Annotated in this window: 46 protein-coding genes, 2 tRNA genes and 1 pseudogene (2 of these 49 running past the window's edge); 36 read left to right on the top strand and 13 right to left on the bottom strand. The window is 44.8% G+C overall.

Annotation, left to right across the window (positions count from 1 at the left end; translation table 11 throughout):
• Nucleotides 1-339 carry the 5' portion of a gamma carbonic anhydrase family protein gene (locus ACRZ9O_RS08965; RefSeq protein WP_459458388.1) on the bottom strand. It extends 183 nt beyond the left edge of the window, so the window shows 339 of its 522 coding nt (coding positions 1-339); the start codon lies at nucleotides 337-339; the stop codon falls past the left edge of the window.
• Nucleotides 330-839, bottom strand: a complete 510-nt coding sequence (locus ACRZ9O_RS08960) for a KdsC family phosphatase (RefSeq protein WP_459458386.1) — start codon at nucleotides 837-839, stop codon at nucleotides 330-332. Before ACRZ9O_RS08960 ends, ACRZ9O_RS08965 begins: the two co-directional genes overlap by 10 nt.
• A 136-nt stretch (nucleotides 840-975) precedes the next feature.
• Between ACRZ9O_RS08960 and ACRZ9O_RS08955 the strand changes: the two genes are divergently transcribed.
• The 10 genes and pseudogenes from ACRZ9O_RS08955 (at nucleotide 976) to ACRZ9O_RS08910 (ending at nucleotide 12,035) form a co-directional block, all read left to right on the top strand.
• Nucleotides 976-4,953, top strand: coding sequence for a hypothetical protein (locus ACRZ9O_RS08955; protein ID WP_459458384.1), 3,978 nt, complete (start codon nucleotides 976-978; stop codon nucleotides 4,951-4,953).
• A gap of 85 nt (nucleotides 4,954-5,038) precedes the next feature.
• Nucleotides 5,039-5,743 carry a lysophospholipid acyltransferase family protein gene (locus ACRZ9O_RS08950; protein ID WP_459458382.1) on the top strand — a complete coding sequence of 235 codons (705 nt, stop codon included), beginning with the start codon at nucleotides 5,039-5,041 and terminating at the stop codon, nucleotides 5,741-5,743.
• Nucleotides 5,733-6,410, top strand: coding sequence for a DNA repair protein RecO (recO, locus tag ACRZ9O_RS08945; RefSeq protein WP_459458380.1), 678 nt, complete (start codon nucleotides 5,733-5,735; stop codon nucleotides 6,408-6,410). Before ACRZ9O_RS08950 ends, recO begins: the two co-directional genes overlap by 11 nt.
• Nucleotides 6,410-7,762, top strand: a complete 1,353-nt coding sequence (locus tag ACRZ9O_RS08940; protein WP_459458378.1) for a M61 family metallopeptidase — start codon at nucleotides 6,410-6,412, stop codon at nucleotides 7,760-7,762. Before recO ends, ACRZ9O_RS08940 begins: the two co-directional genes overlap by 1 nt.
• Nucleotides 7,763-7,857: 95 nt before the next feature.
• On the top strand, nucleotides 7,858-8,193 hold the full coding sequence (locus ACRZ9O_RS08935; RefSeq protein ID WP_459458376.1) for a helix-turn-helix domain-containing protein: 336 nt from the start codon (nucleotides 7,858-7,860) through the stop codon (nucleotides 8,191-8,193).
• Between the two features lie 62 nt (nucleotides 8,194-8,255).
• Complete coding sequence (gene hemB / locus ACRZ9O_RS08930; RefSeq protein WP_459458374.1) at nucleotides 8,256-9,227, top strand: porphobilinogen synthase; 972 nt, start codon at nucleotides 8,256-8,258, stop codon at nucleotides 9,225-9,227.
• Between the two features lies 1 nt (nucleotide 9,228).
• Entirely contained in the window at nucleotides 9,229-10,398 is a 1,170-nt protein-coding gene (locus ACRZ9O_RS08925) for an AIR synthase related protein (RefSeq protein WP_459458372.1), read from the top strand.
• A 120-nt stretch (nucleotides 10,399-10,518) separates the two neighbouring features.
• Nucleotides 10,519-10,833, top strand: a complete 315-nt coding sequence (gene rplU, locus ACRZ9O_RS08920; RefSeq protein ID WP_130895529.1) for a 50S ribosomal protein L21 — start codon at nucleotides 10,519-10,521, stop codon at nucleotides 10,831-10,833.
• 56 nt (nucleotides 10,834-10,889) lie between these two features.
• Nucleotides 10,890-11,147 (top strand): annotated as a pseudogene (gene rpmA, locus ACRZ9O_RS08915) (50S ribosomal protein L27); the annotation flags it as partial.
• 294 nt (nucleotides 11,148-11,441) lie between these two features.
• A complete protein-coding gene (locus ACRZ9O_RS08910; protein ID WP_459458369.1) occupies nucleotides 11,442-12,035 on the top strand; it encodes a NifU family protein in 594 nt (197 codons plus the stop codon).
• A gap of 199 nt (nucleotides 12,036-12,234) precedes the next feature.
• On the opposite strand, the gene ACRZ9O_RS08905 is transcribed toward ACRZ9O_RS08910, so the two are convergent.
• Together ACRZ9O_RS08905 and tpiA are read right to left on the bottom strand one after the other, a co-directional pair.
• The gene (locus ACRZ9O_RS08905; protein WP_459458367.1) at nucleotides 12,235-12,915 is read right to left on the bottom strand and encodes an HAD family hydrolase; all 681 of its coding nucleotides are present in this window, start codon (nucleotides 12,913-12,915) and stop codon (nucleotides 12,235-12,237) included.
• A 214-nt stretch (nucleotides 12,916-13,129) separates the two neighbouring features.
• Complete coding sequence (gene tpiA / locus ACRZ9O_RS08900) at nucleotides 13,130-13,891, bottom strand: triose-phosphate isomerase (RefSeq protein WP_130895523.1); 762 nt, start codon at nucleotides 13,889-13,891, stop codon at nucleotides 13,130-13,132.
• A gap of 135 nt (nucleotides 13,892-14,026) precedes the next feature.
• Here tpiA and ACRZ9O_RS08895 point away from each other — a divergent pair, with 135 nt between their 5' ends.
• Genes ACRZ9O_RS08895 through ACRZ9O_RS08870 form a run of 6 tightly spaced genes read left to right on the top strand, consistent with a single transcriptional unit; the run spans nucleotide 14,027 to nucleotide 22,422 of the window.
• On the top strand, nucleotides 14,027-17,140 hold the full coding sequence (locus tag ACRZ9O_RS08895; protein WP_459458365.1) for a glycoside hydrolase family 3 N-terminal domain-containing protein: 3,114 nt from the start codon (nucleotides 14,027-14,029) through the stop codon (nucleotides 17,138-17,140).
• 1 nt (nucleotide 17,141) lies between these two features.
• Nucleotides 17,142-18,032 carry a TIGR01777 family oxidoreductase gene (locus ACRZ9O_RS08890; protein WP_459458363.1) on the top strand — a complete coding sequence of 297 codons (891 nt, stop codon included), beginning with the start codon at nucleotides 17,142-17,144 and terminating at the stop codon, nucleotides 18,030-18,032.
• The gene (locus ACRZ9O_RS08885; protein ID WP_130895520.1) at nucleotides 18,025-18,606 is read left to right on the top strand and encodes an LOG family protein; all 582 of its coding nucleotides are present in this window, start codon (nucleotides 18,025-18,027) and stop codon (nucleotides 18,604-18,606) included. Before ACRZ9O_RS08890 ends, ACRZ9O_RS08885 begins: the two co-directional genes overlap by 8 nt.
• Complete coding sequence (locus tag ACRZ9O_RS08880; RefSeq protein ID WP_459458361.1) at nucleotides 18,603-20,282, top strand: OmpA family protein; 1,680 nt, start codon at nucleotides 18,603-18,605, stop codon at nucleotides 20,280-20,282. The genes ACRZ9O_RS08885 and ACRZ9O_RS08880 overlap by 4 nt, the downstream gene beginning before the upstream one ends.
• Nucleotide 20,283: 1 nt before the next feature.
• Nucleotides 20,284-22,020 carry a single-stranded-DNA-specific exonuclease RecJ gene (gene recJ / locus ACRZ9O_RS08875; RefSeq protein ID WP_459458359.1) on the top strand — a complete coding sequence of 579 codons (1,737 nt, stop codon included), beginning with the start codon at nucleotides 20,284-20,286 and terminating at the stop codon, nucleotides 22,018-22,020.
• A gap of 36 nt (nucleotides 22,021-22,056) precedes the next feature.
• Complete coding sequence (locus ACRZ9O_RS08870; protein ID WP_459458357.1) at nucleotides 22,057-22,422, top strand: hypothetical protein; 366 nt, start codon at nucleotides 22,057-22,059, stop codon at nucleotides 22,420-22,422.
• On the opposite strand, the gene thrC is transcribed toward ACRZ9O_RS08870, so the two are convergent.
• From thrC to ACRZ9O_RS08850, 4 genes are read right to left on the bottom strand one after another with little or no spacing between them, the layout of a single operon-like run.
• Nucleotides 22,414-23,718, bottom strand: a complete 1,305-nt coding sequence (gene thrC / locus ACRZ9O_RS08865) for a threonine synthase (RefSeq protein ID WP_459458355.1) — start codon at nucleotides 23,716-23,718, stop codon at nucleotides 22,414-22,416. The genes ACRZ9O_RS08870 and thrC overlap by 9 nt on opposite strands.
• Nucleotides 23,715-24,419, bottom strand: a complete 705-nt coding sequence (locus tag ACRZ9O_RS08860; RefSeq protein ID WP_459458353.1) for a 2-phosphosulfolactate phosphatase — start codon at nucleotides 24,417-24,419, stop codon at nucleotides 23,715-23,717. The genes thrC and ACRZ9O_RS08860 overlap by 4 nt, the downstream gene beginning before the upstream one ends.
• A gap of 1 nt (nucleotide 24,420) precedes the next feature.
• Entirely contained in the window at nucleotides 24,421-25,506 is a 1,086-nt protein-coding gene (gene gcvT, locus ACRZ9O_RS08855) for a glycine cleavage system aminomethyltransferase GcvT (protein ID WP_459458351.1), read from the bottom strand.
• Nucleotides 25,507-25,509: 3 nt separating this feature from the next.
• Complete coding sequence (locus tag ACRZ9O_RS08850; RefSeq protein WP_459458349.1) at nucleotides 25,510-26,505, bottom strand: M28 family peptidase; 996 nt, start codon at nucleotides 26,503-26,505, stop codon at nucleotides 25,510-25,512.
• A gap of 104 nt (nucleotides 26,506-26,609) precedes the next feature.
• Between ACRZ9O_RS08850 and rnr the strand changes: the two genes are divergently transcribed.
• The 4 genes from rnr (at nucleotide 26,610) to ACRZ9O_RS08830 (ending at nucleotide 34,004) form a co-directional block, all read left to right on the top strand.
• The gene (gene rnr / locus ACRZ9O_RS08845) at nucleotides 26,610-28,862 is read left to right on the top strand and encodes a ribonuclease R (RefSeq protein ID WP_459458347.1); all 2,253 of its coding nucleotides are present in this window, start codon (nucleotides 26,610-26,612) and stop codon (nucleotides 28,860-28,862) included.
• Between the two features lie 255 nt (nucleotides 28,863-29,117).
• Complete coding sequence (locus tag ACRZ9O_RS08840; RefSeq protein WP_459458345.1) at nucleotides 29,118-32,273, top strand: PVC-type heme-binding CxxCH protein; 3,156 nt, start codon at nucleotides 29,118-29,120, stop codon at nucleotides 32,271-32,273.
• Nucleotides 32,274-32,275: 2 nt separating this feature from the next.
• Nucleotides 32,276-33,160 (top strand): ThuA domain-containing protein, encoded by an 885-nt coding sequence (locus ACRZ9O_RS08835; protein ID WP_459458343.1) that lies wholly within the window; start codon nucleotides 32,276-32,278, stop codon nucleotides 33,158-33,160.
• A gap of 7 nt (nucleotides 33,161-33,167) precedes the next feature.
• A complete protein-coding gene (locus ACRZ9O_RS08830) occupies nucleotides 33,168-34,004 on the top strand; it encodes a sugar phosphate isomerase/epimerase family protein (protein ID WP_459458342.1) in 837 nt (278 codons plus the stop codon).
• A gap of 111 nt (nucleotides 34,005-34,115) precedes the next feature.
• On the opposite strand, the gene ACRZ9O_RS08825 is transcribed toward ACRZ9O_RS08830, so the two are convergent.
• Genes ACRZ9O_RS08825 through ACRZ9O_RS08815 form a run of 3 tightly spaced genes read right to left on the bottom strand, consistent with a single transcriptional unit; the run spans nucleotide 34,116 to nucleotide 35,963 of the window.
• Nucleotides 34,116-35,009, bottom strand: coding sequence for an aldo/keto reductase (locus ACRZ9O_RS08825; RefSeq protein WP_459458339.1), 894 nt, complete (start codon nucleotides 35,007-35,009; stop codon nucleotides 34,116-34,118).
• Nucleotides 35,006-35,515: a D-glycero-alpha-D-manno-heptose-1,7-bisphosphate 7-phosphatase gene (locus ACRZ9O_RS08820; protein WP_459458337.1), complete on the bottom strand. Its 510-nt coding sequence runs from the start codon at nucleotides 35,513-35,515 to the stop codon at nucleotides 35,006-35,008. Before ACRZ9O_RS08820 ends, ACRZ9O_RS08825 begins: the two co-directional genes overlap by 4 nt.
• 10 nt (nucleotides 35,516-35,525) lie before the next feature.
• Nucleotides 35,526-35,963: a hypothetical protein gene (locus ACRZ9O_RS08815; protein WP_459458335.1), complete on the bottom strand. Its 438-nt coding sequence runs from the start codon at nucleotides 35,961-35,963 to the stop codon at nucleotides 35,526-35,528.
• Between the two features lie 108 nt (nucleotides 35,964-36,071).
• Here ACRZ9O_RS08815 and ACRZ9O_RS08810 point away from each other — a divergent pair, with 108 nt between their 5' ends.
• The 6 genes from ACRZ9O_RS08810 to tgt all read left to right on the top strand — a co-directional run bounded on the left by ACRZ9O_RS08810 (nucleotide 36,072) and on the right by tgt (nucleotide 44,656).
• Nucleotides 36,072-36,470 (top strand): DUF983 domain-containing protein, encoded by a 399-nt coding sequence (locus ACRZ9O_RS08810; RefSeq protein WP_459458333.1) that lies wholly within the window; start codon nucleotides 36,072-36,074, stop codon nucleotides 36,468-36,470.
• Complete coding sequence (locus tag ACRZ9O_RS08805) at nucleotides 36,457-37,527, top strand: LptF/LptG family permease (protein WP_459458331.1); 1,071 nt, start codon at nucleotides 36,457-36,459, stop codon at nucleotides 37,525-37,527. The genes ACRZ9O_RS08810 and ACRZ9O_RS08805 overlap by 14 nt, the downstream gene beginning before the upstream one ends.
• A gap of 2 nt (nucleotides 37,528-37,529) precedes the next feature.
• Complete coding sequence (locus tag ACRZ9O_RS08800; RefSeq protein ID WP_459458329.1) at nucleotides 37,530-38,417, top strand: DMT family transporter; 888 nt, start codon at nucleotides 37,530-37,532, stop codon at nucleotides 38,415-38,417.
• Nucleotides 38,418-38,616: 199 nt separating this feature from the next.
• The gene (locus ACRZ9O_RS08795) at nucleotides 38,617-39,729 is read left to right on the top strand and encodes a Gfo/Idh/MocA family protein (RefSeq protein ID WP_459458327.1); all 1,113 of its coding nucleotides are present in this window, start codon (nucleotides 38,617-38,619) and stop codon (nucleotides 39,727-39,729) included.
• A gap of 3 nt (nucleotides 39,730-39,732) precedes the next feature.
• A complete protein-coding gene (locus tag ACRZ9O_RS08790) occupies nucleotides 39,733-43,338 on the top strand; it encodes a PVC-type heme-binding CxxCH protein (protein ID WP_459458325.1) in 3,606 nt (1,201 codons plus the stop codon).
• A gap of 184 nt (nucleotides 43,339-43,522) precedes the next feature.
• Nucleotides 43,523-44,656 carry a tRNA guanosine(34) transglycosylase Tgt gene (gene tgt, locus ACRZ9O_RS08785; RefSeq protein ID WP_459458323.1) on the top strand — a complete coding sequence of 378 codons (1,134 nt, stop codon included), beginning with the start codon at nucleotides 43,523-43,525 and terminating at the stop codon, nucleotides 44,654-44,656.
• A 4-nt stretch (nucleotides 44,657-44,660) separates the two neighbouring features.
• On the opposite strand, the gene ACRZ9O_RS08780 is transcribed toward tgt, so the two are convergent.
• Nucleotides 44,661-45,131, bottom strand: a complete 471-nt coding sequence (locus ACRZ9O_RS08780; RefSeq protein ID WP_459458321.1) for an Lrp/AsnC family transcriptional regulator — start codon at nucleotides 45,129-45,131, stop codon at nucleotides 44,661-44,663.
• Between the two features lie 98 nt (nucleotides 45,132-45,229).
• Here ACRZ9O_RS08780 and ACRZ9O_RS08775 point away from each other — a divergent pair.
• The 5 genes from ACRZ9O_RS08775 to ACRZ9O_RS08755 all read left to right on the top strand — a co-directional run bounded on the left by ACRZ9O_RS08775 (nucleotide 45,230) and on the right by ACRZ9O_RS08755 (nucleotide 51,480).
• Nucleotides 45,230-45,302 (top strand) — tRNA-Gly (locus ACRZ9O_RS08775).
• A 43-nt stretch (nucleotides 45,303-45,345) separates the two neighbouring features.
• A tRNA-Leu gene (locus ACRZ9O_RS08770) sits at nucleotides 45,346-45,431 on the top strand.
• 185 nt (nucleotides 45,432-45,616) lie between these two features.
• Nucleotides 45,617-47,734: a hypothetical protein gene (locus tag ACRZ9O_RS08765; protein ID WP_459458319.1), complete on the top strand. Its 2,118-nt coding sequence runs from the start codon at nucleotides 45,617-45,619 to the stop codon at nucleotides 47,732-47,734.
• Between the two features lies 1 nt (nucleotide 47,735).
• Nucleotides 47,736-48,569, top strand: coding sequence for a hypothetical protein (locus ACRZ9O_RS08760; RefSeq protein WP_459458317.1), 834 nt, complete (start codon nucleotides 47,736-47,738; stop codon nucleotides 48,567-48,569).
• A complete protein-coding gene (locus ACRZ9O_RS08755; protein ID WP_459458315.1) occupies nucleotides 48,487-51,480 on the top strand; it encodes a beta strand repeat-containing protein in 2,994 nt (997 codons plus the stop codon). Before ACRZ9O_RS08760 ends, ACRZ9O_RS08755 begins: the two co-directional genes overlap by 83 nt.
• 2 nt (nucleotides 51,481-51,482) lie before the next feature.
• Here the strand turns inward: ACRZ9O_RS08755 and ACRZ9O_RS08750 are convergent, their stop codons facing one another.
• Nucleotides 51,483-53,012 carry an ADP-ribosylglycohydrolase family protein gene (locus tag ACRZ9O_RS08750; protein WP_459458313.1) on the bottom strand — a complete coding sequence of 510 codons (1,530 nt, stop codon included), beginning with the start codon at nucleotides 53,010-53,012 and terminating at the stop codon, nucleotides 51,483-51,485.
• Nucleotides 53,013-53,078: 66 nt separating this feature from the next.
• Here ACRZ9O_RS08750 and ACRZ9O_RS08745 point away from each other — a divergent pair, with 66 nt between their 5' ends.
• The 5 genes from ACRZ9O_RS08745 to ACRZ9O_RS08725 form a co-directional block, all read left to right on the top strand.
• On the top strand, nucleotides 53,079-53,456 hold the full coding sequence (locus tag ACRZ9O_RS08745) for a hypothetical protein (RefSeq protein WP_459458311.1): 378 nt from the start codon (nucleotides 53,079-53,081) through the stop codon (nucleotides 53,454-53,456).
• Between the two features lie 66 nt (nucleotides 53,457-53,522).
• Nucleotides 53,523-54,308: an MbnP family protein gene (locus tag ACRZ9O_RS08740; protein WP_459458309.1), complete on the top strand. Its 786-nt coding sequence runs from the start codon at nucleotides 53,523-53,525 to the stop codon at nucleotides 54,306-54,308.
• Between the two features lies 1 nt (nucleotide 54,309).
• Nucleotides 54,310-55,326: a cytochrome-c peroxidase gene (locus tag ACRZ9O_RS08735; protein WP_459458307.1), complete on the top strand. Its 1,017-nt coding sequence runs from the start codon at nucleotides 54,310-54,312 to the stop codon at nucleotides 55,324-55,326.
• 1 nt (nucleotide 55,327) lies between these two features.
• Nucleotides 55,328-56,230 (top strand): hypothetical protein, encoded by a 903-nt coding sequence (locus tag ACRZ9O_RS08730; protein ID WP_459458305.1) that lies wholly within the window; start codon nucleotides 55,328-55,330, stop codon nucleotides 56,228-56,230.
• Nucleotides 56,231-56,252: 22 nt separating this feature from the next.
• Nucleotides 56,253-57,671, top strand: partial view of an FG-GAP-like repeat-containing protein gene (locus ACRZ9O_RS08725; protein ID WP_459458303.1) — the 5' portion only. It continues 507 nt past the right edge of the window; only the first 1,419 of its 1,926 coding nucleotides appear in the window; it begins with the start codon at nucleotides 56,253-56,255; the stop codon falls past the right edge of the window.

The raw sequence follows: 57,671 nt of genomic DNA, 5'->3' as shown, positions 1-57,671 counted from the left end.
TTCTTCGATGTAAGCATTGTCCATGATAATTGCGCCCATCCCGATCAGCACATTGTCCTCGATGGTGCAACCATGAACGATCGCATTGTGGGCAATAGAAACGTAATCGCCTATGGTGGTGACGGTTTTTTGGTAAGTACAATGGACCACTGCACCGTCTTGTATATTAGAATAATTTCCGATTCGAATCGAATTCACATCCCCGCGAACGACTGCATTAAACCAGATCGTACAGTGTTTCCCCGTCTGTACATCGCCCACAATGGTGGCATTAGGTGCGACCCAATTGTCTTCTCCTAAAATGGGGGATACCCCTTTTACTGGTAAGATTAAGCCCATTTTCCTTGTAGTTTGAGTACTTTTTCGATCACATCTCTCACCGCACCACGACCCCCATTGAAAGGAGAAACGTATTTGACGACTTGGTGCAATTCAGGGATAGCATCTGCTGGGCAAGTGCTCAGAATGTCTGGACGAGACAGGACTTTTAAGTCAGCCATGTCGTCTCCCATGTAGAGGATTTCATTTTCCTGAAGCCCTAATTTTGCCATTAATTCCAAATAGGTTTCTAGCTTGTCCTTACCGCCTAAACCGAAATAGATATGCTGAAATTTCAGGTTCTCTAAACGTTTTTTCACCCCAGGATGACTTCCCCCTGTAATGACGCACATTTGAAAATTTGCCTCGCGCGCTTTTTCAAGCGCATAGCCATCGCGGATGTAGAAAGTGCGGAAATGTTCACCCGTTTCGAGCACGTGTACATTGCCATCTGTCATCACCCCATCGATGTCAAAAATGAAGGCTTTTATATCCTTGAATAGGGAAAGTACGTTAGACATAGGGATTATTTTGACCCAAATATCTGAATATTTTATGTATTTTTATCCGTTTATATTTCCATTTCATCTTCGAATGAATTTTACCCGCCTCTATTGTCTGCTCCTGTTAGTGCTCCCCTTTCTTAGTAGGGCACAAATGGAAACGACTGTTCTGGCAGCGGGGCCTTATCAAATAAAGGTCACAGGAGAAAAAAAAGGTACCGACACTTGGCAAAATCCTTCTGTGTTGTATAAATCTGGAGCGGACAGTTTACTTTTTCAGCCTACTGAGTTTAGTTGGAATGCGAAAAAGCGAGTAGCAACGGGGAAGAACATTCGGTTAGAAACAGGCCTTCAGTCCTCTTATTGGGAAATTAAATCATTTGAAATAAATCTTTACAAGGGCTTATTCTCTGTCTTGGAGTCTAATTGGGTGGACAAAGGCACCCAGTCGATTGCAGGGAAAGGGGCCATTTATTTAAAAAAGAAAAATCCTAGCTATGAATTTATTTCAGCGCAGGAGGAGATACTAGAGGAGGAATCGTGGAAAGCGACGGGCATTTTTACCATCAAGGATCAGAAAAGGGGGCTAATGGCTAAAGATGATGGGTCTACAGCCCGCCTGAAGTTCAGTAAGGATAGTAATGAGGTGGCTAATTTTAGTGGAAAGCAGATCTGGATTACGGGGGATAGTTTAGTGGAGCTTCCGGAGGCAAAATGGAAAAGTAAATGGAATGAGGTAGACTCCTTAACTCATCAACATGTGCGGGTCCAATGGTTTAAACAGGACCAGTCGATTCACCTAAAAAATCTGGAAGGCAATGTATCCCAAATACGGTTTGATGACGCTGCTCACAAGCTAAGTATCGCGGCTGACTTAGCCATCATTCGGTTAGCTGAAAATAAGATAGACTTCTATCGACTTTCGGCAAAAAACATTGTGCCGGTGTGGGTCGAATCCTTTGGCTATTATGATCCTGAAAGGGTACGTCGGATTCAACGGATGCTGCCCTACAATCCACTCCGCATTATATACTCGCATTTTGTGGAGAAAAAAAAGATGGCGGCGACGTTGAGTGAAATCGCATTTTATGCGAATCGTTCTCAGGAGAGCATTAAAGAAGGCTTTATGGAGTTTATCCAAAATGGATTTTTGGACTACGACCCACAAACAGAATTGATTTCCTTTAGCCGCCTAGGCAAGCACTATGCGAAAGTGCAATATGAGGACAAGGACTTTGATAAATTCTATGTGGAGTCCATCGCTAATTACATCATTGGAGATTCGGCTTCTGTGACTTTTGATCTAGAACCTAAGTACTTAAAGGTGCGAGGAATTAACGAAATCATGGTTTCGGATTCACTGAGAGCCAGGCTCTTTCCGAGTGACAATCAAGTACTATTTAAACAGGGGCGCGACTTTCAATTTAAAGGATTGATTGAAATAGGAAATTATCGCTTCCGTGCTCAGCGCTATGATTTTACGTTCGACAAATACGTGATTGAATTTCCTAAATTAGATTCCATGACTTTTTTGCCCAAATTCAAAGACGGCAAAATTGCAGCAAAGGAAGCCGGTGGACGTTTCAAATACCAAGATGGTTCTATCATTCTGAGTCCGGAAAATGACAAAGTAGGTAGATTAGGGGTGGCCGCCTATCCTAAATTTATAGCACCTAAAGGCGTTACCGTATTCTTTGATGAAAAGTGGAGGTTAAACGGTGCTTACGACACTAATTTCTATTTCAAATCAGGCAGACTTGAACTAGATAGTTTAACCTTGAAGCAGCCTATTTTCCCCGGAGATTTTTATTCTAAAAACAGCGTTTTCCCACCGCTGAAAGTGACTTTGAAATTACGAGAAGATTATACTTTTGGCTTTAATTACAAAAAAGAAGCTCCCCTACCTATTTACCAAAATAGAGCCAAATTTCTAACCAAGGAAGATCTTATTTTAGACAAGCAAGGCCTTCATTCCGTGGGGGAATTTCTAAAAGGAGACCTAAAATCCATCACGGAAAAGGCAGTTTTCTATCCTGATTCGCTGAAAGCCTTCAGCTCCTCCACGCTTTTAGCCCCTACAAAAAATTCGAATTTCCCCGCCTTTACAGTGGGCGAAAATTACCTAACCTGGGCGCCTGATTCAGATAGCCTCTCTATTAAACCCTCTAAAAATCGATTCAAACTTTTTGCAAATGCGGAAGGCGAATTAGAAGGGAAAATGGTCATACAAGGCAAAAAATTAAGCGGCGACGGTTTATTAACCCAAGGGGAATCCAATACGAAAAGTGATCAGTTTGATTTCACAAAAGAGGGCTGGATAGCTAATCCGGGCACTTTTAGACTAGGCAAGTTGCAAGGAATTTACAAGCCAGATGTGGAAGCAAGCGAGGTAAAGGTTACCTCCATCATCGCAAAAAATTTGATCAAGTTAAATCCGCTTAACGAGCATCAATGGGTGCATTTCCCTAATTTATATGTTCGTAGCATCCTACCTAAAGAGACTCAAATTGATCTAAAAACCCAAACCGTTAAATTAGTAGGAAACCGTTTTCAGATCATCCAAATGAACACGGATTCGTCTCAGAAATTCGAAATCCCCATTGAATCCACCTCAGCCATCTATTCGATCAAGGACTATTCTTTAGAGCTGGAGGGAGTAGAAAAATTTAAAATTGGCCCTGCTTTAGTAAGTCCGGCTAAAGGGAAACTGGTTTTTCTGAGAGGCGGAAATTACAAACCTTTTTCGAAGGCTCGAGCCGTGTTAGACACCGTAAATAAGCGTCATCTGATTAAAAATTTAGACGTTAAATCGGCTAACGTCCATGAATGGAAAGGCGGTACGGCGGATTATTTATTAAGTCGCTCACCCGGCGATACCTTAGCTATCCCACTGAAAAATTTCGCCTTTGAATCCAATGTAATCACAGCTCAGGCCTACTTCAGCGAAAAAGTCCCTTTGAAAATAGGGGAATTTCAAGAATTTAAAGGGGACATTTCCTTAAAGTCCACTACGCCTAACTTAGAATTCCAAGGGTCTATCCGACCTTTATTAGGCACACTTAAGTTCAATACGGCCTGGATTCCTTTGAATAACAAAGGAGATATTCCTCGCTTAAAAATTAATAAAGAGTTAAAGGATGAGCTAAATCGACCCGTTACCGCAGGTATTTATGTGAATGCGAGCAATAAATTATACCCCACCTTTTTAGGTCCGATGTCTGATGAGGATGATCCCGTACTGTTTAATGCCGAGGGGGAGGTGACGGAGTCCAAGACTAAATTCGAGGTGAAGGGAGTGGAAACGAACATGGTGCTTGATTTAGTAAAACGTAGAGTAGAGGCGAAAGGTCCCGTGAGGTTCTTTTCGGATAATAAATTTGTCAAATCTCAAGGGGCTATCTCTATGTCCGTAGACTCCCTTCGGCCTCGCATCAATTCCTGGTTAAGTTTACAATTTCCCATTGCACAAACCGTGCTGAAAAAAATGGGCGATCGCATCTTGAAGTATAATCTAGAAGAAGGTTTGCAGACGGCTGCAGCGGATGAACCAGACGAACGCGAAGAATACATCAAACGAGCAGAGGCTGTTTTAGGTAAAAAAATTCCTGAGCCAATGAAATATAGCATGGATATTGCCCATGTGGCATTGGATAAAGTAGCTCCTGAATTCGCCACGATGATTAATTTCTCCACGGTTAAATGGGAATGGTCGCCTAATTTAAGTGCCTTTTATTCGATAGGAGATTTGCCTTTAGTGAATGTGGGACCCGTGGATATTAATTCGACGGTCAAAGGATTTATGGAGGTCATTAAGAAGCCAAGCAAAGAGGAGTTTTATGGCTATTGGGAATTATCTGACGATCTTTGGTATTATTTTGCTTATTTTGACGGAGAGTTAGGCGTCTATTCTTCCGATCAATCTTTCTTAGCTTCTGTCAGAGAAGCGATGAAAACGCAGAAAAAGGGAGATATGAAGGTAGTGGAGGCCGCTCCTGAGGAGAAAGCAGCTTTCATTAAACGATTTACTTCGTATTATAAGCCCCTAATACCTGCGAAGAAAGCGCCAGTGAAAAAAGAACCAGTAAAAACAAAACCAGCCACGAAAGGCAAAGAAAAGAGCGGTGGATTTTAAGAGTATAACCTTTTTAAAGAACTTTTTTGATTGCTTAGACCGCTGGGGTTTGGTGCGTCGCGATCCCTTTGGGAATCCGATCGGGATGAAACGAATCATCGTATTTGTTTTAGGCTGGTTAACCTACGCGCGATTAAGTATCTACAATCGAACAGAGATCAAGGGAACAGAAAAGATTCAGGATTTACCTCGCGAAGGCGTCCTATTCCTATCGAATCACCAAACCTATTTCATGGATGTGATCTGTTTTTACCACATCTTCTTCTCCGTTAAATGGCGGATGAAAAACAGTATTCGATTCCCATTTTATCTTTTGGCACCGCGTTCTCGCCTGTTTTATGTGGCGGCTTCTGAAACAATGAAGGAAGATGGATTTCTACCGCGCGTGTTTTCTTTAGCCGGAGCCATTTTAGTGAATCGCTCTTGGCGAGCACACGGCCAAGACGTGAAAAGAGAAGTAGATTTAGAAGCGCAAGAAAAAGTAATTAAAGGCCTTGGATTCGGATGGGTAGTTAGTTTTCCGCAAGGGACCACGCGTCCATTTGCACCTATCAGAAAGGGAACCGCGCACTTGATTAAGGCGGCAAAACCCATCGTCGTTCCCGTCCAAATCAACGGTTTCCGCCGCGCCTTCGATAAGAAGGGCTTCTTTCTGAAGAAACGCAACACGACGCTGAGCGTGGAATTCAAAGACCCGATTCGCTTCAAAGAATCGGATACGATCGAAGAAATTTTACAGCGAATTTCGGACGAAACCGGTATACCTATGGTCGATACAAATGCTAAGTAAAACCCAAGGCATTGTCATTTCCTACCTGCGTTATCGAGAAACCTCGATAGTAGTCAACGTCTATACGGCGGAAATGGGAATCTGTTCCTATATCGAAAATGGGGTTCGTTCTGCCAAAGCCAAACATAAAATGGCCCTCTTCCAACCGCTCACCTTGCTAGATTTAGAGGTATACCACAAGCCAGGGAAGGGTTTGCACCGGATTTCAGAAGCAAAATGTTTCTTCCCCTACCAGGCTATCCCTTTCGATATTGCGAAGTCCTCACTCGCCCTTTTTTTATCGGAAGTATTGAGTAAAGTGTTGAAGGAAGAGGAGGCAAATCCCGTCTTGTTTGATTTTTTGAGCCAATCTCTTCAGTATTTGGACCGGGCCACGGATCATTTTGAGAATTTCCATCTGCAGTTTTTGTGGCAATTAGCGGCCTTCTTGGGCTTCGGGGCAGGAAATGCCGCTGAATTCTACCAGCAACTGAAAGCAGCGGGTTGCATCGTGCCTAGTTTTACCGAATTGGATGCTTTAATACACGCGGATTATGGTCATCCTATGGTGCTGCACCGGGCAGAACGCAAAGAATTATTGGCCGGTATGCTCAATTATTATCAATTGCACATGGAAAATTTCGGAGAGATTCGTTCCTTGCAAATCTTACAAGAAGTATTAGCCTAATGCGTAATCTGTATTTTCTTAAATCCTCTTCGGACCCGAATTACCTGGAAATCACTTTTCAGTTCACCCCTCGTAAACCGGGTAAACAGGTGATTCAACTCCCTATTTGGCGTCCAGGCCGCTACCAGGCTCAAAACTTTGCGAAGAATATTCCAGTATTGAAGGCCTACAGCGGAGGGGTTCCCATAGCTATTTCTAAAATAGCCTCGTCTACTTGGACCTTAGAGGCATCGGAGCCAGTCGAAATCCTTTACAGCTATTATGCGAATCAACCCGATGCGGGCGGTTCAGTGGTGGAACCCGACTTACTCTACATTAATTTCATCAATTGCCTCTTACACGTAAAAGGTCGTGAAAACGAGCGTTGCGAACTACATATCGAAAAGCCGGACGGCTGGAAAAGCGTCTGTACCTTCAAAAATGGAGGCAAATACCGTGAGCTCGTGGATTCCCCTTATATCGCCGCACCAGCCATCTTTCAGCACAAATGGAAATGCAATGGCGTGAAATTTTCGATCGATGTGGTGGGATCGCGCCAGGCTTTGACGAAAAAACTCACTGACGCCTACGAGAAATTCACCAAAACCCAGCTCGACTGGATGGGCACTTTCCCCGTCAAAGAATACCATTATATGCTTTGGGTTTGCCCGAATCCGTACTACCATGGAGTGGAGCATACGAAATCTACGATGATGGTGATGGGTCCACCGGATCGCGATGCCTACGAAGACTTGATAGGTTTAGGCTCGCACGAACTGTTTCATGTCTGGAATATTGCGACGATTCGACCTGCAGAATTGTTTCCCTATGCCTACGACCGAGAGGTGGCGTTTTCTACTGGCTGGGTCGTAGAAGGAATTACGACCTATTTAGGGGATTGGTTTCTGTATGAATCGGGAGTTTGGACTCGGCAGGAGTACTTGGCCGGTTTATTAGGAAACTTGAAATTACATTTTGATCGAGATGCTGGTGCTCAACAATCGTTGGAGGAAAGTTCGATTGATTTGTGGCTGGATGGATACGGAACCAGTTTGCCGAATAAGCGCGCGTCGATTTATTACAAGGGGGCGGTGGTCGCTTTGGCTTTGGACCTAAAACTGCAATCAAAAAATAATAAATCACTGCGCGATGTGATGCATCGAATGAACGCTGAATTCGGGCAGCTGAAAAAAGGCTACACGAAAGCTGATTTCATCCGGATTTGCGAGGAGGTTTACGGCGGATCTTTACAGGAATTCTTCCAAAACTATGTCGAAAAATCAACCGATATTACTACAGATTTACAGGAGATTTTTGCCAAATCCGGATTGAAATTCGAGAAAGACAGCGCAAAAGGTTGGACATTACAGTAGAATACGCCATCAAAAGGCGCGTATTGTCCTTAAAGTATAAACATTGTCATCTAAATAGCTATTAATTTTCCTTGGAGTTTAGGAATTTTACTGCAATGAAAGATTTCCCTACTTTAATTCGAAAGGCTCGATTAGACAAAGGCTATAGCCAAGACTATGTTTCTACTGAAATAGGCATCACCTTATCTGCCTATTCTAAAATTGAGCGCGGCCTCACAGACCCTTCCTTGAGTCGAATGAAGCAAATTGCAGGCGCGTTGGAAGTGGATTTATCGGTTCTATTTAAGCCAAGAGATTACCCCCATTTCTCTGGCGTCGCCGATCCTGGCGGAGCAACCAACCCTGTTTCCCGCTATGAATTCGAAGCCTATGTAGGGCTTTTACGTGACATGCAGGAACAATTGCGGGATTTGAACGATCGCCTCCTTTAATCCCCCTTTTTCATTGCGGAATCAGGGCTTATGCCTAAATTGCAGGTTCAAAATCAATTCCTATGTTGAATAGACCGCGTCGTAACCGTTCCAGTGCCGCTATCCGCACGATGGTGGAGGAAAATCGCCTTTCGGTGAAGGATTTATTGTTCCCTCTTTTTGTGATGGATGGTTCTTCTACTAAAACCGAAATCAAGTCGATGCCGGGCATTTACCGCTACACGACCGATCTTTTGTTGAAAGAAATCGAGGAGTGTCTGAATCTAGGAATTACCTCTTACGCGCTTTTTCCACAGGTGGCTGAGGACCGCAAGGATACCATGGCGACGGAATCACATCGCAAGGGCAGTCTTTATTTAGAGGCCATTCATGCGGTGACGAGCCGTTTTCCGGAAATTTCGATGTTAACGGATGTGGCAATGGACCCTTATAGTTCGGATGGACACGATGGGATCGTTCGCGGCGGCGAAATTTTAAACGATGAGACCTTAGAGGTTTTGGCCAAAATGGCCGTAGCACAAGCTCAAGCCGGATCAAAACTGATCGGTCCCTCAGATATGATGGATGGCCGCGTGGGTTATTTACGCGAATCTTTAGACGATGCCGGTTTCACGAATGTGGGCATTATGGCCTATAGCGCGAAATATGCGTCGGCCTTTTACGGACCTTTCCGCGATGCGCTGGAGTCTGCGCCTAAATTTGGCGATAAAAAGACCTATCAAATGAACCCCGCTAACAGCCGCGAAGCGCTGCGCGAGGCAGAACTAGATGAATTAGAAGGAGCGGATTTCTTGATGGTAAAGCCGGCTTTGGCCTATTTAGACATCATTTCTTTACTCCACGACAATACCAATTTACCGATCGCCGCCTATAACGTTTCAGGCGAATATGCGATGGTCAAAGCAGCTGCAGCAAACGGCTGGATCGATGGCGAAAAAGCCATGCTAGAAAGCTTGCTCTCGATGAAGCGCGCCGGAGCTCAGGTCATTTTGACCTATTTTGCCAAAGAATTTGCCCAATTAAAAATAAAGTAAAATGTCGTCAGACCGTTACATGCAACGAGGCGTTTCTGCCTCGAAAGAAGATGTTCACAAAGCCATTGCGAACTTAGACAAAGGTCTTTTTCCGCAGGCATTCTGCAAAATCTCCCCAGATATCTTGGGCGGCGATGCAGACTATTGCAACATTATGCACGCGGATGGGGCGGGGACGAAGTCGTCTTTGGCCTACTTATACTGGAAAGAAACGGGTGACATCTCCGTATGGCGAGGCATCGCACAAGACGCGGTGGTGATGAACACGGACGACTTAATCTGCGTGGGTGCCACAGACCAAATGTTGCTTTCCAGCACCATCGGTCGCAACAAAAACTTGATTCCAGGCGAGGTTATCGCCGAAATCATCAACGGAACCGAAGAAGTATTACAAATGCTACGCGATAACGGCATCGGCATTTATTCCACTGGCGGCGAAACGGCAGACGTAGGTGATTTAGTGCGCACAATCATCGTGGACAGCACGGTTATCGGTCGCATGAAGCGCTCAGACGTCATTTCAAACGGCAATATCCAAGCAGGCGACGTGATCATCGGCTTAGCCTCAGATGGCCAAGCGAATTACGAAACGACCTATAACGGCGGAATGGGCAGCAATGGCTTGACTTCCGCACGTCACGACGTGTTAGGAAAGTACCTAGCGAACAAATACCCAGAAAGCTTTGACCCATCCGTTCCCTCGGATTTAGTGTATTCCGGCTCTCGCAACTTGACGGAAGCGGTGCCCGGAACTCCTTTAAACGTAGGTCAATTAATCCTTTCGCCTACGCGTACCTACGCGCCAGTCGTGAAGGCTTTATTAACAGAATTACGTCCTCATTTGCACGGAATGGTGCATTGTTCTGGTGGAGCGCAGACGAAAGTGATGCACTTTGTGAACAATGTGCACGTGATTAAGGATAATTTATTCCCGATTCCACCGCTATTTGATTTGATCCAAAAAGAGAGCGGAACCAGCTTTAAAGAGATGTACCAAGTATTCAACATGGGCCATCGCTTAGAAGTCTATGCGAATCCAGCACACGCGGATGAAATCATCCGCATCTCCCAGTCCTTTGGTATTCCTGCCCAAATCGTGGGCCGCGTAGAAGCCTCAACGACTAAGAAGCTGACCATCAGCAGCCCTTACGGAGAATTTATTTATGAATAGTGTTTGCTATTAAGCGAATTAATTTTTAGATTTGCACCCCCATTTAAAAGGCTTTTAAAAGTTTTTCATTTGTCTTGAATCACTAGCCTCGTGGGATTGTTTCACTTAAATACAGTAAAAATGTACGCAATCGTAGAAATTGCCGGGCAGCAATTTAAAGTAGAAAAAGACCGTTCTGTATACACTCACCGTTTAGCGGGAGCAGAAGGCGCTGCACTGGTTATCGACAAGGTATTACTTGTTGACAATGACGGAAAGATTTCCGTAGGAGCTCCCACAGTAGCTGGGGCCACTGTTACAGCTAAAATTGTTGCACACGTTCGTGGCGAGAAAGTTTTAGTTTTCAAGAAAAAGCGTAGAAAGACCTACCAAAAAATGAATGGTCACCGTCAAGATTTGACGAAAGTATTGATTGAATCAATCAATCTTAAATAAGGGTAAAATAAGTCTTAAACTAAGCGATTCTTCGGAACGCATAAATAAATAATAACATGGCACATAAGAAAGGCGCCGGATCATCCAAAAACGGTCGCGAATCACATTCAAAACGATTAGGCGTTAAGTTATTTGGAGGTCAAGCAATCATTGCAGGAAATATCATCGTTCGTCAACGTGGTACAGCTCACAACCCTGGCTTAAACGTAGGAGTGGGGAAAGATCACACCTTGTTCGCTTTAGCGGATGGTGTTGTTAAGTTCAAAAAAGGTTTCAAAGGACGTTCATACGTTCACGTGTTGCCTATTTCAGCAGATGCAGCTCCTGCAGATGCACCAGCGAAAGCTCCAGCTAAGAAAGCGGCTCCAGCTCCAGCAGCAGAAACAGCAGTAGAAGCAGCTCCAGCAGCTGAGGCTCCAGCTAAGAAAGCTCCTGCGAAAAAAGCAGCAGCTCCAGCAGCAGAGAAAAAAGCACCAGCGAAGAAAGCAGCGAAAGCTGAGTAATTTTCCTCGGTAGATATAGAGAACCCGGCATGAAAATGCCGGGTTTTTTTGTTTTTTGGAAACCAAATAGGCCGTACCTTTGTTCTAGATTTTAAAATACCCCTCATGAATACAGTTTCAACTATCCATATTTACACCGAATCTACCCCTAATCCACACTCCATGAAGTTCGTCTTCAACATGGAATTACTACCGGAAGGAATGTCATTCGATTATACCCAACCAGCAGACGGATTAACGAAGGAGAAAAACTCGCCTTTAGCGGTCGCTCTTTTTGGATTTGATTTCGTATCCCGCGTTTTCATCACGAACAACTTCATCACCTTAACAAAATCCGAGTCAGTGGCTTGGGAAGATGAGTTATTCGGGATCAAGACCTATTTAAAGAAATATTTCGAGGAGAAGCAACCCGTTTTCTCTCTACCAGAATCAACGATTGCTGACGACCAGTCTAACGACACACCAGCTATCAAGCAAATCAAGCAAGCCCTAGATGAATACGTTCGCCCAGCCGTTGAATCCGATGGTGGTGCGATCACCTTCCACTCGTTTGACGAAGCAACAGGCCAAGTAAAGGTTTTATTACAAGGTTCTTGCTCAGGATGCCCATCATCAACCATGACCCTAAAGCAAGGGATCGAAGCGTTATTAACGCGTATGGTTCCGGGTGTGAAGGAAGTGGTGGCGGAAGGGGTTTAAAAATCGCTGAAGGCGATTTATAAACCGAAAGAATAGAGCACAAAGCACAAAGAATAAAGTTGGAATAAAAAATGGGGCCTCGGCCCCATTTTTTATGTTTTATGAAATGCTTTAAAACATTTCACGAGTGTTTTCGCCGTAGGCGATGCCATCTCTATTCTTTATGCTTTATTCTTTGTGCTTTACTTTACGATTAATTTCAAATGAAATTTAAAATTAATCGTAAATCCTCCACCTCTCTAAAATTCTCATGCTCCACCTTATGAGAAACCACCTCATGTGCCCAAGTCGTGTGGTAAGGAACGTGGATTCCATGTCCGCCTACTGCGAGTACCGGAAGGATATCTGATTTCAATGAATTTCCAATCATCGTGAAATGTGCTGGATCGACATCAAGGTGTTTGATCAGTTTTAAATAATCGCTTTCCTGCTTATCCGACATAATTTCGATGTGGTGGAAATATTGCTCTAAGCCAGATTTAGCGAGTTTGCGTTGTTGATCTAATAGGTCACCTTTGGTGGCCACGACTAATCGGTATTTGCCTTGCAAGGATTGCAATACTTCGACCACACCTGGCAAGATTTCAATATCTCTTTCAAGTAGTTCTTTGCCTAAGTTCAGAATCTTTTCGATTCCGTCCAGCCCCATTGTTCCGCCAGAAACTTGAATGGCGGTTTCGACCATGGAAAGCATAAAACCTTTGACCCCATAACCGTACAGTGCCAGGTTATTCATCTCCACTTTGAACAGCTCTTGACCGGTGGTGTGGACGGGTAAATAGTCTTCCAAGAGCGCACAGAATTTATCTTCTGTCTCTCTAAAATAGGGTTCATTCACCCAAAGGGTGTCGTCTGCGTCGAATGCGATTACGTGTTCCATAATTCAAATTTAAAGAATAAAGCACATTATTAAAGAATAGAGCATAAAGCACAAAGAATAAAGTTTGAGGCGTCGCAGGCGACGCGTATTTGAAATGTTTTTTCTAACCTTTTCTTTAAACACAAAAATGGGGCCGAAGCCCCATTTTTAACCATCTTTATTCTTTATGCTCTATTCTTTGTGCTTTAAATTTCAAAGCGAGACGCTTTGAAATTTAGTAAGAAGTAGCAATCGTAATAAAATCAGCCGCAACCAAAGAAGCGCCACCGATTAAACCACCGTCTACGTCTGGGCAAGCGAATAATTCTTTCGCGTTTTTTGCGTTGCAGCTTCCGCCGTATAGGATAGAGATGCTGTCGGCAACGCTTTGGCCATATTTTTTAGCGATGTGTGCACGTAAAAAGGCGTGCATTTCTTGTGCTTGGTCTGAAGAAGCGGTTAAACCGGTTCCGATTGCCCAGATGGGTTCGTAAGCGATCACCACTTTGCTGAATTCCTCCGCTGAAAGGTGGAATAAGCTTTCTGTTAATTGTTGAGCTACGTGGCCTAAGAAATCTGCTCCTTCGCGCGTTTCTAAGCTTTCGCCGCAGCAGAATAAAGGCGTTAAGCCGTTTGCCAAAGCCGCGTCTGTTTTAGCCGCTAATTGCTCATTGGTTTCTGCAAAATATTGACGACGCTCTGAGTGTCCTAAAATGACATATTGTACGCCAGCAGAAGCTAACATGGGAGCAGAAATCTCTCCTGTGTAAGCGCCAGAGGCTTTTTCGTGGCAGTTTTGGGCTGCAACTGCTAAATTTGGAATGCCCTCAATGACTTGATTTACACCCGTTAAATACAAAGCCGGTGTCGACATAATCACTTGAACATCCGCGGAAACGCTAGACTTCACTAATTCTGCTACTTCAGTAGCCAAAACGAATGCTTCTTGCGCCGTTTTGTTCATTTTCCAGTTACCTGCAACAATTTTTTTTCTCATACGTTCATCATTTAAGTCCTAAAATTACGAATGCTTTCGGTGGAATGAAAATTAGCACGAAAAATTAGGCCGGATATTTCAGAAGATTCCCACATTTAGCGTATTTTCACACCTTATATGAATGTTAACCTTGCTATGAAAAAAATCAGCACCGGATTACTGCTTTTCCTTTTAAGTTTCCAGGCCTTTTCACAGGATTTATTCCCGCATACCCAGCAAAAATGGGTGGATTCCGTTTTTAATTCCTTGAGTGTAGATCAGAAAATCGGTCAATTGTTGATGCCCCGTGGAAATGTGGCGGACACCTACGATACAACGCGTTTGTATTCAATCGTAAAGGACTACCATGTGGGAGGCTTTGTCCTATTTAAAGGCCATCCAGTGAAGCAGGCGCTGTTAGTGAATGAATTACAACACAGAACAAAAGTTCCTTTGTTTATCGGGATGGATTTAGAGTGGGGATTAGCCATGCGTTTGGATTCGACATTCCGTTTCCCATACCAAATGACCTTAGGCGCTATGCAGGGAAATACGGCCTTGATCGAGAAGATGGGCGTACAAATAGGTGAGCAATGCCGGAGAATGGGCGTGCACATTAATTATGCGCCGGTGGTAGATGTGAATAATAATCCGTTGAATCCGGTGATTAATTTCCGCTCGTTTGGGGAGAATCGGGAGGATGTGACGGCAAAGGCTTTGGCCTATATGAAAGGACTCCAGAAAGCTGGAATCATCACTTCGGCGAAACATTTCCCAGGCCATGGCGACACAGGCGTGGATTCGCATGTAGACATTCCGATCTTAAACCACTCGCGTTCGCGCTTGGATAGTTTGGAATTATATCCCTATAAAGAATTAATCTCGAATGGTTTGCAAGGCGTGATGGTGGGCCACTTGAATCTGCCGGCTTTGGATACGACTGCGTCTTTAGCGTCTACACTTTCGAAGCCAATTGTGACGGGTTTATTGCGTGATGAAATGAAGTTTCAGGGTCTCGTGTTTACGGATGCGATGGACATGAAAGGGGCGACCAAAATGTTCCCAGAAGGGACGGCAAATGTGAAGGCGATCCTAGCGGGGAACGATATTTTAGAAACTTTTGTGGATGTTCCGGCGGCTTTTGACGCGATCAAGAAGGCGTTAACGAATGGCGAAATCTCGCAAGAGGATATTGATCAGCGTGTAAAACGTATTTTACATGCCAAAGCCTGGGCAGGTCTAGCCCACTATTCTCCCATCGTCGTGGAGAACTTGTTGAAGGATTTGAATCCAATTAAGAGTGAAGTACTGAATCGTGAATTAGCGGAGAAATCGATCACCTTAATTAAAAATCCGGGCGAGTTAGTTCCGATTAAAGCGTTGGACAAAACACGTATTGCGACTTTAGCGATCGGGAAGCCATCTTATGGTGCTGCTTTCCCTACGGAGTTCCAAAAAATGGCTAACAACTACGTCGAAATGCCTCATTTCTATGTAGACGAAACGAGTGCGGATACGACGATTGCGCGCATCGAAAATACCTTGAAAAACTACGATGTGGTGCTGATGGGGATTCACAGCATTTCGATTCGTCCGGCGAATAATTACAGTTTGAAGCCAGCGATTAAGGCTTTAGTGAATCGTTTTGCAACGCCTAAAACAGTGGCAATTCATTTTGCGAACGTGAACACGTTGACACAATTTGACAGTTTGAAGAACGCAGGAGCCTTAATGACGGCTTATCAAGATGGAATTACGCAGCAGGAAGCAGCGGCGGAAATTGTTTTTGGAGCGATTCCGGCAACGGGGAAATTACCGGTTAGTTTGAATGCAAGCTACAAACAGGGGATGGGTATAACAACGACGTCATTAGCGCGTTTGCAATACAATTTATTACCTGAAGCGGTGGGCATTTCTTCTGCCTACTTGAACGCGAAAGTGGATTCGATGGCGAAACTAGCGATCGAAGTGAAGGGTGCTCCGGGTGTAGTGGTGTTGATTGCTAAGGAAGGGAAGGTTATTTACCACAAAGCTTTTGGCAACCAGATCTATGAAACTACCGTTCCATTAAAGACCTCCGATATCTTCGATTTAGCTTCTATTACCAAGATTTCCACTTCGGTTCCGGCCTTAATGAAATGGCAAGATGAGGGTAAATTCTCCTTGAAAACGACGATGGGACAACTGGTTCCCTCTTTTGCTAAATCGAATAAATCGGGTCTTTTATACGAAGATGTATTGACGCATCAATCTCGCTTGAAGGCCTGGATTCCGTTCTGGATGGATTATATCGATAGTACCGATATGATTTTCCACAGCAAGAAATTCCAGAAAAAATTCACACAGGACGATGTGAAGTACAAATATGTGGAACGCTTCTTGAGCCCAGCATCTGGAGAAGCGCGTTTGAAGAAAAATATTACCGACCAAAAAACGATGTGGAAGGAATACGTGGACATCACGAAGGACGTGACACGTTGGAAGCCATTTACCTTATCTTATGCGCAATCCGAGGAATACCCTACGCAGGTGGCGCCTACTTTATGGGCACACAAGACCTTGAAAGAGCAGATTATGACAGCGATTAAGGAGAGTCCGTTGCGCGAGAAGAAGGAATATGTGTATTCGGATTTGTCCTATTATTTATTGCCAGCTGAATCGCCGCGTATGACTGGAAAGCCATGGCCGGACTTTTTAGCGGATTCGTTTTACAAACCTTTAGGTGCGTCGACCTTAGTTTATCAAGCGGAGAAGCACTTTCCTTTAGCGCGTATTGTGCCTTCAGAATATGATTCATTATTCCGTAAGACGTTAATTCATGGAAAGGTGCACGATGAGGGAGCGGCCTTATTAGATGGTATTTCTGGTCACGCAGGTTTGTTTGGGAATGCAAATGACTTGGCAAAATTGATGCAGATGTACCTCCAAAAAGGCTATTATGGTGGTCAGCAATTCATTCAAGAATCGACTATCAAACAGTGGACATCTTACCCTTTCAGTGTGGAAGAAAATGCGCGTCGCGGGGTTGGTTTTGACAAAGTGGATCGCAATAAGGCGGGTATTTCTGCGGCGGCTTCTGCAAGCTCAGAGAGCTTCGGTCACTCTGGTTTTACGGGAACATATACCTGGATTGATCCTACCCAGGATTTAGTCTATGTCTTCTTATCGAATCGAGTGTATCCGACGCGGAATAATTCCAAAATTTCGGATATGAACATTCGCACGGGAATCAATGAAGTGATTTACCAAGCGATTAAAAAAGGAAACTAATATGCGCATTCTCATCACGGGAGGTACAGGTTTTGTGGGTGGTGCTCTGAAGCAGTTTTTGCTGAATCAGGGGCACGAGGTGGTGATTTTATCGCGATCTGGCGGGGACTTCCAATGGGATGTTTCGTATGGATACATCGACCCAGCGGCTTTCGAGGGAGTCGATGCCGTTGTACATTTAGCCGGGGCGGGCATCGCAGACGAGCGCTGGTCTGCCACACGCAAAAGAGAATTGATCAACAGCCGCGTGCGCAGCACCGCGGTTTTATACCAGGCTTTATCAACGATTCCTCATTCCATTAAAACGGTCGTTTCTGCTTCCGCCATCGGCTTTTACGGGGCTGATACAGGCGAGCAAGAATGTCTGGAAACATCTCCTGTGGGCTTGGATTTTCTAGCGGATTGTACCAAACAATGGGAAGAGGCGGTTGACCAAATCGCCACCTTAGGTATTCGCCATGCTAAAGTCCGCATCGGTTTAGTGATGGGAGCCAATGGTGGTATTTTCCCTGTTATTTCGAAACCGATCAGGTATTACGTGGGGGCTAATTTAGGATCAGGAAAGCAATGGCAATCCTGGATTCACATTAACGACTTAGTGAGAATATTTAACGAGTTATTGATAAATTCGAGCCTTTCAGGTGTCTTTAACGGCGTGGCTCCAGAACCCATTCGGGCGGGAGCAATGAACAAGCAAATTGCCAAAGCATTGCACAGACCCTTCTTCTTACCTTCTATCCCCGGCTTTTTACTTCGCCTGGTTTTAGGGGAGATGGCCTGTTTAGTGTTAGGGGGCAGCCGCGTGTCTTCGGCGAAGATCGAGAAAGATGCCTCCTTTTCCTTTACCTTTGTCCGCTTCGAGGAAGCATTAAAAGAAATCGTACATGTCTAAAAAAATATTGATTTATTGCGGGTCTTCGAAAGGCCATAATCCGGTTTATGCGGAGCAAGTAGTGAAGTTAGCTCAGGCCTTGCATGCACACGGTTGCCAGGTGATTTTTGGTGCTGGAAGTGTGGGTTTGATGGGTGTTTTAGCCGATGAATTCTTGCGCTTAGGCGGTCACGCGATTGGTGTGATTCCTCAATTCATGGAACCATGGGAAGTAAAGCACAAAGGTTTGCCAGAGCTGCATGTGACGGATACGATGCACACGCGTAAAGCTTTGATGGCCGATATGGCGGATGGCGTTATTGCGATGCCGGGAGGCTTTGGGACTCTAGACGAATTGTTCGAAATCCTTACTTGGAAACAATTAGATCTGCACGAGATGCCGGTTTCGGTGTTCAATATCAATGGCTATTTTGACCATCAATTGAAGCAAATTCAGCACATGGTGGATGAGGGTTTCTTGAAGCAACCGAATATGGATGCCTTGCAAGTAGAATCTGACCCAGAGAAATTAGCGGATTGGATCATGGCCTATGAGCCGGAGAAGATGGAGAAAAAGTGGATTTACGTAGGATGAGAAAACTGTTATTCCTCTTATTGATTTCGGTTAGTCTGCTGGCCCAGAAGGACCCAGAGAACTTAGGCTCTGCCGTCAATTCTGAATATGCGGAATTGAATCCGGTGATTTCACCTGATGGCAGGACCTTGTATTTTGGGCGTAAAAGTCATCCAGCGAATCGGTTTGGAGTGAAAGGTTCAGAAACAATTTCGGGGTCTCAGGATATTTGGTTTTCAGAGAAAGTAGGAAATGCTTGGAGTACGGCGCGTCGATTATCAGATATTTTAAATAGAGATCAATACAATACCATTTTATCTATTTCTCCAGATGGACAAACGATCTTGTTAAAAGGAGCCTATGTGAACGGATCCTATGTAACGCGTGGTTTTTCTTTAGCGAATAAGACCGCTGGAGGGTGGACAGTACCCCAAAAAATAGATATCCCTGGTTATGAGCAAATGAGCAAAGGGAAGAATGAATATGGTTTTTTAACCATGGATGGGAAAGCTATTTTATTGGCGTTTTCCCGAAAAAAGAACAGTGAGGATGATGATATCTATGTGAGCTTTTTAGTGGATGGTCGCTGGACTCGCCCCTTGGATGTAGGGGATGGGATCAATTCTAAATACTCGGAGACCACCCCGTTCCTTTCTGCGGATGGTAAGACCTTGTATTTTTCCTCGGATCGACCTGGGGGACAAGGAAGTCAAGATATTTATATGACGCGTCGATTAGATGATACCTGGCAGAACTGGCGTAAGCCACAAAATCTGGGCCCTCCTGTAAATACGGATGAATATGATGCGTATTATTCTATTTCCGCGAAGGGAGATTATGCCTATTTTATGTCTGCCAAAGGTTCGCTAGGGAAGAAGGATATATTTCGATTAGCCGTAGAGGCGCCAGAATCCTCAGGGACTGAGGGACTGAGTCCGAAGTCCGAAGGGAAAGAGTCCACAGGAAAAGAGTCCGGTGGAAAAGTGGGTAATGCGCCTGTGGATGCGGCCATTGGAGAGAGTCGATTTGGGCCTTCATCCACCCGCTCTGTTACTTCACAGGAGTCGGACCCGGTGGTTCTGCTTTCAGGTACGGTATTAAATCAGAAGACTGGTAAAGTGCCAGATGATGCTTCTATTACGTACGAGGATTTAGCGACAGGAAAAACTTTAGGTCAGGCTAAGCCAGATCCAAACTCAGGAAAATACAAATTGGTGCTCCCTTACGGTAAGAACTATGGGATTACGGCTAATGCCAAGGGTTTAATTCCTACCTCCATTAATTTGGATTTGAGTACGGTTCGTGGCCGTTATATTGAACTAGACGACCGAGACCTATCAATGGTTCCGTTAGTAAAAGGAAACACGGCTACCGTAAATAATTTATTTTTTGACTTAGGAAAGGCGACATTAAAACCTGAATCTGAACCGGAATTAAAGCGAATTTTGCAAGTAATGAAGGACAATAAGGCCTTGGTTATTGAGATTAGTGGTCATACGGATAATACGGGGTCGGATGAAATCAATAATAAACTTTCCTTAGAGCGGGCGAATGCGGTGAAGGAAAATTTATTGAAGGGTGGAATTGATACAGGGCGCATTCGGACAAAAGGCTATGGCAAGTCTAAACCTAAGGCAGATAATGCGACAGAAGAAGGCCGCCAAATCAACCGCCGCGTAGAAATTGAAATCTTATAACATGGAGCCTAAAAAGAATTGGAAATACGTGCCCGCACCACCGGCCGCGGAGGTGGAGGCATTAGGGGAGGCTTTGGGCTTAAAGAATCCGTATTTTTTATCTTTATTAGTATCTCGCGGGATCAAGACCTTCGAACAAGTGAAGGATTTTATGGTTCCAGAGGTCAATCAACTGCACGACCCATTCCTGATGAAGGATATGGACAAAGCAGTAGAGCGCCTCAGCTTAGCACTCGAATCCGGAGAGAAAATCTTGATTTACGGCGATTATGACGTGGATGGAACCACTGCAGTAACACTTGTTTATAGTTATCTAGCAGGGATTTTAGGAGCGGATTGCGACTACTACATTCCAGACCGCTATGCCGAAGGGTATGGTATTTCGCAGGCGGGTATTCAGTATGCTAAAGATAATGATTACACCCTCATCATCTCTCTCGATTGCGGTATCAAGGCGCATGAACGAGTGGCCTGGTGCAACGAAAACGGAATCGATTTTATCATCTGCGACCACCATTTACCAGAAGCCACCATCCCCGATGCGGTCGCAGTATTAGATCCTAAAAGAAAAGATTGCCCTTATCCCTTTAAAGAATTAACCGGTGCTGGCGTGGGCTTTAAACTGATGATGGCCTTCGCGATCGCGAATGAGCTAGAGCTCGATCCTTTGTGGGAATCAGTAGATCTGCTAGCCTGCAGTATCGCAGCGGACATTGTGCCGATGAACGGGGAAAACCGGGTGTTGGCCTTTTTTGGCCTCGCTAAATTAGGCTCAAATCCATCTCCAGGATTAGGCTATTTATTAAAGAAGGCTAAGAAGAAAGCGCCTATTCAAATCTCCGATATTGTCTTTTCTATTTCACCCATCATCAATGCGGCGGGTAGAATGGACCACGCTCACGGAGCGGTGAAATTGATGTTAGCGGCTGATGATCAAGAGGCGGAGGCGCTGGCAGAGGCTGTGATTCAACAGAATCTGGATCGCCGGGTGGTGGAGAAGGAGATTGTGGCGCAGGCTTTGGCAATGTTTGAAGGAAATGATTTTCTGCTTTCTGCGCGGAGCACGGTTTTATTCAATCCGGCTTGGCATAAAGGCGTGGTGGGTATTGTAGCGAGTAAGATTCAAGAACAGTATTTTAGGCCTACGATTATTTTAACGGAATCACATGGTCAACTAGTGGGTTCAGCTCGCTCTGTTAGAGGATTTGATGTGCACCACGCTTTAAAGGAATGTGCTGATTTATTAGAACAGTTTGGGGGACATACGCATGCGGCCGGTTTGCATTTGAAACCATCTAATTTGCAGGCCTTTATTGAAAAATTTGAACGCATTGCGCAAGAGGGTTTAGCGAATATCTCGCTTAAGGCGGATTTGCCTGTTGATTTGCAGATTCCTTTAGAGGCTTTGAGTCTGTCGTTTTACGATAAACTCTTAGTTCGTCTATCTCCATACGGCCCGGGAAATATGCTTCCTAACTTTGTTTCAGGACCTGTTTTTGTAACGAAGAGTCCTTTTGTCATGAAGGAAGAGCACCTAAAAATTTATGTGGGATCTACGCCAGATGAGCGAGGGTTAGAGGTAGTTGGTTTTGGGATGAAGGCTGATTTCTATGACGGATTATGTGCGGCTTATGAGCAGCGTTTGCCCATTCAGCTGGTTTATCACCTGGAAGTAAACGAATACTTGGGAAATCGGACGATTCAATTACGGGCCTTAGATTTTGCGTCGTTTAATTAATTATTTTAATTTTAAGCATAACCAAAAAACTAACACATGAAAAAAGTACTCGATTTATTGCCTTCAGTTCTCGTGGGAGCCTTATTCTTGTTCGGAGGATTGAACTTCTTCTTTAACTTCGTAGCGCAACCACCTATACCCGGAGATCCTGGTGTTTACATGGGAATCATGATGTCCTCTGGCATGATGACGGTAGTAAAAGTATTAGAAGTAATCGGTGGGGTTTTAATTTTAGTTCCGGGTAAACGCGCTTTAGGATTAACGATTTTAGCCCCTATCACGGTAAATATCTTGTTATTTGAATTGTGTTTAGCGCATGCACCAAGTGTGGGTGTGGCTTTAACGGTACTTTCCGCGATTATCGCTTACCAAGAAAGAGATAAATTCAAGGCTTTATTGTAATAAATACGCCTTGAAATCAGCGAAGTCCGTCCCCATGGGGATGGACTTTTTTGTTTTATCCAAAAGCTCCGCTAAGCGCGCAGGAACAGGAACTGAAACCCCTAACGTTCCCTCCACCGTAGGTAAGAACTTCGCGTAATGGGCCGTAGACAACAGAATTCCAGTTATTTCACCCGGATATTCAGCAGCATATTGTTGCAAACCATCATAGGCAACTGCCGTGTGTGGACACATGACATAACCGGTGCGTGCGAACACGTCAGCCATGATTTCCTGCGTTTTTTGATCGTTCGTATAATAGCCTTTAATAATTTCGCGCACTGTAGACCATAAGTCGCCAGCTAATAAGCGCATGCGGATGAAGTTCGATGGGCTACCCACATCCATTGCGTTGGATAAGGTTTCGACTGAAGCCACAGGATTGTATTCGCCGGTGCGCAGGTAATCTGCCACCGGGTGGTTCTCGTTACACGATGCAATGAAAGCTTTTACCGAAAGCCCCATTCTGTAGGCCATTAATCCAGCGCTTAGATTGCCAAAATTCCCCGAAGGTACACTGAATACCACCGGGGCATTCAATCCTTTCTTTTTCGCTTGTGCGTAGGCCGCGAAGTAGTAGAAGGACTGCGGAATTAAGCGGGCAATGTTGATGGAATTCGCAGAGGCTAAATCGAAGGCGGCGCGAAGTTCTTCATCGAGGAAAGCTTGCTTGACCAGTCTTTGGCAATCGTCAAACGTACCATCTATCTCTAGCGCTGTCACATTTCCACCCAAGGTTGTCAATTGCTTCTCCTGAATATCGGATACCTTTCCAGTAGGATATAAAATCGTCACGCTGATGCCTGGGGTATTGTAAAAACCTTGTGCCACCGCACCGCCCGTGTCTCCAGAGGTCGCGACTAAAATGCGGATTTCACGTTTCGATTGCAATAAATAATGGGACATGATCGCCGCCATAAAGCGCGCGCCAAAATCCTTAAACGCCATCGAAGGCCCGTGAAATAATTCCAATACCTCGACACCCGGTTCTAAAGAAACAATGGGCGCCTCGAAGGTCATTGACTGATCGATTATTTTCTTAATATCTGCCGAACTCAAGCTGTCCCCAAGCAAATTTTCACACACTGCCATCGCAATTTCTGGCAAGCTGCGGTCCTGAATCGTTTCGAAAAACGAAGCCGGCAAAGGTTGGATGGAAGTAGGCATGTACAAGCCATTGTCCGGTGGAAGGCCACGGAAAATAGCCTCTTCTAGGCTTACATTAGGGCTTTTATGTTCGGTGCTGTATAAAATCATACTAATCTTAGGGCATCTCCCTCGAGTTTAGGAAGGACCGAATAGCGGTCAAATTCAAGGCAAAACACGATATCTTTTTCAATCCCTAAACCTAATAAACGGTTCACGTGGGAAGAGTTCTTCACCGCCGTTAATAGATCATTCGAGGCTAGGTTATATTGTTTCCAGGCCATCAAAGCCGCATCATCTGCCACTTCATATTCACCAGAAAGCGCATCAATCAAGGCACCTGCGAACAAGGTGTCTTCTAAATTCGGCTTCCCTTTCCAGCCAGCGCAAACGACTAAGGCGTTCCCGTTCCAGGCTTTCAAAGCGTCCGCCACGCGGGAGATATTCAAAAATGCACCTACATAAACAGCAGGAGCGCTGCTCGATCTACGAATAGCGACAGTACCGTTGGTGGTGGTGACGCAAATTTTGGCCCCTTTCACCTTCTCTACTTGATACGAAAAAGGGGAATTGTCAAAGTCAAAACCAGCAGGAGTAACCCCGTTGCGTTCCGCCGCCGTCAAATACCCTTTAGCGCCATATTGCTGGCAAAGTTCCACTTCTTCCACCGGAACAATCTCCGACGCACCACTCGCAAAAGCAGTCACCATGCAGGAAGTCGCGCGGAAAATATCCACTACAACCACCGCTACGGAGGATAAATCATATAAATGGATCAAGTCCGGCGATAAACAGACGTCGATTTTCTTCATTTTATAAGAACGGTAATTTGACGATTTCGGCTTTGATGGCTTTGTCACGGATCGAGATAAAGATCTCCGTTCCCGTGTGTTTCGTGCTCACATAACCCATCCCGATTCCTTTTGAGAGAGATGGAGATTGGGTTCCTGAAGTTACTTCACCGATCGTCTCGCCTGCCGCGTTTAAAATCGGGTAATGTTGGCGAGGAATACCACGGTCGATCATTTCAAAACCGACTAATTTTTTCGAAGGACCATTTGCCTTAATCGCGGCGTGGTGGTCTTTCATAATGAAATCTTTGTTGAATGAGGTGATCCAGCCTAAGCCAGCCTCGATAGGAGAGGTTGTGTCATCGATGTCGTGTCCGTACAAGCAATAGCCTTTTTCGGTACGCAGCGTGTCGCGCGCACCTAGTCCTACCGGAAGAATTCCGAATTCTGCACCTGCCTCGAAGATCGCGTTCCACATCGCTAACGCGTTTTCGTTTTTCACATAAATCTCGAATCCGCCCGCGCCGGTATAACCCGTATTGGAGATGATGATGTCAGCGAAACCGCCCATTTCACCTATTTTGAAGCTATAATAGGACATATCTGCTAAGGTAACAGACGTTAATTTTTGTAGTGCCAAAATCGCCTTCGGCCCCTGCACCGCTAACAAATTATATTCGTCACTGCGATTCACCATCTCCACCCCGAAGGTATTGTGTGAGGAGATCCAGTTCCAGTCTTTCTCAATGTTCGAAGCGTTCACAACCAAGATGTATTCGGTTGCGTTCACACGATAGACTAACAAGTCATCGACGATGCCGCCCTCGTTGTTTGGCAAACAGCTGTATTGTACCTTCCCGTCCACTAATTTAGATGCGTCGTTCGAAGTCACGTATTGGATAAAGTCCAAAACGCGATCCCCTTTCAGGAAGAATTCGCCCATGTGACTCACGTCGAAAACACCCACCGAATTGCGCACAGCTAGGTGCTCTTCGATCAGGTTCGTGTACAATACGGGCATGTTAAAGCCAGCAAAGGGCACCATTTTAGCGCCTAGCGATACGTGAAGGTCATTTAAATGAACGTGTTGTAAGTTTGTTTCTTCCATGGATTATTCGCGGTATAGAACCTGTAAAAGTGTTTGGCCGACCGCTTTCAGGGTCGATTTGTCGATGTTAGCTAAATTATCTGCATGCGTGTGGTGGAAGCTTCCAAACTCGAAGCCGCCATTCGACGCGCGTAAATCGATTAAATCAATCATTTGGATTTTGGCAATCTCATTCACCGCCGTATGGTCATCCGAAATCCCGAAGGCATCCTGATCCACGAATAAATTGCTGTATCCTAAATCCGCCGCCGTCGCCCAAACCGAGCGTACAATTCCCGGCGCATATTGCATCGAAGTCCCCTCGTGCGGGAACATCGCGCCTTTTCCACCCACCATATCTAACAAGATACCATAATAAGCTTTGTAATTAGCCGGGACTAAATTCGCAGCCCAATGCTGTGAACCCAAAGCCCAACTGTTCGTCTTATGTTCTCCTGTATAATCGTCCGGTTCGCCATGATCTTCTAGGTCAAAAAGGACGATATCGACGCCCACCGCCGGCTTATTCTTAGCTTCGTGCAAGTTGCGCGCGATTTCTAACAAAACACCCACGCCACTCGCGCCATCGTTTGCTGCATCGATGGGCTCGTCTTTACGTACTGAATCTTTGTCCGCAATACTGCGTGCATCCCAGTGGGCAGCTAACAAAATTCGCTTTGCAACTGCAGGTTGAAATTGCGCGATGATATTCGTGCCTTCTAATTTCTTGCCGTCGTAGCGGAAAGCCGTAAAAGGCTGCTCTGTCACGGTCCAGCCGTAGGATTTCAATTTGGCAATTAAAAACTGTAGCGTATTTTTACTCGCCTCAGATCCTGGAACACGCGGGCCAAAAGCCACTTGTTGCGCAATAAATTGATAAGCTGAATCCGCCTTAAAATCAGGGGTTTCCACAAGGTTGACTTCCGCCACAGGAACCTCTGCCGCAGGCTTCCAAATAAAGTAAGCACCAGTCAGTGCGAATACGAGCAGTAAAAAGAGGGCAATGCGGGAACGGTTCATCTGAAAAGGCTCAAAAACAAGCTCAAAGGTAGCAATAGAATGCCGAATTAGGAATTAAGAAATCAATAATGTGTACCTTGCAGGATAATTTGAATTGAAATACCATGCCTTCCCCTAAGGAACTGAAATTTTTGAGCGGCTTGAAAGCTGAAATATTGGAGTTTTTTGAATTGAACGACTACCGTTCCTATTCTTTGAACCAATTACACAAGGCTTTTGCTATCCGCGATCGCAAGACGAAGGAGATTTATTCTGACTTAGTAGCGAAGTTGATTGCGGAAAATCGCTTGATCAAAAATGAGGAGGGGAATGTTCGCTTTGATAATGAATCTTTCCAGGTGACAGGACGCGTGGATCACGTGAATGCGCGTTTTGCGTTTGTGATTCCCGAGGATGGGGCGAAGGATATTTGGGTGGCTTCTGGAGATTTAAATAATGCCAAAGACGGGGATAAAGTCATCGTCCAAGCGCGTCGACCATCAGAAAAGAGAAAAAATGACCGCCCGGAAGGAGAGGTCGTACAGATATTGGAACGTCGTTCCGCCGAATTAGTGGGGGTCATTCAAGTGACTCCGCACTATTCGTTTTTAATTCCCGATTCGAAGAAAATTTACGAAGATGTCTACTTGCCTAAGTTCGAAATCAAGGACGCAAAGCACCTAGACAAAGTGATCGTAGAAGTAACTCGCTGGGGAACAGACGGTAAAAAAGCCGAAGGTCGTGTCATCAAAGTGCTCGGTAAAGCCGGAGAGAACGATACGGAAATGCACTCGATTCTAGCGGAATACGGCTTGCCCTACGACTTCCCTGAAGAAGTAGAAAAAGCCGCTGCCTCTATCTTAGTACAGATTCCTGCCACTGAAATCAAGAAGCGCAAGGACATGCGTAACGTATTAACTTTCACGATTGATCCGATCGATGCGAAGGATTTTGACGATGCGATCTCCTACCAAAAACTAAAAAATGGCAACACCGAAATCGGTGTTCACATCGCTGACGTTTCCCACTATGTGAAACCCGGCAGTGTACTCGATATCGAAGCTTATAAGCGTGCTACTTCTGTTTACTTAGTAGACCGCGTGGTGCCTATGTTGCCAGAAAAATTATCGAACGGACTTTGTTCCCTTCGTCCAAACGAAGATAAATTAACGTTCTCCGCCGTTTTCGAACTAGACGCGAACGACACAATTGTGAAAGAATGGTTTGGCCGCACGGTCATTCATTCTGACCGCCGTTTCGCCTACGAGCAGGCACAAGAATTAATCGAAAATGATTCAGATGATGCCTTAGTTCCGGTCATTCGTGATTTGAACCGCATTGCCAAAAGTTACCGAGCAAGACGTTTTGATCACGGTTCCGTGAACTTCGAAACAGCCGAAGTCCGCTTCGAATTAGATGAGGACGGAAAGCCAATCGGCGTTTACCCACGTATTCGCAAGGATGCGCATAAATTGATTGAAGAGTTTATGCTGTTGGCTAACAAAAAAGTGGCCGAATTCGTCTTCAACAAGAAAAAAGACGAGCCTAAAAACACGATGGTGTACCGTATTCACGAAGCGCCAGACCCAGAGAAATTGCAGGTATTCTCGTCTTTCGCGAAGAAATTTGGCTACCAAGTAACGACTGATCCTCAGCATGTGAGCAAATCGTTCAACGCCTTGATGGAAAATATCGAGGGCAAAGGCGAGGAACACGTGTTACAGAGTTTAGCGGTACGTACGATGTCCAAAGCCCGTTATAGCACCGATCCTGTCGGTCACTTTGGCCTAGCGTTCCCGTTCTATTCTCATTTCACCAGCCCGATTCGTCGTTACCCAGACGTCATGACGCATCGACTGTTACAGCATTATTTAGACGGCGGCACTCCAGCGGAACGTGCCCCTTTAGAAATCCAATGTAAGCACAGCTCGGATCGCGAAAAACTCGCATCCGATGCAGAACGTGCTTCCATCAAGTACAAGCAAGTGGAATACATGAGCTTGCACGAACCACAAGTTTTTGACGGTATCATCACAGGTGTAACCGAGTTCGGAATCTTCGTCGAAATAGGCGAAACTTCTTGCGAAGGCCTAGTTCGTATGGTCGACTTGAATGACGACTTCTACGATTTAGATAAAAACAATTACCGCATCGTGGGCAAATCAAATGGCCGTGTCTTCACCTTTGGAGATAAGGTGCAAGTGAAAGTCCGCGACACGAACTTAGCAAAACGTACCATCGACCTAGAATTGGTAGGGATGCGTTCTGGCTTGGTAGGCAAATTCGCGAACAACCGTTCTCGTAAGAGAGAGGCGCCAAGGGGTGGAAGAGTGATTCCGAAGGGTAAGGAGAGGGGTAGACGTACGGGGAGGAGATAATTTTTGTATTCGGTCTCAATTTGTGCTTTGCAATAAATTATAGACCGAATACAAAAAATTCTCTCTCTCTTTAAAAGCATAAAGAATAAAGCACAAAGCATAAAGTAGGATTAAAAAAAGGCTTCAAAATTGAAGCCTTTTTTTATGGAATTTGGAATAAGTGGAAGATTCAGAATTTAATATTTCTTTGCTGAATTAATTTTTTTCTTTAGTTTATACTTCCAAAAACCTATTTACCTATAAAAAGCATTCAAAATGTCCCCTAAAATAAAACTCGGATTGATTCTTACGGTAATCTCCGTTTTTACGATTAGCTTCTTTCAGCCGAAAGCCCCCACTTTTTTATCGCTTGAGGGAAATACGAAGATCGCGTTAGTGGGCGGTAATTTGGGTTCCCGTATGATCAATTATGATCATTTTGAAACAGAATTACATCTTCGGTATCCTTCTTTTAATTTGATGGTTCGCAACATGTGCGATGGTGGAGATACTCCTGGATTTCGGCCACATTCAGCTCGTATGAACCCTTGGGCTTTTCCAGGTGCAGAAAAATTCCAATCGGAATTTGCAAATCCTTCTCAAAGTGAAGGCCACCTAGAGACACATGACCAATGGATGAGCCGTTTAAAAACGGATATTGTCATCGGTTTTTTTGGATATAGCGAATCTTATGAAGGTAAGGCTGCAATTGCTACCTACAAGGCTGAATTGGAGGCATTCATCAAACACACTTTGGCACAAAAATACAATGGGGTTTCTGCCCCTCAACTAGCCATTGTTTCTCCTACAGCTTTTGAAGATTTAAGCGCAAAAATTGATTTGCCTAACGGAACGGTTCAGAATGCGAACATTACTTTGTACGCACAGGCGATGAAAGAGGTGTGTGAGAAGAATAATGTTTTATTCATTAATGCGTTTGATGCTTCCAAAAAATGGTATGCAGAATCAGCGGAGGATTTGACCATCGACGGTTTTCAATTAAATGATGCGGGGTATAAAAAATTAGCCTTATTACTTGCGGATCAAGTGTTTGGGAAAAAATCGACAGCTATCGAATCCAAAAGAGCGGATGTGTATGCAGCCGTTGCGGAGAAAAACTGGATGTGGCATACTGACTTTAAGATTCCAAACGGGGTTCACGTATATGGTCGCCGTTACAACCCCTTTGGACAAGATAATTATCCTGGTGAGATTGAAAAAATTCGCCAAATGACGGATAATCGGGAAGCAGCTATCCAAGCCGCAATCAAAGGTCTTCCGTATGATCTGGCCGCTGCAGATGCCAAGACGCGCAAGCTTGATCCCGTAAAAACGAATTTTAATCCGGATAAAAACGGCAGCTTGAAATACCTGTATGGGGAGGAGGCATTAAATGCCATTAAAGTAGCTCCAGGATATAAAATCGAGCTATTTGCTTCGGAAGAGGAATTCCCGAATTTGGCCAAACCGGTTCAAATGACGTTCGATAATAAGGGCCGACTTTGGGTGGTTTGTATGCCGTCTTATCCACATTACAAGCCGGGGGATCCGAAACCTAACGATAAAATCATCATTCTTGAAGATACAAATCAGGATGGAAAAGCGGATAAGGAAACGATTTTTGCCGAAGGTTTACACGTGCCGGTGGGGATGGAAATCACGGAATTTGGGGTATTTGTGAGCCAAGGAACTAATTTGGTTTTATTGAAAGATACGAATGGGGATGATCGGGCGGATTCGAAGGAAGTCATTTTAAGTGGTTTTGATGACCACGATACGCACCATGAGATCTCCGCATTTGTGACAGACGAATCAGGCGCTATTTACATGGGAGAAGGCGTATTTTTACACACAAATGTAGAAACACCCTACGGTACTGTTCGCGCAACGAATGGGGGTTTTATGCGGTATAATCCTGCTAGGCATCATTTGGAGCGGGTAGCTCAGTTGTCAATACCTAATCCTTGGGGAATTGCCTTTGACAAATGGGGTCAAAACTTTTTTGCAGAAACCTCTGGACCAGACGTTCGCTGGATGATGCCCGGTTCCACTAAAAATCGCTACGGAGAAAGAGGTCACAACTCATTTACCTTAGTGGAAGAAAAACATTTAGTTCGACCTACCTCCGGTTTAGAGTTTGTATCAAGTCGTCATTTTCCTGACAATGTGCAAGGGGATTTTCTAATCAATAATACCATCGGATTTTTGGGAATGAAGCAACATCAATTAACCGATGATGGGACCGGATATAAATCAAAGCACCGCCAAGATTTGATCGTGGGCGAAGATCGCAATTTCCGCCCTGTTGATATGGAATTTGCTCCAGACGGCTCACTTTATGTGATCGACTGGCATAATATTTTGATTGGTCACATGCAGCATAGTGCCAGAGATCCTTTGCGCGATCACACCCACGGCCGTGTGTACCGCGTAACGTATCCTTCAAGGCCCTTAGTGACACCTGCCAAAGTTTATGGGGCATCTATCGATCAGTTATTGGATAATTTAAAATTGCCTGAATACAGAACGCGGTACCGGGTGCGCAGAGAATTGCGTGGTCGTAAGGCTGCCGATGTATTACCTAAAATCACGACATGGGTGGCTAATTTGGATAAAAAGGATGCCGATTATGAGCACCATGTATTAGAGGCGCTGTGGGTTTCTTGGGGATTGAATAAGGTAGACCAAAAACTACTCAACCAATTACTGCAATCAAAAGATTACCATGTTCGTGCCGCAGCCGTTCGCGTCTTGCGCTACACAGGTCATCAAGTCAAAAATCAAACGGCGCTATTAGCAAAAGCAGTGGAAGATAAACACGGGCGTGTTCGAATGGAGGCATTTGTAGCTGCCTCTTGGTTACCGAAACAAACCGCTCTGCCCCTGTTAGCTTTGGCAAAAAAACATCCGCTAGACCCTTGGATGGACAAACCATATGAAATAGCCGTCGCTCATGCGAGTGGAGTGAACGTGGTTAAAAATAAAGAAACGGCTTTAGTTTCAACGCTAAAAGGGAAAGATTTAGACTTGTATACTGCCGGCCAAAAATTGTATTCGAAAGACGGTTATTGTACTACCTGCCATCAGACTAATGGAAAAGGACTTCCCTCGTCCGGTTTTCCTCCCTTATCTAATTCTATCTGGGTGACAGGAAATCAGGAACGTTTAATAAAATTAGTGATCAAGGGACTAATGGGGCCTATGGAATTGAATGGCGTTAAATATGCCGGTCAGGTTCCCATGACCCCATATGGAGGCTTAATGTCAGATAAAGAGATTGCCTCCGTTCTGACCTATATTCGAAATTCATTTGGGAATAAAGCCGCGCCTATCGACCCGGAAAAAGTGAAGGAAGTGCGCGCTAAAATTGCTAGCAAACAGGATTTATATAATGCCAATATGCTATTATCCGAACACCCTATCGAAAAATAACCATGAAAAAATTACTTCCTATTTTTCTTACAGTTGTACTTATTTTGTCGGCATTTGTGCCAAGTTTTTCGCGTGAACCTGACCCTATAAAAGCGAAGAAACCCCTGGTGGTATTTGTTTGTGGTGACCATGAATATTCTGGCGAGAGTACGCTTCCCTTATTAGCGGCGGTTTTGGAAAAACAATATGGCTTTCGGACGAAGGTGTTAAAATCGTTTCCGGATCAAAACGCGGAGCGAGACATACCCGGTTTAGAAATATTAGCGGAGGCAGATTTAGCCGTATTTTTTCTTCGCTGGCGCTTACTCCCAGCAGATCAAGTGGCTCACATAGAAGCCTACTTACAATCCGGAAAGCCTATCATGGGATTTAGGACAAGCACACACGCGTTTAACTATCCCAAAACAGATCCATTAGTCGCATATAATGGCTTTGCCGAAAGAGCCTTTGGAGCCCCTCCCGGCTGGGGCGGACCCTCCCAACATACTCATTATGGTCACAATGCAAGTACGGATGCCACGGTCATTCCAGAAAAAGCAAAGCACCCGATTTTAACTGGCGTAGATCCTGCCTTTCATGTCAGGTCTTGGCTATACCGTGTTTTGCCTGATTATCCAGTGAAGGGCACGGAGTGGTTACTGATGGGCAAAGCGGTGAATCCCGATAAGACAGCAGTAGATCAACCCATCGCCTGGACATGGGAAAATCAATACAAAGGGAAAGTATTTTTTACCACGATGGGACATCCGGAGGATTTTTCGGTGGAATCTTTTCAGCGACTTATTGTCAATGCCGTCCATTGGGAATTAGGCCTGAAAGTGCCACAGACCTGGGCAGGTAAATTAGCTATTAATGTTCCTTACAGAGGAATGGTCAACTCAAAATAGTCAAACAATGAAATACCCGATTGCAATGAACACGCTGGTCTATGGACCCGACATGAATGAATCTATCATACAGCATTTAGCCTACATCAAAGAAGTGGGTTATGAAGGAGTGGAGATACCCATTTTTGTGGTCGACCAGGAATATTGGAAACCTTGGAAAGCGGAAATAGATCGCCTGGGATTAACCGTTTTCACGGTTACCTTTTTAGGTGCGGATATGAACACCATTTCTTCAGACCCTGCCGTGCGTCAAAAAGGGGTAGATTTTCTAAAAAAGGCCGTAGACATTACCGCTTATTTAGGAGCGTCTTACCTTTCTGGTCCTTTTCATTCTGCATTAGCGGTGTTTTCGGGTGCAGCACCGACCCAACAAGAATTAGATTGGTCGAAGGAAAGTATGTTAGCCGTAGCGGATCATGCCAAAGAAAAAAACGTGATTCTGGGATTGGAATATTTAAATCGATTTGAAAATTACATGGTGAGTTCCGCAGATCAACTATATAGTTTGGTGAAAGCGATTAATCATCCAAATGTCAAAATCATGTTTGACACATTTCATGCACACATTGAAGAATTCAATACGGGTGAAGCCATGGTGCGTATTGCGGATGAGGTGGGGCATATTCAATTGTCGGAAAGCACTCGTGCCACTTTAGGGGAAGGACAAGTGCATTGGGATAATGTGTTTACCCATCTGGAGAAAATGAATTACAAAGGCTGGTTGGTCGTGGAGGCATTCACTCCTTTATTGCCTGCTGCGTGTATCTGGCGTAAGAATTATACAACAGAAGCTGAATTAATTTTAAAAAGTTACCAACATATTCAAAAGCATTTAGCGAAGTAAATCCTAAAGCATAAAAAAGAGGCTTCAATTCGAAGCCTCTTTTTTATGCCATCTTTATTCTTTGTGCTTTATGCTCTATTCTTTAAATCTCTACTCTCTACTCTACCATCTCTAATCTAAAACCGACGCAGTCGGTTTTGTCGTATTATACAACTCATACCAATCCTGATAATCCATCTCAATCGCAAAAGCATCCACGATATTTTGGATTCGTTTCTGCTCCAAGGTTCCGATTAAAGGCAAGGCACCTAATTTGATTAACCAAGCCACGGCTACTGATTCGATATTGCTATCGTATTTCGTGGCCATCTCGTTCAATTTCTTGCGCAATTTCAAGGCTTGCTCGTCTGTTCCGTGCTCGATGCGACCACCAGCTAAAGGCGATACCGCTAAGGGGCGCATGTATTTTTGCTTGATGTAATCCACGATACCGTTATCTAATGCGCTTGTGTTTAACAAGTTTAAGTCGATGTGGTTAGAAACGATCGGGATGTTCAGGAAGGAAACTAATAACTGGTGTTGATAAACTGAGAAGTTTGAAACACCGATGTTTTTCACCTTTCCGGAGCTCTTTAATTTTTCTAAAGCCAAAGCTGTCGATTCAATATCCGATAAGGGATCTAATTGGTCTAATAAGAAGACGTCCAAATAATCCGTTTGCAAGTTGCGAAGCGAGTTTTCTACAGACGCCGTGATGTGGGCTGCCGATGTGTTTACATGTGCTACGCGGAAATCTGGTCTCGCTGGGGATGGGATGTTGACTCCGCATTTGGAGAACAAAACAATGTCAGAACGTTGGATGGATTTTTTCGCCAAAAGCTCTCCAAAAGTCTTCTCCGCCGTGTATTCACCATAGCGATCCGAGTGATCAAAGGTATTAATGCCCTTCTCTAAACAAAAATGGACGATCTCGTCCATTTTCTTATCTTCTTTTTCCCAACGCCAAAAGCCGTATATGGCTGGTGAAACTTTGGGACCAGCATCACTTAAATAGACTTTATTCATGAGACGATAATTTTAGAAGCGGCTAATAAATCAGCCACTAAGTGTGTTGCTTTAGTTTCTGTTCCAGCTGGAGCTAAGCGAATCGTGCGTAAACCTGCACGCGTTCCTGCCGTAATATCGCGTTCGTGGTCGCCTACCATCCAAGAGGCTTCCATATCGACGTTGTATTTTGCTGCGGCTTTCTCGATCAATAAAGATCCAGGCTTGCGCGTCAAAGAATGACTGTCAAAATTCTCGTGGTAAGGGCAGAAATAGAGGTCATCTAATTTCACTCCCGTCCCCTCTTGAATCGCATCATGGATTAAATACACGTCTTCACGCTTGTAAACGCCTTTTGCGATTCCACTTTGGTTCGTAATAATAATCAACAAATACCCCGCATCTTTTAAAGCCTGTAAGCCTTCTTTCACGCCGGGTGGGATCACAAAGTGTCCTAAATGGTACACGTAATCCACGCGATCCACATTTAGAACGCCATCGCGATCTAAAAAAATACACTTATTCATTCAAATTTATTTAGGCAAATAAAGCAGCTAAGCGGCTCCAAGGAATACGGCTTAAAATCAAAACCAGACCAAGGCCGTTTAATAACCACATGTTTTTGAATTTAGCGGCATCGGTGATTGCTTTCTTGTTTTTGGCATTCACTACCGTCGCTAAAACGATGGCAATAATGTTCACCATAACGTGCTCTACTAAGATCAAACGCGTCGCAGAATCCTTCATGGCAGCACCAAAATCGGCAAAAGCAGCGGTCGTTACCGGGCTAAGAGCCAAATAAAGCACTAAACCAATTAACAATTGCGTGTGTAAAGAGATCATGTAAAACAAGCCTACTTTACGATCAGATTCCGTAAATGTTTTACCTGTTAAACCTTTGAAAATTGATAAAATTCCTAGTGCTAACACGACTAGAAACAAGATCGAGTGAATGGTAACGAAAGTTGAATACATAAGAGAGTGTTTAATTTTAGCAAAGATACAAAAAGCCTTCGTAACGTGACCTTTGTTACGTTTAATCGTCTAATTTTCTTTACCTTTGGGCATATTTTACCCGATTATATGCCTAATCCCAGTAAGCTAACGGCCATGGTGAATGCCCGTTGTCCACAATGCCACGAAGGTCGTTTATTCAAATACAAGTGGTGGAATGTTTTTAATTTCGCCCAAATGCATGAGAATTGTCCATCTTGTGGCGTTAAATATGAAGTAGAACCTGGTTTTTTTTATGGAGCCATGTATATTTCTTATGCTTTCTCGGTGGGAATTATGTTAGTAGGGGGCATTTTAGTTTTTAATTTCCTGAACGATCCTCCTGCAATGGGCTATGTGGTGCCTATCACCACCGTTTCCGTATTGCTAGTTCCTTATAATTTTAGGACGGCTCGTGTATTATTTATACATTGGTTCTCTGGTTTAAAATACGATCCAAGCGCTGCTGCTAAGCATGAAAATTCTTGATTATTACATCTTAAAGAAATTTCTGAAGACCTATGTTTTCGCCGTTTTCATCATCGTTTTAATCGTGATGGTGATCGACTACACGGAGAAAATCGACGATTTCATTCGAAAGCAAGCTCCTTTTAGAGAAATCCTTTTTGATTATTATTTGAATTTCATTCCTTATTGGGCCTCCTATATCAGTCCACTGATGGTCTTTATTGCGACCGTTTTCTTTACAGCAAATCTCGCAGCGAAGACGGAAATTATCGCGATTCTGAGTTCAGGAGTAAGCTTTACCCGCTTAATGCGCCCTTACCTAATTGGTTCTGGAATCTTAGCAGTGGCCACCTTCATTATGATAGGTTGGATTGTGCCAAATGCAAACAAGATTCGAGTTCCATTTGAACACAAATACATCAATAATACCTACTATTTCGATAAGCGAGACGTACACATTAAGATTGCCCCCGATGTGTATGCCTACATAGAGACCTATGATAACACGACGAATACGGGTTATCGCTTCAGTTTAGAGCGAATCAAAGGAACTGAAATTCAACAAAAACTAATGTCAGATCGGATAACATGGGACTCGACTTCGGGGAAGTGGACGATACACGATTACCGTATTCGGACGACGGGAGCTTCGACTTTAAAATTTGGGAAGATGATCGATACGACACTTTATTTATTCCCTAAAGACTTCAAGAACAAGCACTTATTACACGAAACCTTTACTTTGCCAGAGCTGAATCGTCACATTGATTTAGTGGAATCACGAGGTGCAGATGGAATCGAAGTATTTCAAATCGAGAAATACCTTCGCTTCGCCAATCCATTTTCGGTGATGATATTGACGATCATTGGCTTCTTGGTTTCGGCTCGGAAAGCACGTGGCGGTGTCGGGTTTCAGATTGCGTTGGGCTTTAGTTTGGCCTTCATTTACATCCTCTTCTTTATGATGAGCAAGGGGATCGCGGAAGGTGGAGGAATGCCTCCTTTGTTAGCGGTTTGGCTGCCTAATATCGTATTCTCCGCCGTGGGTGTGGGACTATATTATACTATTCCGCGCTAAAGATGAGACAGGCTCCTCGGCTTCTCGATTATTTTAAGATACATTTTATTGTCATTTTGTATGCCTTTACCGCCATTTTAGGTAATGCAACCGAGGCGAATGCCCTCACAATTGTATTCTTTCGCTGCGTCATTGCGGCTGCCGGATTAGGCCTTATTCTTGCGGCTTCTAAGCAATCTTTTCAGGTTCCTTCCTCCGTTTTAAAGATCTGGCTTTTGAATGGCGTGTTTGTTTCGATGCACTGGCTTTTGTTTTTTGGGGCTGCCAAAGTCTCCACCGTCGCCATGTGCCTCGCCGGTCTTTCTACTCAGACTTTTTGGACCTCCATTCTAGAGCCCATCGCGAAGAAAAAGCCCATCGCGAAAATCGAAGTCTTTCTCGGAATTCTAGTCGTCATTGCCTTGGGCATCATTTTCTCTGTGGAACCGGGGCAATGGATCGGTTTGGCAATGGGTATTGGGGCCGGGTTTTTCGGGGCCTTATTCTCTGTGATTAATGGCAATTATACCCACACGCATGACCCTAAATTGATCACGGTTTATGAGATGATGGCAGCCGGATTTATCACCGGTGCAGTCTGGTTGAGTGGTTTAATAGGGGGTTCTCCCGGATTTGTTCCGATAGGGCTTGATTGGCTCTGGATTGGCATTTTAGCCGTAGTTTGTACCGTCTATGCTTATACCGAGACCATCCATTTATATAAAGTTTTCTCCGTCTTTTCGATCAATCTTGTGATCACGCTTGAGCCCGTTTATGGGATTTTATTGGCAGTCTTTATTTTTGGCCAAAAAGAAGTCATGCAACCCGCTTTCTACTGGGGCACTTCCTTGTTGGTGCTGACGGTGATGGTGCATCCGTTCTTAGATAAGAGAGCAAAACAAGTAGATTAGAGATAAGAGAGTATAGAGAAGAGATTTTCTATCTACTCTTTACTCTATAATCTCTACTCTATTCTCTCTACTCTCCAATTCACCAATCAGGATAACCGGGTAGATTTCCCCATTTTTTCCTTTTATATTTAGTCGTTCTTGGGACCTGCGGACTCTTTTCCTCCGGACTGTCCACTGAATAATGGAAATCTTTTAAACTATGAAAAAATATAACGTTGCGATTGTCGGACTTGGTTTCGGCGCAGAATTTATCCCTATTTATTTGAAGCATCCGTTGGCGAATATGTATGCGATTTGCCAAAGAAATGAACAAAAACTCAACTCCATCGGGGATGCTTATGGGATCGAGACTCGCTACACGGATTTTGAGAAGCTAATCCAAGACCCGAATGTAGATGTCGTTCACATCAATTCTCCTATTCACTTGCACGCAGAGCAGACGCTAAAAGCGCTGAATGCAGGCAAACACGTGGCTTGCACGGTGCCTATGGCGACGACCGTGGAGGAATGTAAAGCGATCGTGGAGGCGAGCAAGCGGATGGGTAAAAAATACATGATGATGGAGACCGTGGTGTATGCGCGCGAGTTTTTGTACATCAAAGAATTATACGAAAAGGGCGAGCTAGGCAAGATTCAATTCTTGAAAGCGTCGCACCAACAAGATATGGACGGATGGCCGGATTATTGGCCAGGCTTGCCCCCGATGCACTATGCGACACACTGCGTAGGTCCGGTGGCTGGATTGTTAGGTCTGGAAGCGGAATATGTTTCTTGCTTCGGTTCGGGTACGATTCGCGAAGAATTGATTCAGCATTATAATTCGCCATTTGCGGTGGAATCAGCGCACATTAAGTTCCGTGATTCGGATTTGAGCGCGATGGTTTATCGTTCGCTGTTCGATGTGGCGCGTCAATACCGCGAGAGTTTTGAGGTCTATGGATCTAAGAAATCGGTGGAATGGCCTTTAATTGAGGGAGAAGAATTAGTGGTGCATACGGCGAAAAAACCGGAGCCAGAGATTCCATCTAAGGTGCCTACGCCGGATTTCGCCCATTATTTACCGGAAGAAATTCAACGTTTCACCACGAAAGGGGTGTATGACGAAGATGAGAATACCCACCTTTCGTTTACGCAAGGGGGAGGACACGGTGGATCACACCCACATTTGGTAAACGAATTCTTGCAGGCTTTAGCCGCAGATCGCGATCCATTCCCGAATGCACCGCAGTCTGCTAACTGGACGTCGGTAGGTATATTAGCTCACGAATCTGCTCTTCAAGGCGGAAAAATTATCGAAATCCCTAAATTCTAAGCCATGCGTTTTCTCTTATTTGCTGCGGCATTCTTGTTTCAATTTTCGGTTTCGGCTGCTCCGGGTAGACGTCTCGAGTTATTGTTTTTAGGCGATAAAGGCCACCACAAACCCTTTGACAGATATCCTGCGCTGCAATCCGCGGTGGGGATTAAGGGGATGAATATCACCTACACGGAATCTTTGAAGGATTTGAATGAGGCGTATTTGAATAAATTCGATGCCTTGGTGATCTATGCGAATCACGATTCGATCGCGGCACCGCAGGAGAAAGCGCTTTTGAATTATGTGGCTTCGGGTCACGGTTTGGTGGCGATTCACTGTGCATCGTTCAACTTTCGGAATTCGAAGGAATTTGTGAAGATGGTAGGCGGTCAGTTTTGGCGTCATGGGATGGATTCGATTCGTGTGAAGAACGAGGCGAATACCTACGTGAAAATCAAGACGGTAGATGAGACTTATTTGCACAGCCAATTGCAGCCGGATAACCAGATTTGGCAATCTAGAATTCTAGGACCAGAGCAGGCCAAAGATAAGCCCGGTGCCACCACCGAACCCTATACTTGGACGCGTACGTACGGAAAAGGAAATGTATTTTACACGGCCTATGGCCATGACGAGCGCACGTGGGAGACCGAAGCATTTCAAGATCTAGTGACGCAAGGAATTTTGCACGCGGTAGGGGCAGAAAAAAGAGCCTTATTAACCGCATTAAACATTCCGGTCTTGAAATACCGCGAAGCGAAATTGCCTAACTACGAAAAACGAGACGGCGCTCAGTTGCAGCAATTACCTTTAAGCCCAGAGGAATCAGTGAAGTTTATTCAAGTTCCGGTGGACTTTAATTTGCAGGTTTTCGCCTCAGAACCGAACGTGATGCACCCGATTGCCATGGCTTGGGATGAGCGGGGTCGTTTGTATGTTTTGGTCACCAAAGACTATCCAAACGAACGCAAAGAAACCGGCGGAAGTGATTATATCTTATTGTGCGAAGACACGAACAAGGATGGCAAGGCTGATAAATTCACGAAATGGGCCGATGGCCTGAGCATTCCTACCGGAATGGTCTTCGCGAATGGCGGTTTGATTATTTCGCAAGCGCCGCACATGATCTTGTTAAAAGATACGAATGGCGATGATGTGGCAGATGAAAAGAAGATTTTGTTCACCGGTTTTGGAACAGGTGATACCCATGCTGGACCGTCGAATTTACACTATGGATTCGATAACTGGATCTGGGGTAGTGTGGGTTATTCGGGTTATAAGGGCAAAGTGGGCGCAGATTCGCTTCAATTTGCGCAGGCATTCTTCCGCTTCAAGCCAGATGGCTCGCAGATGGAGCACATGACGACCACTTCGAATAATACCTGGGGCTTCGACTTTAACGAGGCCGGTGATGTCTTTGGTTCGACCGCAAATAACGCGCACGGCTGGTATATGGCCATTCCGCACCGCAATATTTGGCATGCGCCTATGACCTTGAATGGTTCAAAGAATACAGACACGCACAAAGACATGCGGACAATCACGAAGAAAGTGCGTCAGGTGGATGTTTTTGGCGGATTTACCGCGGCGGCTGGACATAATTTCTATTCGGCACGTTCGTTCCCAAAAGAATATTGGAACCAAATCGCATTCGTTTCAGAACCGACGGGTCACGTGATTCACCAAAATCGCCAGGTTCCAAAGGGTTCCGATTTTAACGACAAAGAAGCCTTCAATTTCCTAGCTGGAGCAGACGAATGGGTATCTCCCGTTTTCGCGCAGGTGGGTCCGGATGGAGCTGTTTGGGTAGCAGACTGGTATTCGTATATCATCCAGCACAACCCGACGCCTCAAGGATTCAAGAATGGCGGAGGTAATGCCTACGACACGGATTTACGTGATTTTACCCACGGTCGTATTTACCGCGTTGGGTATAATAGAGCGCCAGAATACACGCCAGTTTCTTTGAAAACGCCGGCGGAATGTGTGGCCGCATTGAGTAATTCAAACTTATTTTGGCGTTTACAGGCGCAGCGTTTATTAGTGGAACGCGGAAATAAGGATGTGGTTCCCGCTTTGGTAGCGCTTTTAGGTTCTGCCAAAACCGATGAAATTGGTCTCGCTCCAGGTGCTATCCACGCGCTTAGAACCTTAGAAGGCCTTGGCGTTTTACCCATGGATGCCTTAGCTCGTGCGATGAAACATACATCTGCGGCAGTTCGTAAGCAAGCGGTGCAGGTATTGCCTCGTACGGTGGCTGGCGCAAAATTGATTTTGGACCAAAAAATGCTGAACGACAAAGATTCCTTAGTCGTGTTGCATTCCATTTTAGCCTTAATCGAATCTCCGTCTTCCCCAGCGGTAGAAGCGGCAATGGCGCGTAAAATTGCGGTTTCTCAAAAAACAACAGACCGCTGGATCCCAGATGCTTTAGCAGCTTATGTCATGGCCGGTGGTCCTGCACGTCGTGCGGCATTCATCGCGAAACAAGGTGCTCAATCAAGCGCGGTGGTAGCGGAGAAATTAGCCAAAGAAGCAAAAAATCCATCCACAGCAGGAACCGAATCAGGCCTCGACTTAGTCGTGGAAGAAGTGCAGATTAAAGGCGGAAACTTCCGCTTACGTGAAGGCGCTAGTTTCGTGATCCGCGTGAAAAACAGAGGCGACAAAGCCTTGCCAAAAGGCACCCCGCTTCCTTTAACCGTCAAAATCGAAGGCATGGGTCGTCGTTCAGATTTGGAATCCTACACGTTTACAGACGGAGCGGCTCCGGGCGAAACAGTTTCCGTCGTGAAAAATAACAACGGCCCTTGGACAGGAAACTTAGGCTGGACAGCAGACGAAGCAGGCAATTACCTCATGGAAATTGCCTTAGATATGAAAGCCGTATTAGGCGAATCGAATCGCAACAACAATATCTTCAGACAACCGATCGTGGTTTCCTTACCTGCCGATTTAGGGTCGTATATCGTAGAGAAATCGTTCCGCGGAATGACTTCAGATGATTCCGCGAACGATATCGTCGCTTTATTGCGCTCTATCAAACAAGTAGCCAGCCCTACCATGGGAGCAGCCTTGAAAGGGGTATCTGCAACTTGGAATGCGAAACGTGCGGCAGAATTATCGGCTGAAAATACCGAGTTTCTAAAAGGTATAGGTAAGCAATTACGTCCGCAAGATGCGGAGGCGTATGAGCGCTTGGCGGGTCTTTGGAAAGTAGAAATTCCAACTGCTGAAGTGAAAGGAGTAGTCGTGAAACGTACGATTATGACGATCAAAGAAGCAATGAAATACAGCCCAGCTGTATTCACAGTCCCTGCAGGTGCAACGGTCGAGTTAATCTTCGAAAACGTGGATGCGATGCAACACAACTGGGTTTTAGGCGCTTTAGGTAGCCAAGAAAAAATCGGTTTAGCAGCGGATAAAATGATCACCGCAGCAGATGGCGCGGCGAAAAACTACATTCCTGCGATGCCGGAGGTATTAGCTTATACTCCCTTAGTGGAATCAGATGGCCGCGTAAAAGTGGTGTTCAAAGCACCTAGCGTGCCAGGTAATTATCCATTCTTGTGTACTTTCCCAGGGCACTGGAGGATTATGAATGGAACAATGAAAGTAAATTAAAGCAGATGCTTTAATTTACTTTCATTGTTCTCAAAGCACAAAGAGCAAAGCAAAAAGAATAAAGTTGGTTGTTGCTGCGCAACGATTCGTTAAATGTTTTTTACATAGTCCGAAGGACGACGAAATTCAATCAATATCTATTCTTTGTGCTTTATTCTTTGTGCTTTATATTTAGCTTTGCAGCATGAAATTCTCAATTAGCCACACGGATCCTAGCTCGAAGGCGCGCGCAGGGGAAATAACGACAGATCATGGGACGATTCAAACACCCATTTTTATGCCTGTAGGCACTGCGGGGACCGTTAAAGGCGTTCATATTTCAGAATTAACCGATCCTATTAAAGCCCAAATTATCCTAGGGAACACCTACCATCTGTACTTGCGTCCGGGTTTAGAGGTGATTGAAAAGGCGGGAGGATTGCATAAATTCAATGGCTGGCAGGGACCTATTTTAACCGACTCGGGAGGATATCAAGTGTATTCTTTGGCAGGAACTGGAAGAAAAATTCAGGAAGAGGGGGTCAAATTCAAATCACACATTGACGGAAGTATCCACTATTTCACGCCGGAAGGGGTGATGGATATTCAGCGCACGATCGGGGCGGATATTATGATGGCTTTCGACGAATGTACGCCGTATCCCTGTACCTACGAATATGCGCGCAAATCGATGGATATGACGCACCGCTGGTTAGATCGTTGCATTACCCGTTTTGATGAAACGGATCCTAAGTACGGCTATAATCAAACCTTATTTCCCATTGTACAGGGAAGTGTTTACTCGGATTTACGAAAGGTTTCGGCGGAATACATCGCATCTAAAGGTGCTTTTGGCAATGCCATAGGAGGCTTATCGGTGGGCGAGCCAGTCGAAGATATGTACGCGATGGCGGATGAGGTGACGGATATTTTGCCCAAAGACAAACCACGTTACCTGATGGGAGTGGGGACTCCGGCGAATATTTTGGAGGGAATTGCACTCGGAATCGATATGTTCGATTGCGTGATGCCTACGAGAAATGCCCGCAACGGGATGATTTTTACCACGCAAGGAATTATCAATATCAAGAATAAAAAATGGGAATCAGACTTTTCGGTTATCGATCCACATTTCGTGAATGAGGTACACGGCCAGTACACAAAGTCTTATCTACGACATCTAGTTAGATGTGAAGAAATGCTGGGTGCGATGATTGCGAGTGTGTGTAACCTACGCTTCTATCTGTGGATGGTGGGAGAGGCGCGCAAGGAAATTCAAGCGGGAACTTTTACGGCTTGGAAAAACCGAATGATCCCGCAATTTATGCACCGATTGTAGATTATCAAGGAATCGGCAATACCTTACTTTCTTTGAATGAAGACAGGATCACCATCGTCGAAGTGGAAGCCACTTCTTCGATTTCGTTGATTTTTTCGAGCATTAATTTCTGATAAGTGGAAATATCTTTAGAAATTATTTTCAACATAAAATCGCCAGAACCCGTGACATGATGGCACTCGATTACCTCTGGAATTTGGTTCACTTGTTTCACGAAAGACTCCGTCACTTGCTTTTTATGGCCCGTCAAAGTCACGGTAACAAAAGTACTCACTCCCAAGCCCACTTTTTCTCTATCCACTTGAGCGTGATAGCTTTGGATAATTCCCAAGGTCTCTAATTTCTTCACACGCTCTAAAGTAGGAGCAGGAGAAAGTCCAATTTCTTTGGACAATTGGGCGTTTGTGATCTTCGCATTTTGCTGAAGAATCTCCAGTAATTTGTGGTCTGTTTGGTCGAGTTTGTTGATGCTCATAATTTTTTCGAAAGCATAAATTTAGAGAATATTTTCACTAAAATTTGATTTCGACTTGCATAATTCAATAGGAGGGCTTATTTTTGCATCCACAAAACGCGAAAGTAGCTCAGCTGGTAGAGCGCGACCTTGCCAAGGTCGAGGTCGCGGGTTCGAACCCCGTCTTTCGCTCGAAACGAAAAAGCACCATCGGTGCTTTTAGTTTTACTAGGACGCTTGGGTGGTGGAACTGGTAGACACGCGGGACTTAAAATCCCGTGAGCCGTAACGCTCGTGTGGGTTCGATTCCCATCCCAAGTACAATTCAAGCGTCTGAAAAAGCCTTCCTTCGGGAAGGCTTTTTTGTTTTGTTGGATTTTAATTTCAATTCCCCCTTGCGCTCTTAAGAATCCTAGTACCTTTGTTATCAACAAATTACCATCAATTTATATTCGTATTGCTTCTTAACCACTAATAAGCAATCTGTTCTTTCTTAAAGATTGCTTATGAAAAATTATTTCTGGCTCGCAGCCTTGCTGTGCTGTATTCATTCTGCACACGCGCAAACTCCACTCAAGACCATTAATTACCAAGCGATTATCGTCGACACTTCCGCAATTCAGTCGCCGGGCGGTGCCATTCAGGCGCAATTGTATTTGAAAAAAGACGTGTGGGTCAAGTTTGGAATATATTCTGGAGTGGCTTTGCTGTTTGAGGAGTTGCATAAAACGAAGACGGATGCGTATGGATTAATAAATTTAGAGATTGGTGCGGGGGAAAATACGGGAGTGAGTGGGACTTTTGCTGAATTAAATAGGGGTGGTTTAGCGCATAAATTAGTGACTAAAGTGAGTTTTGATGCAGGGCTCAACTACATTGAAATTAGTGATCGCGGTTTTAATTATTTGCCCTATGCCCATTTTTCAGAGGAAGCAGGAAAGCTGAGCGGAATATTGTCGTTGACCGCTGGAGGTACGGGAGCTAAAACGGCGGAGGCCTCACGCGAGAATTTAGGATTAGGCAAGATTGATAATACGGCGGATGTGGATAAGCCGGTGTCTGGCTTGGTTTTGGCACAATTAAACGGGAAGGAATCCCTCTCGAATAAATCTACTTCTTTTATAATCGATTCCGCTTCGATTGAAAAATACCCTAGCGTGAATGCGGTGAAGAAGTATTTGGAAAGTTATTTTGCCAAAGATACCGTCGCTAGCAAGGCAAGCTCAGCAAGTTTAGCGGCTAGAGCCACCCTATTAGAAACACCGCGCACCATTAATGGGGTGCCTTTTGATGGATCATCCAACATTTCATTTGCATTAGATTCTCTTAGTGGAATTTTAGCCTTAACTAAGGGAGGAACAGGGGCTACGACCGCAGCGGCAGCGCGGACTAATTTAGGATTAAGCATAGGAACAGATGTGCAGGCGCCATTAGTAGTGGGGGTGGATTATCAATCTCCACTTCTCGCGGGAACGGATTTTCAAATTCCATTAGTTGCCGGTATCGATTATCAAACACCACTTATTGCAGGTATTGACTACCAAAACCCTTTAACTGCCGGTTCAGGTCTTCAATTAGCTGGTAATACAATTCAAGCCACCGGCTTAACAACGGCAAATCTTTCTTCTACTGCCAGCATCACCAATGGCCAATTAGCGAACCATCAACTAACGTTAGGATCTACCACAATCGTTTTAGGTGGGACTTATACCAGTATGTCTGGGTTTAGCGAAATCAGTGCCACAAATTTTGTAGGAGATTTAACGGGAAATGCGAGTACGGCTACAGCTGCTCTGACTGCTGTTTCAGCCACGACAGCCACGACAGCTAACTCAGCTGCAACTGCCGCAAGTGCCACCTTCGCCACGACAGCTTTAACGGCAAATTCCGCCAGCACAGCCATTAGCGCAACTTATGCGAGCACTGCGAATACTGCAACTACCGCCACCACAGCCTCAAGCCTAACCACCCCCCAAACCATCTTCGGCTATCTCTTCGATGGAAGCACCGCCTTATCAGGCGTCATTTCATCCACCTACGGAGGTACGGGAATGGATAATGGCACTAAAACAATCACCTTAGGAGGGAACCTAGTGACTTCTGGGAATTATTCCACGACGATAAACACTACGGGCGTAACGAATATTACGCTTCCTACCTCGGGTACGATGGCCACGCTAGCAGGTACCGAAACACTCACGAACAAGAACTTTGTTAATTCGACTTTAACTGGAACCTTAACGCTGGGCGGAACGACGTATCCTTCCGGCCCAGGTGCCACCGGTCAAGTCCTGAGTTTAACTTCCTCCGGAGTGGCGAGTTGGACGAGCGCTTTGAGAGACGGTTTTGACGAAACCACCGCCACCGGTTCCACGGGAAATTTAGTGGCAGTCACTGCCGGCCAAACGAACTTTACGCTGACGCAGACGCCGCACGCAAGCACTAAACTGAAAATGTATTTGAATGGTATTTTGATCAGTCAAAACGCTTACAGCTACAAGACCACAAGCGCATTTTCGACGAATTCGACAGCGCCCACGCCTTTTTTGGCCTATGTGACGGCAAACAATGGCTCCATTACGATTGCCCTAGGCGACCGCATTCAGTTTGTTTACTCGTACTAGGATGAAGAAGCTATTCATTCTATTCGTGTTTTATGCGGGGCAACTATCTGCCCAAAACAGCAACTTATCCATCGTTTCAGGCGCCACGAGTGGAGGAACCTGGTCGCCCGTACTGACGAATGGAACGACGGGGACGACCTATACTTTTACGCCAGATGGAGATAATGCAACAGTGAGCAAGACTGAGATAGACGATTTGTTACGTGTGAAAACGAGCCATGTCATCATTAATACGGTCTGCTCAGCCTGTACCCAAACGGGTCAAATCGATTTTAACACGGCGCTTAGTTCCTACAATCAAAACGGCGTTTTGAATAGCAAAACCGTAACTTTCAATGCTTCGGCGGATGTGAATATCGGGAATCCTGTTACACTTCGTTCGATGACTACTTATGCGGGGAATTTAGGGTCCTTGAGTTTAGTCATTAACACTCCAGGGAACATTAATGTAACGGCCGAAATCTTATTGAATAACACGTCAGAGGTAGGGAGCTCCGTGATTTTGACGCAGGGAGGTTCCGTAACCTTGAATTCAACCGCTGGATCCGTGAAAGTGACAGGGAACATCAATTGCAGTGGAACAAACAATACGACTAATTCAGGGCTGTATAATGGAACGGGTGGTTCCATCACCATCAAAGGGGCAGCTGGCGTCACTATTTCCGGAACCTTATTTTCGACAAGCAGGATAGATTATGCGGGAGCGATTACGGTTTTGGATGGAAACACGAACGTTACGATGGGTGGGGTGAATGATGGAATTAGCGGGTGTCATGAAAGGGGGAGCCTTCAAAAAAATGGGGTCGGGTACCTTGAAGTTGAGTGGGACGAATAATGCGGTATCGTCTTCTGAGCTGGCGGACGGAACTTTGCAATTAGCGGGAGGCACGGCTTTGCCGGACTTTACTACGCTGACTTTTACGGGGGCGAACACTACATTGGATTTAAACGGTGTTTCAGAATCGATCGGTTCGATTGCGAGTAACAGTGGTTACGGCAAGGTGACCAGTAGCGTGGTGGGGAATATCACGTTGACGGTTGGCTTGAGTAATTTGAATACTACCTATACCGGTTTGATTGAGGATGGGCTGGGAGTTTTGTCTTTGGCCAAATATGGTGAATCCTTTTCCCTCGGAAATAGCGTCAATAACACTGCGAACACCTATTCTGGCATCACGACTATTTATGCTGGAACCTTATCCATCTACAACGGCCGCTCTTTTGGAAGTACGAGCGGTGGAACGATTGTGCGAGGAACGGGAAAATTAGCGCTATATAATAACATCAATGTGGGGGCAGAAGACTTAACCCTGAACTTAAATGGCGTTTCACTGTCTAATGTCAGCGGCGATAATACGTATGGAGGAGCTATTTCTTTAGGCCAAAACACCACCATCAATAGCACTGCCGGCACCCTCTCTTTGACGCAAACGATGACAGGGAACAATTTTTCCCTAGCCACGACAGGCGCTGGATCGATGACGCTCAGCGGGACCCTAACTTTAGGGACAGGCGGCGTTACTAACAATATGGGCACTTTTTCCCTTTATTCTCCCGGCATTTACAGCGGAGCAACGACCGTCTCGAGTGGAATTGTACACATTCGAAATAGCGGATCCTTAGGTTCAGGCGCAGTCACCGTGGCACTGGGCGGAAGCCTGCAATTACAAGGCGGTATAGTCGTTCCCAATACACTAAGTTTAAAAGGCAAAGGCCCCCTAGGGACTGGCGCACTCCAAAGTGTCGCAGGGATAAATGCCGTGGATGGTACAATTACTTTATCGGTTGACGCACGTATGAATGCGGATCTAAACAGCCAGTTAACTATAAATGCGAACCTTAGCGCAGGAGCCACCGGCCTAACCATAGGGGGAGCTGGAAATGTCCTTTTGAATGGTAGTTTGACTGGAAGCGGGAGTCTGGTGAATACGTGGGGGACGAGTCCAATTGGACTCTATATAGCCACAAGTTTGATTAAAGACGGAACGGGATCACTCACCTTGAATGCTGCCAATAGCTATACGGGCGCGACGGTCATTAGCAGTGGGAATCTAGCTTTAGGGGCGACAGAAGTGATTAATAATGCCGCCATGATTCTTTTTAATGGAGGAAAATTGAGTTCAGGAGGTTATTCGGAGACTTTGGGGCCTATTTCGATTTTATCAGAGGGATCTGAGATTGAATTAGGGGCAGGTGTTCATGAGTTGCGTTTTGGCACTAAAAATACGTGGGATTTTAGAACCCTGAACATAAGCGGCTGGCAAGGAAACGCCGGCATTTCAGGGACGGATGGACGTATTTACGTGGAAAATAGCGCTGTACTTTCGTTAACGGAAGTAGAGCAGGTGAAATTTAGTACAGCTAATGCGATACAATTGATATCGGGAGAACAGGTCCCGAACGCCATAGCTCAAAGCGGGAATGCGAATATTCGTTTTACGACCGGGATTACGGTGAATGGAACGTGGTCCCCCGCACTTTTGAGCGGTGCCACGAATACGACGTATACTTTTACCCCCTCTGCGAATCACGCGAATATAAACCCAACGGATGTAGACCTAATTTTGCGTACCCGTTATAGCCATGCTACAATCAATACGGCCTGTGTTTCTTGTTCCCAATCGGGAATTATTAACGTGAATACACCCATCGAAACTTGGAATGATCACGGACCTACGTATAATAAGTTATTGACCATTAATGCTGCTTCAGATGCGAATATTATGTCCCCTATCGCCTTGCGCTATGCTACGGATGCCTATGGAGATAAGGGGATTTTGAGTTTTTATTTGAATACGGCGGGGAATATTAACGTGAATGCAGCGATAAATACGAACATTCCGCTTTCTCGAAGTTCGACTATTCCATTGACGGATGGTGGGAGTGTGTATTTGAATTCAACGGCAGGTTCGGTTTTTGTCAACGCGGCTATTAATACGAGTGGGGCAGTTAGTACGACGAATGCTTCGTCTAATTCAGGAGTCGGGGGGACGATTTCCATCACGGGTGCTGGTGGGGTTAGTGTGTATAACACGCTAACGGCAACAGGACGAACGTATGGTAATTTAACTTTTAGCACCGGAAATAATGTGGTGACGACAGGTAATGGGGTGAATGACGGAATCACGCGTGTGATGATAGGTCGTACGCTTTCCAAATCAGGAACAGGAACACTCCAGCTCAGCGCAGCGAATCAGGTTTCGGACACTTATATGTATGGAGGAATTTTACGAATAGGGATAGCAGGTGCCATTCCATCCTACAGTACCATCAATTTTTCAGGAGGCCATCTGAATGATGGAGGCTTTAGCTCTACGTTAGGTACACTGTATGTGTATAACAATGCTACAATTACCTTAGGGAATTCAGCCCATGAGTTGAAATTCACGAACTTAGGGTCCTTGTCAGCTACTAAAATGTTGACTTTTGAGATGGGTGATGGCTCGGTGGCGGATTTAGGTTTGAATACGTATGGAGCTTTCGTTAGTACATCCACTTCGTTTGTTAACCCATTCGGTAAAAAGCAAAGTACGCTCACAGGCGCTTTAAGCCGTTTCGGAACGGTAGTTTCCTCGATTATTGGTGCGCCAGGAAGTCCGGTACGTGTTTATCTAGGATATGACTTAAGTACCTCCCAAAAAGCTCAAGTCCAATTCTACAACACCAGCCTCGCGAAATACTACACCACAACGCAAAAGCCCGTGGCCGTCACGAATGGCGAAATGTTGCCTTTAGCTCCTAAATAATGTTAATTCCCTAACCTGAAATATCTTTCATTGGTCGCCAATAACGGCTTCTCCGCGTAAACGATTATGTCGAATAATTTGCATTCGTAGCCAGCTACTTTGTTCAACACTTTCAGCTTCACGCGGTGTTTTCCCGTCGCTAATTTGTACTTCCAGCTGATTTCGTGGCGTCTGGTAGTGAAGGCCACCGGCAATTTTACTTTTTCGAAAAGCTTGCCATCTACGAACACTTCTAGGTCGAATGTCCCTGGATCTAATGAGGCCCATTTCGCGGTTTCGCCACGCACCACGAAGCCATTTCCCTCGAAGTCAAAGTCATATTCGTCTGTCAGGTTTTTCCCGACATTGATTTTTTCTGTGGGGAAAGAATGGTCAAAGCTTTGCTCGAATGCCACTGCCTTTGGGGCTGAATAGGGGATGGATACGGCATTTTCGGATACAGATCCTCCGTTATTGCGTATGTTTTGCAAGGCATGTTTGAACCCGATTTCGTAAACGTCATTTAAGGAGGTAGACGTGTATTTGAAGTCGATGTCCTCCGCCTCTTGTAAGCCTAATTTCCAGTAGGCTGGAATCTTATCGTATCCGATCATCGCACCTAAAATTCCCGCTGCAGATGACGGATTGCAATCTGCATCTTGTCCACAGCGTGTGGAGATTTCAATCGTTTTGCCAAAATCCCCATTACCATACAATAGCCCTATCACCACATACGCGGAATTCACGGTCGCATCGATGTTAAACGGAGCGAATACCCCGTCTGGACAGCCGATGTCATTCGCCCATTTGTTTTGAACTTCTAACCAGGTTTTTGTCCAGTCGTTCGGGTATTGTTTGTGCCATTTGATGACATCAGAGATACATTTGTAATATTGGCTGTTCGAAGGAATGGTTTTCAAAGCCTCGGAAACCACTTTGTTAATGTCGTTATTGATAAATGCCAAAGTATAGCAGGCCCCTAAATAGACCCCACCATAATAGCCATCGCCATAGTTCATGATGTGCCCGATTTTATCGGAGATTTTAGACGCCGCGTTCGGCATACCTGGCGACATCAAGCCAGCAAAATCACATTCGATTTGGTAATCGATACAATCCGCGTGCGGATTATTCTCCCAGTATCCTGACGCTGGAGGCATCATCCCATTCAAGATATTGTAACGTCCTGCTTGATTTGCATGCCAAAGTGCATAACCCGCATTCGCATAAGCCTTCGCGTGTGATTCAATAGGCGCATTCAATCCCTCTTTCTCAAAAACCTCCACGAATGTCAAATCCATATACAAATCATCGTACAATCCCGGATTATTGATCATCGTATTCTTCAAATAGCCATCGTACCAGGGAATGGGCTGGTAGGAATTGATCATCGTGCCATTATAGCGAAACTCCATAGGTCCTCCAAAAGTCACGCCAATCGTCTGGCCAGCCCAGCCTCCCTTGATTTTGTCTTTCAGGACAGCCTTGCTCATGGAGATATTTTGCGCTTGCGCGGCGATGGCAAACAAAAGTAGGAGGGCTATTTTTTTCATCTTTTTGTCGTATTTATTCCTTGTAAATTAATAATTATTTTTCAATTTCTGACTTACCTTTGTATCGTGAAACGCATCGTCGCTCTTTTATTGTTCTTAGCCATGCAGGTTCCCTTGATGAATCAATGGGGAGCCGTGGCATACTACCGCATTAATCGCGACTACATTGCAGAAAACCTTTGTGTGAACCGCGATAAACCGATGTTGAACTGTAATGGTCAATGTTATTTAGCTAAAAAACTACAGGCTGCAGAAGAAAAAGAGCAGAAATCAAATTCAGAGCGTTTAGAAAAAATGCCTGAAGTGGTGTTGAGCTTTCAAGCCATTCAGCCTGTTTTTACAGCGCGTTTCATCGCTTCAGCACTCGTTGAAAATCATTTCACATCGACGGAATTCTTCCCTAACTCAGCCGCTAAAGGCTTTTTCCACCCGCCACAGGTCTAATTAATTTTCTTGACGCTTTTCTTGCGGTATTACGTCGCAGGCATTTCTCATTTTAATTAATTACACATGAAACAACTATTTATTGGCTTGTTGCTATTCACGGCGGCTTGCAGTTCGGAAAATTTGGAACCTATTAATCCAAATGATAAAAATAATGTCACGCTCGAGTTTGAAAATCGAGTGGCCGCACAGACTTTGGCCTTAAATGACACAAAATACACGAATTCTTCAGGAGAGGATTTCACTATTACCACCTTGAATTATTTCATTTCTAATGTTGCTTTTAAAAAGACAGACGGGACGGTTGTGAAAATGCCTGATCAATATTTTCTAGTGCGTCAGGCGGATAAGAATACGTTGATGCCTGTTTTAAAGGATGTTCCTGCTGCTGATTATGCGGAAATGACATTTACAATCGGGGTGGACAGTGTAAAAAGTATTTCATCTGTGGAACAAAGAACTGGAGTATTAGATGTGGCTTCCTACGGTACAGATAATATGTATTGGTCTTGGAATTCAGGGTATATTTTCTTTAAAATGGAAGGTATTTCTTCTGTTGCCCCTACAAATACAGGAGGATTAAAGAAATATCAATACCACGTGGGAGGCTTCGGTGGAAGAACAGCTGCAACGGCAAATAATTTGCGCACGGTTACGCTTTCGCTACCTAGTGTAGCATCTGTTCGTAAAAGCAAATCACCTACAATCCATTTAATTGCGGATATTTCAAAAGTTTTCTCTGGGGTATCTCCTTTAAAAATTGCCAGTGGTGCAGTAGTCATGTCACCAGCAGCTGCAGGTCCTATTGCAAACAATTATGCTAAAGTATTTAGTGTAGATCATATTCATTAAGATGCGGAAAATTCTTCTTTTCCCTTTTTTGTTATTGGCTTGCGCGTCTCCGGAGCAGGATCCTGATCCTGTTGTGAAGGAGCCTTTATTCAAGCAGCCTACTAATTTCCCTGCCCCAGCCTACGCACTGGCGTCTAACCCTGTGACGGAGGAGGGCTTTGAATTAGGTAAAGCTTTGTTTAATGATCCTATGTTATCGCGGGATAACACAATCTCGTGTGCAGAATGCCATAACCAAAGTTATGCCTTTACGCACCATGGCCATGATGTAAGTCATGGGGTGGATAATCGAGTGGGGACAAGAAACGCGCCGGCAGTGCAAAATATGGCTTGGCAAAAGGAGTTTTTCTGGGATGGCGGTGTGGGCGATTTGGACTTGTTTTCCGTCGCCCCCATCGAAAATCCGTTGGAAATGGATGAGAATTTGGGAAATGTTTTGACGAAATTAAGATCAACTCAAAAATATCCAGCCCTCTTTAACAAGGCGTATAGGTCTACTGAAATTACGTCTCAGAAGTTCTTAAAGGCACTATCCCAATTTATGTTATCTCTTGTTTCTGCGAATTCACGTTATGATAAGTACGTGCGAAAAGAGGGAGGAATTTTGAATTCAGAGGAATTAGCAGGACTTAGTTTGTTTCAGCAAAAATGTAGTTCCTGCCATGCGGGGGATCTTTTTACGGACCAAAGTTACCGCAACAATGGACTTAACAATCAGGGATCAAAAGATGAAGGACGTTTTCGAATTACAGAACGGGTAGAAGATCGTTTCAAGTTTAAGGTGCCTAGTTTACGAAATGTGGAGATGACAGCGCCCTATATGCATGATGGCCGTTTTTATACCTTAGAGGAAGTGCTTCACCACTATGCCTCAGGCGTCCAGCAAACACCTAATGTAGATGCTTCACTAAAAAATGGAATTCCCTTAACGGCAGAGGAGCAAGCAAAAATCGCCGCTTTTTTAAAGACTTTGACAGATCGGGAGTTTTTAACTAACCCAAAATTTGCCGGTAACTAAGATGAAGAAAGTACTCCTATTTCTATTGTTTGGGTTCCCATCTGTCGGCTGCGATCTTTGTGGTTGTGCAAATAGTAATGCTTTTTTAGGTTTAATGCCGGCTTCTAATCGTGGATTTATGGGTGTTCGTTATCGCTACCAAAACTTCACTTCCCATGTAACGAGCCCTGTATTAAAAACGGAAGAATCCTTTCAAACCACGGAGCTTTGGGGGCGTTTTTACCCTATCAATAAGGTACAGGTAATGGCGATTTTGCCTTATGCGATCCACACCCAAAAGCAAATCGCGCAACAACAATCTATCCAAATTTCAGGATTGGCTGATCCAACCCTCTTTGTGCATTACAGTCTTGTTAACACCTTATTAGACTCTACGCTGCATGAGGTGAATCAATCCTTATTAGTGGGGGCGGGTCTAAAACCAGCTTTGGGAAAATTCAGGTATGAAGAATCCAATCCTAATCAGGTGGCCAATGCTAATTTTCAATTGGGTACCGGTAGTACCGATTGGATGCTGAATGCACTCTATAATATACGGTATGCCGCTTGGGGGATTAATGCGGATGCCCAATACCGGTTTCCGGGCGAAAATCCGGATTCTTATCGCTTTGGTGCGCGCAGTAGTGTAGCGATGACGCTATTTTATGCCTATGGGCGAGGTCATAAAATCACCTTGATGCCTTATGTGAATACGACGTTAGAATATGCCGCGCGCGATTCTCGTGCGGGTCTTTCTATTGAAAATACAGGAGGAGGTATTCAGTGGCTAGGTGCTGGATTAGAAGCCTATTCGAAACGTTTCGTTTTTGGCCTTAATTTTGCAAAACCGGCAGCACAAAATCTATCTAATGGAGAACTTCAGGCAATCGATAGATTTTCTCTTCATATCAGTTATTTGTTCTAGGTCCGTTGCTATCTTTGATTCCATGAGGAAATCCGGATGGGTCTTTTTGGTTTTTTGTTTTGCATTTCACCTGAAAGCGCAGCAAATTTCTTTTGATCAAATCACAAACCTTCCCGTTTCAGGTTTAAAGAATCCTTGGGCTGGCGGATTCAATTCTGTTCAGTTTTTCCAACTGGATCTCGATGGTGACGCGCGGGAAGATCTTGTTGTTTTTGACCGAAGTGCACAACACCTCAAGACTTTTTTAAGAAACGCTAACGGTAGTTTTACCTATTCTCCTGGCTATCAAAAACGTTTTCCACTCATCGAGAATTGGATGAATTTGTTGGATTACGATGGGGATGGGGACAAAGATTTGTTTACCTCCACTCCGGGGGGGATTCAGGTATATCCGAACGTCGGCAATAATTTCCCTAAGTCAACGGGCACCCTCAAATCTACCGGCCTCAATGGCCTCATTAATATCTACGTGAGCGCTTCGGATATTCCCGCCATTGCGGATATCGATGGGGATGGAGATTTGGATATTTTAGCCTTTGAATCTTCGGGGCATTTTATCTCGTATTATGAGAATACGGGAGATTTGAAATACGTCACCAAGTCTCAGAATTGGGGCAATTTCTTTTTAAACGATTGCCAGGATATTACGTTTGGGCTGACTCCAGAATCAAGTAAGCAAACGCAATCCACTGCGGCAGTGCAACATGCCGGAAGTACGTTAGCCCTTTGGGATCCGGATAAAAATGGTATTTATGATCTGATTGTAGGACATGTAAACTGTTCTAGTTTTATCTATATGCGTAATGGGGGCACCCGATCGAAGCCATCCTTCCAGGCGGCAGACTATAATTTTCCTGCTGGAGCACCTCATACCGTTCCTTCTCTAGCCAGTGGGTCACCCATCGATTTAGACGGCGATGGGGCCTTGGATTTGATTGCCTCTTCACATTTGCCAGATCTGAATCCAGCCTTGGAATCGGTGTCGTATTTCCGATCCGAAAATGGCCAACTCACATTAAAAACCAAAGCCTTCTTGCAAGAAGAAATGATCGACGTGGGAGATAATGCCTCGCCTGTGTTCTTTGATGTGGAAGGTGATGGAGATCTGGATTTACTGATTGGAAGTAATGCGGTCACGTTATATGAAAATGTAAACGGAACGCTTACCTTGAAATCTCGGAATTTTCTGTCATTGACCGGAGCTGCAACTATTCAATTGCAAGTGGTGAATGGCCGCCTGATGCTGTATTATTTGAAAAGTTCCGTTGCCTATTACCGCGTTTATGCCTCAGGCCTTTTGGGCGACGAAAAACCTTTAAACGTGGTTAGTGTTCGCGAGACTCCTCGGCTTTATGATACGAACCAAGATGGAAAACTTGAACTCGTGGTCTTGGATTATTTAGGCGGAACACGGGTATATGATTGGTCTGATTTGTCCAAA

It is taken from the genome of Aquirufa sp. HETE-40SA (assembly GCF_054558635.1).
The sequence above is the reverse complement of the archived record's forward strand: the minus strand, read 5'-3'. Positions and strand labels throughout refer to the sequence as shown.

Coding starts and splice junctions, on each gene's coding strand:
- ACRZ9O_RS08840 (WP_459458345.1), top strand. CDS start 29,118: ATGTCCCCTAAAATAAAACTCGGATTGATTCTTACGGTAATCTCCGTT.
- ACRZ9O_RS08960 (WP_459458386.1), bottom strand. CDS start 839: ATGTCTAACGTACTTTCCCTATTCAAGGATATAAAAGCCTTCATTTTT.
- ACRZ9O_RS08885 (WP_130895520.1), top strand. CDS start 18,025: ATGTCTAAAAAAATATTGATTTATTGCGGGTCTTCGAAAGGCCATAAT.
- ACRZ9O_RS08950 (WP_459458382.1), top strand. CDS start 5,039: ATGAAACGAATCATCGTATTTGTTTTAGGCTGGTTAACCTACGCGCGA.
- ACRZ9O_RS08755 (WP_459458315.1), top strand. CDS start 48,487: ATGATGGAATTAGCGGGTGTCATGAAAGGGGGAGCCTTCAAAAAAATG.
- ACRZ9O_RS08800 (WP_459458329.1), top strand. CDS start 37,530: ATGAGACAGGCTCCTCGGCTTCTCGATTATTTTAAGATACATTTTATT.
- ACRZ9O_RS08955 (WP_459458384.1), top strand. CDS start 976: ATGGAAACGACTGTTCTGGCAGCGGGGCCTTATCAAATAAAGGTCACA.
- ACRZ9O_RS08820 (WP_459458337.1), bottom strand. CDS start 35,515: ATGAATAAGTGTATTTTTTTAGATCGCGATGGCGTTCTAAATGTGGAT.
- thrC (WP_459458355.1), bottom strand. CDS start 23,718: ATGATTTTATACAGCACCGAACATAAAAGCCCTAATGTAAGCCTAGAA.
- ACRZ9O_RS08780 (WP_459458321.1), bottom strand. CDS start 45,131: ATGAGCATCAACAAACTCGACCAAACAGACCACAAATTACTGGAGATT.
- ACRZ9O_RS08760 (WP_459458317.1), top strand. CDS start 47,736: ATGAAGAAGCTATTCATTCTATTCGTGTTTTATGCGGGGCAACTATCT.
- recJ (WP_459458359.1), top strand. CDS start 20,284: ATGGAGCCTAAAAAGAATTGGAAATACGTGCCCGCACCACCGGCCGCG.
- hemB (WP_459458374.1), top strand. CDS start 8,256: ATGTTGAATAGACCGCGTCGTAACCGTTCCAGTGCCGCTATCCGCACG.
- ACRZ9O_RS08730 (WP_459458305.1), top strand. CDS start 55,328: ATGAAGAAAGTACTCCTATTTCTATTGTTTGGGTTCCCATCTGTCGGC.
- recO (WP_459458380.1), top strand. CDS start 5,733: ATGCTAAGTAAAACCCAAGGCATTGTCATTTCCTACCTGCGTTATCGA.
- rnr (WP_459458347.1), top strand. CDS start 26,610: ATGCCTTCCCCTAAGGAACTGAAATTTTTGAGCGGCTTGAAAGCTGAA.
- ACRZ9O_RS08830 (WP_459458342.1), top strand. CDS start 33,168: ATGAAATACCCGATTGCAATGAACACGCTGGTCTATGGACCCGACATG.
- ACRZ9O_RS08910 (WP_459458369.1), top strand. CDS start 11,442: ATGAATACAGTTTCAACTATCCATATTTACACCGAATCTACCCCTAAT.
- ACRZ9O_RS08850 (WP_459458349.1), bottom strand. CDS start 26,505: ATGAACCGTTCCCGCATTGCCCTCTTTTTACTGCTCGTATTCGCACTG.
- ACRZ9O_RS08765 (WP_459458319.1), top strand. CDS start 45,617: ATGAAAAATTATTTCTGGCTCGCAGCCTTGCTGTGCTGTATTCATTCT.
- ACRZ9O_RS08925 (WP_459458372.1), top strand. CDS start 9,229: ATGTCGTCAGACCGTTACATGCAACGAGGCGTTTCTGCCTCGAAAGAA.
- ACRZ9O_RS08810 (WP_459458333.1), top strand. CDS start 36,072: ATGCCTAATCCCAGTAAGCTAACGGCCATGGTGAATGCCCGTTGTCCA.
- ACRZ9O_RS08750 (WP_459458313.1), bottom strand. CDS start 53,012: ATGAAAAAAATAGCCCTCCTACTTTTGTTTGCCATCGCCGCGCAAGCG.
- ACRZ9O_RS08935 (WP_459458376.1), top strand. CDS start 7,858: ATGAAAGATTTCCCTACTTTAATTCGAAAGGCTCGATTAGACAAAGGC.
- ACRZ9O_RS08825 (WP_459458339.1), bottom strand. CDS start 35,009: ATGAATAAAGTCTATTTAAGTGATGCTGGTCCCAAAGTTTCACCAGCC.
- ACRZ9O_RS08860 (WP_459458353.1), bottom strand. CDS start 24,419: ATGAAGAAAATCGACGTCTGTTTATCGCCGGACTTGATCCATTTATAT.
- ACRZ9O_RS08740 (WP_459458309.1), top strand. CDS start 53,523: ATGAAACAACTATTTATTGGCTTGTTGCTATTCACGGCGGCTTGCAGT.
- ACRZ9O_RS08940 (WP_459458378.1), top strand. CDS start 6,410: ATGCGTAATCTGTATTTTCTTAAATCCTCTTCGGACCCGAATTACCTG.
- ACRZ9O_RS08790 (WP_459458325.1), top strand. CDS start 39,733: ATGCGTTTTCTCTTATTTGCTGCGGCATTCTTGTTTCAATTTTCGGTT.
- ACRZ9O_RS08895 (WP_459458365.1), top strand. CDS start 14,027: ATGAAAAAAATCAGCACCGGATTACTGCTTTTCCTTTTAAGTTTCCAG.
- ACRZ9O_RS08735 (WP_459458307.1), top strand. CDS start 54,310: ATGCGGAAAATTCTTCTTTTCCCTTTTTTGTTATTGGCTTGCGCGTCT.
- ACRZ9O_RS08890 (WP_459458363.1), top strand. CDS start 17,142: ATGCGCATTCTCATCACGGGAGGTACAGGTTTTGTGGGTGGTGCTCTG.
- ACRZ9O_RS08905 (WP_459458367.1), bottom strand. CDS start 12,915: ATGGAACACGTAATCGCATTCGACGCAGACGACACCCTTTGGGTGAAT.
- ACRZ9O_RS08870 (WP_459458357.1), top strand. CDS start 22,057: ATGAAAAAAGTACTCGATTTATTGCCTTCAGTTCTCGTGGGAGCCTTA.
- tpiA (WP_130895523.1), bottom strand. CDS start 13,891: ATGAGAAAAAAAATTGTTGCAGGTAACTGGAAAATGAACAAAACGGCG.
- ACRZ9O_RS08805 (WP_459458331.1), top strand. CDS start 36,457: ATGAAAATTCTTGATTATTACATCTTAAAGAAATTTCTGAAGACCTAT.
- rplU (WP_130895529.1), top strand. CDS start 10,519: ATGTACGCAATCGTAGAAATTGCCGGGCAGCAATTTAAAGTAGAAAAA.
- ACRZ9O_RS08880 (WP_459458361.1), top strand. CDS start 18,603: ATGAGAAAACTGTTATTCCTCTTATTGATTTCGGTTAGTCTGCTGGCC.
- tgt (WP_459458323.1), top strand. CDS start 43,523: ATGAAATTCTCAATTAGCCACACGGATCCTAGCTCGAAGGCGCGCGCA.
- gcvT (WP_459458351.1), bottom strand. CDS start 25,506: ATGGAAGAAACAAACTTACAACACGTTCATTTAAATGACCTTCACGTA.
- ACRZ9O_RS08835 (WP_459458343.1), top strand. CDS start 32,276: ATGAAAAAATTACTTCCTATTTTTCTTACAGTTGTACTTATTTTGTCG.
- ACRZ9O_RS08815 (WP_459458335.1), bottom strand. CDS start 35,963: ATGTATTCAACTTTCGTTACCATTCACTCGATCTTGTTTCTAGTCGTG.
- ACRZ9O_RS08795 (WP_459458327.1), top strand. CDS start 38,617: ATGAAAAAATATAACGTTGCGATTGTCGGACTTGGTTTCGGCGCAGAA.